At 42.1% G+C, this 51,145-nt stretch carries 49 protein-coding genes, 1 tRNA gene, 2 pseudogenes and 1 riboswitch; of the genes and pseudogenes, 48 read left to right on the forward strand and 4 right to left on the reverse strand.

Annotated elements, in window-relative coordinates; genetic code table 11:
* Positions 1 to 105: 105 nt before the first annotated feature.
* The 12 genes and pseudogenes from PGQ33_RS14975 (at position 106) to PGQ33_RS15030 (ending at position 6,537) form a co-directional block, all read left to right on the forward strand.
* Positions 106 to 519, forward strand: coding sequence for a hypothetical protein (locus PGQ33_RS14975; RefSeq protein ID WP_270205996.1), 414 nt, complete (start codon positions 106 to 108; stop codon positions 517 to 519).
* A 58-nt stretch (positions 520 to 577) separates the two neighbouring features.
* Positions 578 to 718: a CD1375 family protein gene (locus PGQ33_RS14980; RefSeq protein WP_172676495.1), complete on the forward strand. Its 141-nt coding sequence runs from the start codon at positions 578 to 580 to the stop codon at positions 716 to 718.
* A 13-nt stretch (positions 719 to 731) separates the two neighbouring features.
* On the forward strand, positions 732 to 1,616 hold the full coding sequence (locus PGQ33_RS14985; protein ID WP_270205997.1) for an Ig-like domain-containing protein: 885 nt from the start codon (positions 732 to 734) through the stop codon (positions 1,614 to 1,616).
* 11 nt (positions 1,617 to 1,627) lie between these two features.
* A complete protein-coding gene (locus PGQ33_RS14990; RefSeq protein ID WP_215687329.1) occupies positions 1,628 to 2,011 on the forward strand; it encodes a PF13754 domain-containing protein in 384 nt (127 codons plus the stop codon).
* Positions 1,998 to 2,264, forward strand: coding sequence for a hypothetical protein (locus PGQ33_RS14995; RefSeq protein WP_055262293.1), 267 nt, complete (start codon positions 1,998 to 2,000; stop codon positions 2,262 to 2,264). The genes PGQ33_RS14990 and PGQ33_RS14995 overlap by 14 nt, the downstream gene beginning before the upstream one ends.
* A complete protein-coding gene (locus PGQ33_RS15000) occupies positions 2,264 to 2,425 on the forward strand; it encodes a hypothetical protein (protein ID WP_172679836.1) in 162 nt (53 codons plus the stop codon). Before PGQ33_RS14995 ends, PGQ33_RS15000 begins: the two co-directional genes overlap by 1 nt.
* A gap of 16 nt (positions 2,426 to 2,441) precedes the next feature.
* Positions 2,442 to 2,915 (forward strand): phage holin family protein, encoded by a 474-nt coding sequence (locus PGQ33_RS15005; protein ID WP_055297021.1) that lies wholly within the window; start codon positions 2,442 to 2,444, stop codon positions 2,913 to 2,915.
* 33 nt (positions 2,916 to 2,948) lie between these two features.
* Entirely contained in the window at positions 2,949 to 4,139 is a 1,191-nt protein-coding gene (locus PGQ33_RS15010) for a GH25 family lysozyme (RefSeq protein ID WP_270205998.1), read from the forward strand.
* A 110-nt stretch (positions 4,140 to 4,249) separates the two neighbouring features.
* A complete protein-coding gene (locus tag PGQ33_RS15015) occupies positions 4,250 to 4,573 on the forward strand; it encodes a helix-turn-helix domain-containing protein (RefSeq protein WP_252209894.1) in 324 nt (107 codons plus the stop codon).
* A gap of 8 nt (positions 4,574 to 4,581) precedes the next feature.
* Positions 4,582 to 5,130, forward strand: coding sequence for an ImmA/IrrE family metallo-endopeptidase (locus PGQ33_RS15020; RefSeq protein ID WP_215651537.1), 549 nt, complete (start codon positions 4,582 to 4,584; stop codon positions 5,128 to 5,130).
* A 582-nt stretch (positions 5,131 to 5,712) separates the two neighbouring features.
* A pseudogene (locus PGQ33_RS15025) lies at positions 5,713 to 6,102 on the forward strand (peptidoglycan-binding protein); the annotation flags it as partial.
* A gap of 228 nt (positions 6,103 to 6,330) precedes the next feature.
* The gene (locus tag PGQ33_RS15030) at positions 6,331 to 6,537 is read left to right on the forward strand and encodes an alpha/beta-type small acid-soluble spore protein (protein WP_022220917.1); all 207 of its coding nucleotides are present in this window, start codon (positions 6,331 to 6,333) and stop codon (positions 6,535 to 6,537) included.
* Positions 6,538 to 6,627: 90 nt separating this feature from the next.
* On the opposite strand, the gene PGQ33_RS15035 is transcribed toward PGQ33_RS15030, so the two are convergent.
* Positions 6,628 to 6,700: transfer RNA gene (locus PGQ33_RS15035), tRNA-Thr, on the reverse strand.
* Positions 6,701 to 6,937: 237 nt separating this feature from the next.
* On the opposite strand from PGQ33_RS15035, the gene PGQ33_RS15040 reads away from it, so the two are divergent.
* The 6 genes from PGQ33_RS15040 (at position 6,938) to PGQ33_RS15065 (ending at position 14,674) form a co-directional block, all read left to right on the forward strand.
* A complete protein-coding gene (locus tag PGQ33_RS15040) occupies positions 6,938 to 8,008 on the forward strand; it encodes a carbamoyl phosphate synthase small subunit (RefSeq protein WP_055157847.1) in 1,071 nt (356 codons plus the stop codon).
* Complete coding sequence (carB, locus tag PGQ33_RS15045) at positions 8,008 to 11,208, forward strand: carbamoyl-phosphate synthase large subunit (protein WP_117834170.1); 3,201 nt, start codon at positions 8,008 to 8,010, stop codon at positions 11,206 to 11,208. The genes PGQ33_RS15040 and carB overlap by 1 nt, the downstream gene beginning before the upstream one ends.
* Before the next feature lie 156 nt (positions 11,209 to 11,364).
* Positions 11,365 to 11,856: a hypothetical protein gene (locus PGQ33_RS15050; protein ID WP_055247340.1), complete on the forward strand. Its 492-nt coding sequence runs from the start codon at positions 11,365 to 11,367 to the stop codon at positions 11,854 to 11,856.
* Positions 11,853 to 12,836, forward strand: a complete 984-nt coding sequence (locus PGQ33_RS15055) for a DNA/RNA non-specific endonuclease (protein WP_270205999.1) — start codon at positions 11,853 to 11,855, stop codon at positions 12,834 to 12,836. Before PGQ33_RS15050 ends, PGQ33_RS15055 begins: the two co-directional genes overlap by 4 nt.
* Positions 12,837 to 12,990: 154 nt before the next feature.
* Positions 12,991 to 14,277 (forward strand): O-acetylhomoserine aminocarboxypropyltransferase/cysteine synthase family protein, encoded by a 1,287-nt coding sequence (locus tag PGQ33_RS15060; protein WP_008375280.1) that lies wholly within the window; start codon positions 12,991 to 12,993, stop codon positions 14,275 to 14,277.
* A gap of 52 nt (positions 14,278 to 14,329) precedes the next feature.
* Complete coding sequence (locus tag PGQ33_RS15065) at positions 14,330 to 14,674, forward strand: cupin domain-containing protein (RefSeq protein ID WP_008375282.1); 345 nt, start codon at positions 14,330 to 14,332, stop codon at positions 14,672 to 14,674.
* A 267-nt stretch (positions 14,675 to 14,941) separates the two neighbouring features.
* Here PGQ33_RS15065 and PGQ33_RS15070 read toward each other — a convergent pair whose 3' ends face one another.
* Positions 14,942 to 16,036 (reverse strand): pyridoxal phosphate-dependent aminotransferase, encoded by a 1,095-nt coding sequence (locus PGQ33_RS15070; RefSeq protein WP_270206000.1) that lies wholly within the window; start codon positions 16,034 to 16,036, stop codon positions 14,942 to 14,944.
* A 132-nt stretch (positions 16,037 to 16,168) separates the two neighbouring features.
* Here PGQ33_RS15070 and PGQ33_RS15075 point away from each other — a divergent pair, with 132 nt between their 5' ends.
* From PGQ33_RS15075 to PGQ33_RS15160, 18 genes are all read left to right on the forward strand, one after another.
* Positions 16,169 to 19,462, forward strand: coding sequence for a DUF5717 family protein (locus PGQ33_RS15075; protein ID WP_242856238.1), 3,294 nt, complete (start codon positions 16,169 to 16,171; stop codon positions 19,460 to 19,462).
* A 15-nt stretch (positions 19,463 to 19,477) separates the two neighbouring features.
* A complete protein-coding gene (locus PGQ33_RS15080) occupies positions 19,478 to 20,767 on the forward strand; it encodes a DUF5716 family protein (protein WP_195368734.1) in 1,290 nt (429 codons plus the stop codon).
* On the forward strand, positions 20,742 to 21,503 hold the full coding sequence (locus PGQ33_RS15085) for a hypothetical protein (protein WP_008375292.1): 762 nt from the start codon (positions 20,742 to 20,744) through the stop codon (positions 21,501 to 21,503). The genes PGQ33_RS15080 and PGQ33_RS15085 overlap by 26 nt, the downstream gene beginning before the upstream one ends.
* Before the next feature lie 105 nt (positions 21,504 to 21,608).
* Entirely contained in the window at positions 21,609 to 23,045 is a 1,437-nt protein-coding gene (gene purF, locus PGQ33_RS15090) for an amidophosphoribosyltransferase (protein ID WP_118217894.1), read from the forward strand.
* Between the two features lie 13 nt (positions 23,046 to 23,058).
* Positions 23,059 to 24,492: an adenylosuccinate lyase gene (purB, locus tag PGQ33_RS15095; RefSeq protein ID WP_022220911.1), complete on the forward strand. Its 1,434-nt coding sequence runs from the start codon at positions 23,059 to 23,061 to the stop codon at positions 24,490 to 24,492.
* Between the two features lie 425 nt (positions 24,493 to 24,917).
* A complete protein-coding gene (locus PGQ33_RS15100) occupies positions 24,918 to 26,291 on the forward strand; it encodes an alanine/glycine:cation symporter family protein (RefSeq protein WP_173689763.1) in 1,374 nt (457 codons plus the stop codon).
* A gap of 168 nt (positions 26,292 to 26,459) precedes the next feature.
* Positions 26,460 to 26,584: riboswitch (glycine riboswitch) on the forward strand.
* A gap of 183 nt (positions 26,585 to 26,767) precedes the next feature.
* Entirely contained in the window at positions 26,768 to 27,154 is a 387-nt protein-coding gene (locus tag PGQ33_RS15105; RefSeq protein WP_022220909.1) for a GrdX family protein, read from the forward strand.
* Between the two features lie 80 nt (positions 27,155 to 27,234).
* Complete coding sequence (locus tag PGQ33_RS15110; protein WP_207660052.1) at positions 27,235 to 28,515, forward strand: glycine/sarcosine/betaine reductase component B subunit; 1,281 nt, start codon at positions 27,235 to 27,237, stop codon at positions 28,513 to 28,515.
* Positions 28,516 to 28,535: 20 nt separating this feature from the next.
* Positions 28,536 to 29,849 carry a glycine reductase complex selenoprotein B gene (gene grdB / locus PGQ33_RS15115; RefSeq protein ID WP_270206001.1) on the forward strand — a complete coding sequence of 438 codons (1,314 nt, stop codon included), beginning with the start codon at positions 28,536 to 28,538 and terminating at the stop codon, positions 29,847 to 29,849.
* A gap of 48 nt (positions 29,850 to 29,897) precedes the next feature.
* On the forward strand, positions 29,898 to 30,845 hold the full coding sequence (trxB, locus tag PGQ33_RS15120; RefSeq protein WP_008375312.1) for a thioredoxin-disulfide reductase: 948 nt from the start codon (positions 29,898 to 29,900) through the stop codon (positions 30,843 to 30,845).
* Positions 30,846 to 30,881: 36 nt separating this feature from the next.
* A complete protein-coding gene (gene trxA, locus PGQ33_RS15125) occupies positions 30,882 to 31,199 on the forward strand; it encodes a thioredoxin TrxA (RefSeq protein WP_008375313.1) in 318 nt (105 codons plus the stop codon).
* Between the two features lie 139 nt (positions 31,200 to 31,338).
* On the forward strand, positions 31,339 to 31,812 hold the full coding sequence (gene grdA, locus PGQ33_RS15130; RefSeq protein ID WP_117558227.1) for a glycine/sarcosine/betaine reductase complex selenoprotein A: 474 nt from the start codon (positions 31,339 to 31,341) through the stop codon (positions 31,810 to 31,812).
* A gap of 296 nt (positions 31,813 to 32,108) precedes the next feature.
* Positions 32,109 to 33,647 (forward strand): glycine/sarcosine/betaine reductase complex component C subunit beta, encoded by a 1,539-nt coding sequence (grdC, locus tag PGQ33_RS15135; protein ID WP_055247420.1) that lies wholly within the window; start codon positions 32,109 to 32,111, stop codon positions 33,645 to 33,647.
* 18 nt (positions 33,648 to 33,665) lie between these two features.
* Positions 33,666 to 34,820, forward strand: a complete 1,155-nt coding sequence (gene grdD / locus PGQ33_RS15140) for a glycine/sarcosine/betaine reductase complex component C subunit alpha (RefSeq protein WP_270206002.1) — start codon at positions 33,666 to 33,668, stop codon at positions 34,818 to 34,820.
* Positions 34,821 to 35,067: 247 nt separating this feature from the next.
* Entirely contained in the window at positions 35,068 to 35,829 is a 762-nt protein-coding gene (locus PGQ33_RS15145) for a threonine/serine exporter family protein (RefSeq protein WP_270206003.1), read from the forward strand.
* A gap of 18 nt (positions 35,830 to 35,847) precedes the next feature.
* Positions 35,848 to 36,372 (forward strand): threonine/serine exporter family protein, encoded by a 525-nt coding sequence (locus PGQ33_RS15150; protein ID WP_243034355.1) that lies wholly within the window; start codon positions 35,848 to 35,850, stop codon positions 36,370 to 36,372.
* A 139-nt stretch (positions 36,373 to 36,511) separates the two neighbouring features.
* On the forward strand, positions 36,512 to 37,969 hold the full coding sequence (gene gltX, locus PGQ33_RS15155; protein ID WP_055157834.1) for a glutamate--tRNA ligase: 1,458 nt from the start codon (positions 36,512 to 36,514) through the stop codon (positions 37,967 to 37,969).
* A gap of 99 nt (positions 37,970 to 38,068) precedes the next feature.
* On the forward strand, positions 38,069 to 39,931 hold the full coding sequence (locus PGQ33_RS15160; protein ID WP_270206004.1) for an ATP-dependent helicase: 1,863 nt from the start codon (positions 38,069 to 38,071) through the stop codon (positions 39,929 to 39,931).
* Here the strand turns inward: PGQ33_RS15160 and PGQ33_RS15165 are convergent, their stop codons facing one another.
* Positions 39,932 to 40,246 (reverse strand): DUF1292 domain-containing protein, encoded by a 315-nt coding sequence (locus PGQ33_RS15165; RefSeq protein ID WP_008375343.1) that lies wholly within the window; start codon positions 40,244 to 40,246, stop codon positions 39,932 to 39,934.
* A 129-nt stretch (positions 40,247 to 40,375) separates the two neighbouring features.
* Here PGQ33_RS15165 and PGQ33_RS15170 point away from each other — a divergent pair, with 129 nt between their 5' ends.
* From PGQ33_RS15170 to PGQ33_RS15225, 12 genes and pseudogenes are all read left to right on the forward strand, one after another.
* Positions 40,376 to 41,368 (forward strand): sugar ABC transporter substrate-binding protein, encoded by a 993-nt coding sequence (locus PGQ33_RS15170; protein ID WP_270206005.1) that lies wholly within the window; start codon positions 40,376 to 40,378, stop codon positions 41,366 to 41,368.
* A complete protein-coding gene (locus PGQ33_RS15175; protein ID WP_270206006.1) occupies positions 41,359 to 43,080 on the forward strand; it encodes an alpha-amylase family glycosyl hydrolase in 1,722 nt (573 codons plus the stop codon). The genes PGQ33_RS15170 and PGQ33_RS15175 overlap by 10 nt, the downstream gene beginning before the upstream one ends.
* Complete coding sequence (locus PGQ33_RS15180) at positions 43,077 to 43,616, forward strand: DUF5662 family protein (RefSeq protein WP_008375346.1); 540 nt, start codon at positions 43,077 to 43,079, stop codon at positions 43,614 to 43,616. The genes PGQ33_RS15175 and PGQ33_RS15180 overlap by 4 nt, the downstream gene beginning before the upstream one ends.
* Positions 43,617 to 43,633: 17 nt before the next feature.
* Positions 43,634 to 43,813, forward strand: coding sequence for a DUF4250 domain-containing protein (locus PGQ33_RS15185; protein WP_055157828.1), 180 nt, complete (start codon positions 43,634 to 43,636; stop codon positions 43,811 to 43,813).
* A gap of 15 nt (positions 43,814 to 43,828) precedes the next feature.
* Entirely contained in the window at positions 43,829 to 45,277 is a 1,449-nt protein-coding gene (miaB, locus tag PGQ33_RS15190) for a tRNA (N6-isopentenyl adenosine(37)-C2)-methylthiotransferase MiaB (protein ID WP_270206007.1), read from the forward strand.
* 75 nt (positions 45,278 to 45,352) lie between these two features.
* Complete coding sequence (locus PGQ33_RS15195) at positions 45,353 to 45,784, forward strand: putative ABC transporter permease (protein WP_008375501.1); 432 nt, start codon at positions 45,353 to 45,355, stop codon at positions 45,782 to 45,784.
* A 440-nt stretch (positions 45,785 to 46,224) separates the two neighbouring features.
* Positions 46,225 to 47,706 carry a peptide MFS transporter gene (locus PGQ33_RS15200; protein WP_270206008.1) on the forward strand — a complete coding sequence of 494 codons (1,482 nt, stop codon included), beginning with the start codon at positions 46,225 to 46,227 and terminating at the stop codon, positions 47,704 to 47,706.
* Between the two features lie 148 nt (positions 47,707 to 47,854).
* Complete coding sequence (locus PGQ33_RS15205) at positions 47,855 to 48,949, forward strand: hypothetical protein (RefSeq protein WP_270206009.1); 1,095 nt, start codon at positions 47,855 to 47,857, stop codon at positions 48,947 to 48,949.
* Between the two features lie 115 nt (positions 48,950 to 49,064).
* A complete protein-coding gene (locus PGQ33_RS15210) occupies positions 49,065 to 49,325 on the forward strand; it encodes a type II toxin-antitoxin system Phd/YefM family antitoxin (RefSeq protein ID WP_117558181.1) in 261 nt (86 codons plus the stop codon).
* A complete protein-coding gene (locus tag PGQ33_RS15215; protein WP_270206010.1) occupies positions 49,315 to 49,611 on the forward strand; it encodes a type II toxin-antitoxin system RelE/ParE family toxin in 297 nt (98 codons plus the stop codon). Before PGQ33_RS15210 ends, PGQ33_RS15215 begins: the two co-directional genes overlap by 11 nt.
* Positions 49,612 to 49,746: 135 nt before the next feature.
* Positions 49,747 to 50,193: pseudogene (locus tag PGQ33_RS15220) on the forward strand (helicase); the annotation flags it as partial.
* On the forward strand, positions 50,173 to 50,370 hold the full coding sequence (locus PGQ33_RS15225; protein WP_256171082.1) for a restriction endonuclease subunit S: 198 nt from the start codon (positions 50,173 to 50,175) through the stop codon (positions 50,368 to 50,370). The pseudogene PGQ33_RS15220 and the gene PGQ33_RS15225, both read left to right, overlap by 21 nt.
* Here PGQ33_RS15225 and PGQ33_RS15230 read toward each other — a convergent pair.
* A complete protein-coding gene (locus PGQ33_RS15230) occupies positions 50,349 to 50,888 on the reverse strand; it encodes a restriction endonuclease subunit S (protein WP_117558176.1) in 540 nt (179 codons plus the stop codon). The two genes, PGQ33_RS15225 and PGQ33_RS15230, sit on opposite strands and share 22 nt — an antisense overlap.
* Between the last annotated feature and the right edge of the window lie 257 nt (positions 50,889 to 51,145).

The following is a 51,145-nucleotide window of genomic DNA, read 5'->3' on the forward strand; positions in this document are numbered from 1 at the left end:
TGATTGCAATATTATTATTTGCTTTTGTTAAATCTGCTTTTACATTTCCTAAATTGCTATTTAATTCAGAATCCCTCTAAAAAGAAGAAAGGGGCAAACAGAAAAATGAAAATCACATTCAATGATGGTCAGGAACTGCAGATCCAGCAGGTCACTGAGCAGACGGATGGCGCACTTCTGATCAAGACCATTTCAGCGCACGAGGATCAGCTGAAGACTTTATTCTCTGATCAGACAACAACTAAGAGAATGTCTGTGAGCGAACGGGATGCAGATACCGTTGTGTATGAAAACTACACAAAGCTCGATGCAATCGTGAAGTACACGGCCGGCATTCTTGGTGTGTTAATGTACCGGGAAGGAGAAGATCCGGACAGCCGGATGGCAGTTCTGGAGGCACGACTTAAAGAAGCAGAAGAGAAAAATACGAACCTGCAGTCAAGAGTCGAAAAAGCGGAGGAGAAAAATGAAATGCTCGAAGGATGCATTTTGGAAATGTCTGAAACGGTATATCAGTAAAACGATAATTGTATTAACCATTTTATTCATATTATTACAAATTTCAGGAGGAAAAGAAATGATGGCAATGTTATGGGCACAGCAGATTATGTTAGGAAAGAAAACTTATTCACAGGTACCGAGACTTTTAAAGGACAAGGTAAAAGAGGTCCTGATTGATTCCGGAGCAGAAGATCTGGTAACAGAAGACAAGCAGTAGAGGTGAAGCGTAGATGGCAGTAAAAACAGCTCAATATATATTTAATGGTCAGGCATACAATCTGACCTATAATTCGACCTCCGGGAAATGGGAAGCTACGGTTACAGCTCCAAGTAAGTCGAGCTACAATCAGCCGGATCATGTTCTTGGCGGAACAGTAAAGGCTACAGATGAAGCCGACAATACTACCACGGTAGATCAGAGTCATGCTACTCTCGGCGCATCACTTAAACTCCGTGTAAAAGAAAAGACAGCACCGACTATAACGATCACGTCTCCGTCTGCAGGAGCTTATATCACAAATACAACTCCGACTATCGAATTCCAGGTAAAAGATACAGACTCCGGAGTAAATGCAGGAACAATCGCAGTCACAGTTGATGGAACAGTCGTATCGACGGTAACAAAGACTGTTATTGACGGTGGATATAAGTGCACATGCACATCACCGACGTTAAAAGATGGATCGCATACGATTTCGGTCAAGGCATCCGACAATGATGGTAATGCAGCTGCAGCTAAGACAGCAACATTTACAGTTGATACAGTGCCTCCGACACTGCAGATCACGGCTCCATCAAATGGCCTTATAACCAACAAGAAGACGGTAACGGTAAGTGGTAAAACAGATGACGTATCATCTAAGCCAGTTACAGTAACGGTAAATGGAGTAACTGTAACGGTCGGAACAGACGGAACATTTACTAAGGACGTGACTCTTGCTGAGGGTGCAAACACCATCACTATCGTAGCTAAAGACAAAGCCGGAAAGACTACTACAGTCACACGTAAGGTTACTGTCGATACGTCAGCTCCGGTGATTAAGTCAGTGACTCTTACTCCGAATCCAGTAGACTGCGGAAAGACATTCATTATTGCAGTCGAGATTACCGACTAGGCGGTGCGCCTATGGTAGTAAAGGTAAGCGGTAAGATAGATGGAAAAGAAGTAATATTCGAAAGAGCTGAAGGGGACCGGTGGAATGCCACGGTCCCTTATGATTTAGATGGAATGTATGTGGTGGAGCTGACGGCAGAAAATGATGCAGGCAATATCGCATACTGCACGAAGATGCTGTTGATCGTTGATCCGGCTACTCTATGCGTAAGACTTGTTCCACTTGATTATATGGTGGAAATTGTTCCGGAAGACTGTAAGGTTACAGTTATTCCGGAAGACTATGCTGTAGAGGCAGTTCCGGAGCAGTATCAAGTTATCGCAGAGCCAGATCCGCTCTTTGTGGAGGTAATTTATCCGATACATGGAAGGGGGTGTTGTTGTGAACAAAATTAGATTTATCCTGGGCGAAGACAAGCACGTTAAGCTATTGGTGCGAAGTCCTAACGATGAGCCGTTTACGATTCTGACAGCATCTTATGAGCTGGCACGTTACACAGACATCGTGGTGCAAGGAGAGTGTGATATCAATGAGCATTATCTTGACTGTAAGATTGCTCCGAAAGAAAAAGGAACACATATATTGGAAGTGACTTATACGGTTGCGGATTCGATCAGGAAAGCAAGGATAGAAGTTGAGGTGGTTTAATGCTTAAAATTACAGATGTGAAATTAAGCAAAAATACGGTTGCGACCGGGGAAAAATTTACGATTTCTGTACAGATCCAGGAAACGGTTGATTATCCGTATGACTATCCATACGATTATCCGATATCTTATACCGGAGCAGCAAAGCCGGTAAATTCATAAAGAAAGAATGAGGAATATGAAAGTGGAACAGGCAAACTATATCAAAGCAATTTTTACAGCAGTATTTGCTTTCCTGTCAGCGCTTCTTGGAGTGCTTGCAGTGCCGGTGATCCTGCTGGTGGTATGTAATCTGATTGATTATGCTACCGGACTTATGGCAAGCAAATACAGAGCACAGGATATCAATTCCTATAAAAGTATCAGAGGAATTTTCAAAAAGGTATCTATGTGGCTGCTGGTAGTTGTGGGAGCGATTATTGATGAAATGCTTCTATATGCATCAACTTCAATTGGTTGGAAGTCACCAGTCACATTTCTGGTGGCATGTGTCGTGGCAATGTGGCTGATCTGCAATGAGATTATCAGTATTTTAGAAAATATTCAGGACATGGGAGTGAATATTCCGGCATTTATGCAGCCGCTTGTGAAACACATCCGATCGCAGGTAGAAGATCAGGTGAAAGTGGATAATGATTCAGAGGGCGAATAATCGTCCTCTTTTTATTTGGAAGGAGAATGTATTATGGCAATGAATGGAATTGATATTGCAAGTTACCAGAGTGGAATCGACCTCAATGTGGTTCCATACGATTTTGTAATTATTAAGGCAACGGAGGGAACAGGCTACACAAATACAGACTTCGCCAGAGCTTATGCACAGGCGAGACATGCTGGAAAGTGCCTTGGTATTTACCATTATGCAAACGGTGGCAACGTTCAGGCAGAAGCGGATTACTTTCTGAACAAGGTTGGCGGTCGCTTGGGTGAAGCAATTCTCTGCCTTGACTGGGAGGGGAAGAATAACCCGGCGTTCGGTAGCTCTGACTTTGCATGGTGTAAATCGTGGCTTGACTATGTGTACCAGAAAACAGGTGTACGTCCGCTTTTGTACTGTTCGCAGTCAATCGCATACAAATTCGCAAACATTGGCAATTATGGACTCTGGATTGCGCAGTATGCAGATGATAGTCCGACCGGGTACCAGGATGCACTGTGGAACGAGGAAGCGTACACCTGTGCTATCCGACAGTACAGCTCACATGGCAGACTGAATGGGTGGAATGGTGACCTTGATCTGGATAAATTCTACGGAGATAAGGACGCATGGAACAAATACGCCGGAAAAGGAAACGCCATTAAGCCGACACAGCCATACGAGCCAGAAGGGAATACACCTTCTGGCACTACACTTGATCTGGCAGTTGGAGTCATGCAGGGAAAATACGGAGATGGAGAGAAGAGAAAGAAAGCACTTGGAACACGCTATGTAGAGGTACAGGCCTTTATCGACCGGATCTACTCGCTGTCTGCAGATGCACTGGTTAACGAAACAAAGACCGGTAAATATGGAAATGGAGATACAAGGAAGATTGTTCTCGGCAGCCGGTATACGGAAGTCCAGAACAAGATCAACGCTGCGTCTGCCAGAAAATCAAATGAGCAGATCGCACAGGAAGTTCTTGCCGGTAAATGGGGCAACGGAAACGACAGAAAGAATCGTCTTTCAGCTGCCGGATATGACTACAATACGATTCAGAATATCGTGAACGGTAAGTCAGGTGCTTCATCCGCACAGTATTACACTGTCCAGTCTGGAGATACGCTTTCCGGTATTGCAGCTAAATACGGCACATCCTACCAGAAGGTTGCGCAGCTTAATGGGCTATCCAACCCTAATTTGATTTATGTTGGACAAAAACTTCGTGTAAACTAAAAAATAATGTCTCGGGATAAACAAAAAGATAATTATAGTTGACAAAGTGATAATTATGCATTATTCTAATAATTGAGGATGAACAAAGCACAAAAAAATGGAGGTTAACTATGATGAGAAACATGGCATGTCAAATAACAGATTTGTTATCACAAAAAAAGATGACTCAAAAAGAATTGGCATTAAAGACCGGAATAACGGAATCATCTATCTCTCATTATGTAAAGGGCAACAGAGAACCAAGAGGAGCAAATCTTACAAAAATAGCAGAAGCGTTAGGAACGACGACAGATTATTTGTTACGGAATGAGAGCGACAGCATTGGATATAATAATGACCTGTATGAAGTGAAAATGCTGATTGCTCGTAACGCAAGTAAAATGACGAAAGATGAAAGACTTGATTTGATCCGGATGTTAATGAAAGAAGATTAGGAGGATTTATGCGATTATCAGACGAACAATATGAAGATATTAAGGAATCAGTGGTTTCATTATTTAAAGAATACGACATACGGTGCATCCCTATAAGTGCATTTGAAATAGCCGTTAAGATGGAAATAAGAGTTATTCCATATTCTGCTTTGGGTGAGGAAAAAGAAAAAGCTGCTTTACAGATAAGCAAAGATGGTTTTTCAATTGAGAGAAGCAGACAAGAGTGGACTATTTATTATAATGATCGTTGCAACTCATATGGGAGAATCAATCAAACAATTATGCATGAAATAGGACATTATTGGATAGGACATGTAAATGTAGGGGATGAGGAAGAAGCGGAAGCAAATTTTTTTGCAAAGTATGCATTAGCTCCACCGCCTCTGATTCATCAAATGCATGACACGATAAATGTCGATAGTATTAAGGAAATGTTTGATCTCAGCTTAGAAGCAGCAAGGAATGCTTACAAATATTATTGTAAATGGCTACGATATGGCAGGAAAGAGTATCAAGAATATGAAATGGATATAATAGAGTTGTTTGATGTCGCATAAGAAAATTCAAGCAGGAAAACTGCTTTTTACATAGAAAAACCAAGCGAAAAACGCTTGGCACTTCCCGAAAGATAACTATATTGTTTGCTTCGGTCAGTTATACTTTTCCCTAGACAAGATGAGTATAGCACGCTATGGTTCCTTTTGGCAAGTGAAAATGCGAAAGGAGAGGGTGTTTATGTATATTTATAGAGCATCAAGGAAATTACCTGACGGTACTAAAATATATGCGCGTGATTATGGAAAACGTTGTTTTCCTATCTGGATTGGACCTGGACCAGAGCCGGAGTCAACCAAGCATGTATATTATTAAGAAATAAGATAACTAACAGATGCAAGTTGACCGACATTCTGTTTATTTATGAAAAAGGAGAATGTTATTATGGCAAAGACAAAGAGCAGCATTAGAGGTAAACAGAATAAAAAGATTGTGGTTGTAAAACCATATACTAGAGGTGACGGTGTAAAAGTCGGAGGACATAGGAGATCGACACCAAATTAAAGTAATCAGGAGGCTACTAAGTGGTCTCCTGATTTTATGCCTTAAAATAAGAAGAAATAACTTTATAGGTTGTGGCAAAATGGTTGACCCAATGGGGTTCTAAAGCACTTGGTGATCAGGGGTATTCTCCGTCAGAAATCCTCCGCTATTATTACGGAGATGATATTTACATCAATACCGCTGAAGAAATTTCAGGCATTCCGTCTTCATGGCCAGGGTATACCCTTTCCCAGGGCTCTTCTGGTACAAAAGTCCGGCAAATGCAGGAACAGCTAAATGTCATTGCCGGTGCATACCCGGCAATTCCGAAAATCACAGTTGACGGTATTTATGGTCCGGCAACAGCATCGTCCGTCAGAAAATTCCAGTCGGTGTTCGGGCTTCCGGTAACCGGAACTGTTGATTACCGTACATGGTATAAAATTTCCGAAATTTATGTAGGTGTATCCAGAATTGCAGAATTGTCCTGACTTGGATTTTATATTATGATCTAAGTTTTCTCCCAAAGTCTGCTTTTATGCAAAGAATACCAAATGTGTCATGCTTCAGTTTAAAATGTTTCATACTCATCTGGTGCAGATTACTGCAAAATAAAAAATGCTAAAATTAACAAAACCTCCCAGTGTAATCTGAATTTATTCTCCATATACTAGAAGCGTAACACAAAACAAAATGTTACAAAAAAGGAGGAAATGAATATGGCAAGTCGTTCATCAAACAGAGCAGCCGTGCCAGAAGCAAAAGGTGCACTGGACAAATTTAAATACGAGGTTGCAAGCGAACTGGGAGTACCGTTATCAGACGGGTACAACGGAGACTTAACTTCAAGACAGAACGGATCTGTCGGAGGTTATATGGTCAAGAAAATGATCGAAGAACAGGAAAAACAGATGTCCGGTCGATAGGGACAGTCAGTGAAGGTATCACAGGCATTTCTGCCGGATACAAAAAGGGAATGTCTGATAAACAGGCACTCCCTTTTTCTCTGATCACTAAGCTGGAAATCGGACTTGAACCGACGACCCCTTCATTACGAGTGAAGTGCTCTACCGACTGAGCTATTCCAGCATTCGTACTGCTTTCGCAGTCACGAATTATATTATATCAAATTTTTGAATAAAAGCAACTCTTTTTTAAAAAAATTACACTTTAAAATAAACATAAAAAATAGGTATTGAAATCTGTAACCAGATATGGTAAACTTTTTACAATTTGAGAAAGTGTGGGCGCTCTGGAATTGAAAAGACTCCAAGAGTGCCCCTTTTTTGAGAATAAAAGAGTATTACGAAGGGATAAGGTGAACATATGAAAGCGTTTCTAATTTTAGAAGACGGAACTGTGTTTGAAGGCACAAGCATCGGCTCAACAAAAGATATGATTAGTGAGATTGTATTCAATACTTCAATGACTGGATACTTAGAGGTGCTGACAGACCCTTCTTACGCCGGACAGGCCGTTGTCATGACATATCCGCTGATCGGAAACTATGGTATTACACCGGATATGGAGTCCAAGAAGGCGTGGCCGGATGGTTATATTGTAAGAGAATTGTCCAGAATGCCAAGCAACTTCCGTTGTGAAGGTACAATTCAGGATTTCCTGAAAGAACAGGATATTCCGGGAATTGCAGGAATTGATACCAGAGCACTTACCAAAATCCTCCGCGAAAAGGGTACAATGAATGGTATGATCACAACGAATGAAAATTATAATCTGGACGAGGTACTTCCGAAACTTCATGCATACAAAGTAGGAGATGTAGTTTCCAAAGTAACTTGCAGTGAAAAATATGTATTAGAAGGCAATGGACCAAAAGTTGCATTGATGGACTTTGGTGCTAAGAACAACATTGCAAGATCTTTAAATGATCGTGGATGTGAAGTTACCGTTTACCCGGCAAATACACCTGCAGAAGAGATCATTTCCGCAAATCCGGACGGTATCATGCTGTCGAACGGACCTGGCGATCCGGCGGATTGCACTTCCATTATTAAAGAAATCAGAAAATTATACGACTCAGATATCCCGATCTTTGCAATCTGTCTGGGACATCAGCTGATGGCACTCGCCAACGGTGGTAAGACCTATAAGTTGAAATACGGACACAGGGGCGGAAACCATCCGGTAAAAGATCTGCAGACAGGAAGAGTTTATATTTCTTCCCAGAACCATGGGTATGCTGTAGATGCTGATAGTATTCCAGAAAGCGTTGCAGTACCTGCATTTGTGAACGTCAATGACAAGACAAACGAAGGAATGTCATACGTTGGAAAGAATATTTTTACAGTACAGTTCCATCCGGAAGCTTGCCCGGGGCCACAGGATTCTGGTTACTTGTTTGACAGATTTATGGATATGATGGGAGGAACAAAATAATGCCAAGAAATAAAGACATAAAGAAAGTATTAGTTATTGGTTCCGGTCCAATCGTAATCGGACAGGCAGCAGAATTTGACTATGCCGGAACACAGGCATGCCGTTCACTGAAAGAAGAAGGACTTGAAGTTGTACTTCTGAATTCGAATCCGGCAACGATCATGACAGACAAAGATATTGCAGACCGCGTTTATATCGAACCACTTACGGTAGAAGTTGTAGAACAGCTGATCCTTAAAGAAAAACCGGACAGCGTACTTCCTACCCTTGGAGGCCAGGCCGGACTGAACCTTGCAATGGAGCTGGAAGAAGCAGGATTCCTTAAGGAACATAATGTGAGACTGATCGGTACAACGGCGGAAACCATCAAGAAAGCAGAAGACCGTCTGGAATTTAAAGATACCATGGAAAAGATCGGTGAGCCGGTTGCAGCTTCACTGGTCGTTGAAAATATAGAAGATGGTGTCGCGTTTGCAGATAAGATCGGATATCCTGTTGTTCTTCGTCCGGCATATACCCTCGGCGGAAGCGGTGGTGGTATCGCACATGATCAGGAACAATTGGAAGAAATCCTTGAGAATGGACTCCGTTTGTCACGTGTAGGACAGGTTCTTGTAGAACGCTGCATTGCAGGATGGAAAGAAATCGAGTACGAAGTAATGCGAGACAGTGCTGGAAACTGTATTACTGTATGTAATATGGAAAATATCGATCCGGTCGGAGTTCATACCGGTGACAGTATCGTTGTTGCACCTTCCCAGACTCTTGGAGATAAAGAATATCAGATGCTGCGTACTTCGGCACTGAATATCATTACAGAACTGAATATTACTGGTGGATGTAACGTACAATATGCATTACATCCAGACTCTTTTGAATATTGTGTAATTGAGGTAAACCCGCGTGTAAGCCGTTCTTCTGCACTGGCTTCCAAAGCGACAGGATACCCGATCGCAAAAGTTGCTGCAAAGATTGCCCTTGGATATACACTGGACGAGATCAAGAATGCAGTTACAAAGAAAACTTATGCAAGCTTCGAGCCAATGCTTGACTACTGTGTTGTTAAGATGCCGAGACTTCCGTTCGATAAATTTATCAGTGCAAAGAGAACGTTGACGACACAGATGAAAGCTACCGGAGAAGTTATGAGTATTTGCGATAACTTTGAAGGAGCTCTTATGAAAGCAATCCGTTCTCTGGAGCAGCATGTAGACTGCCTGCTTTCTTATGATTTCTCAGCACTTTCCAAAGAAGAAATTCTGGAAAAACTGGAAATCGTAGATGACCGCAGAATCTGGATGATCGCAGAAGCACTCCGCAAAGGAATCTCTTATGACGAGATCCATGCGATCACAAAGATCGACAAATGGTTCATCGACAAGATCGCAATCCTTGTTGAGATGGAACAGGCTCTGAAGACACAGGAACTCACACCGGAACTTCTGAAAGAAGCAAAACGTATTGAATTCCCGGATAATGTTATTGCACGACTGACCGGAAAAGATGAGAGAGAAATCCACGATATGCGTCATGCAAACGGAATCGTTGCAGCATACAAGATGGTTGATACCTGTGCGGCTGAGTTCGCGGCAGAGACCCCATATTATTATTCTGTATTCGGAAGCCAGAACGAAGTAGAAGAGACTTCTGGCAAAAAGAAAGTTCTAGTACTTGGATCAGGACCGATCCGTATCGGACAGGGTATCGAGTTCGACTTCTGTTCTGTACATTGTACATGGGCATTTGCAAAAGAAGGATACGAGACTATTATCGTAAATAACAACCCGGAAACTGTAAGTACCGATTTCGATATCGCAGATAAGCTGTATTTCGAACCACTTACTCCGGAAGATGTAGAGAGCATTGTAGACCTGGAAAAACCGGACGGAGCAGTTGTTCAGTTTGGTGGACAGACTGCGATCAAATTAACAGAATCCCTGATGAAGATGGGAGTGCCGATTCTTGGAACTTCCGCAGAAGATGTAGATGCCGCAGAGGACAGAGAGCTCTTTGACGAGATCCTTGCACAGTGCAATATTCCACGTCCGAAGGGAGATACAGTATTTACCGCTGAAGAAGCAAAAGAGGTTGCCAACCGTCTCGGATATCCGGTACTGGTTCGTCCTTCTTATGTACTTGGCGGACAGGGAATGCAGATTGCAATCAACGATCATGATATTGATGAATTTATCGGAATCATCAACCGTATTGCACAGGATCACCCGATTCTGGTTGATAAATATCTGGTCGGTAAAGAAATTGAGGTCGATGCAGTATGTGACGGAACAGACATTCTGATCCCTGGTATTATGGAACATATTGAGCGTGCCGGAATCCATTCTGGTGACAGTATTTCTGTATATCCTGCGCAGAGCATTTCTGAAGTGACAAAGCGTAAAATTGAAGAATATACAAAGCGTCTTGCAAAAGCCCTTCACGTAATTGGTATGATCAACATCCAGTTCATCGTATGTGGCGAAGATGTTTATGTCATCGAAGTAAACCCACGTTCAAGTCGTACCGTTCCTTATATCAGTAAGGTAACAGGTATTCCGATCGTTCCGCTTGCTACAAGAGCGATCATCGGACATAAGATCAGAGAAATGGGTTACACACCGGGACTTCAGAAAGAAGCTGATTATATTGCAATCAAGATGCCGGTATTCTCATTTGAGAAGATCCGTGGTGCAGATATCAGCCTTGGACCGGAAATGAAGTCTACAGGTGAGTGCCTGGGAATTGCAACTACATTTAACGAGGCACTTTACAAAGCGTTCCTTGGAGCTGGAATCAACCTTCCAAAATATAAGAACATGATCATGACTGTTCGTGATGAGGATAAGGGAGAGGCTGTTGAGATCGGACGCAGATTTGATGCACTCGGCTATCGTATCTTTGCAACACGCGGTACAGCTGATGCATTAAAAGAAGGCGGCGTAAAAGCAATTCCGGTCAATAAGATTGAGCAGGAATCACCGAATCTGATGGATCTGATCCTTGGACACGAGATCGACCTTGTAATTGATACTCCTCCGCAGGGAGCAGATCATGCACGAGATGGATTTGTAATCCGTCGTAATGCAATCGAGACAGGTGTCAATGTACTGACAGCTATGGATACGGCAAGAGCACTTGTGACAAGTCTGGAAAATACAGATATCCGTCAGCTTACACTGATTGATATTGCGAAAGTTGAATAAGATGTTATGAATACGGACAGGCAGGGATTGGATTCTCTGCCTGTTTGTGTTATGGAAAATGCAGGGACGAGACGGACGCTACAGTGGCAAAAGAATGTGAATCTGTGTAGAGAATTTCGGATATTGGCCGGAATTGCGGGGAAGGAGTTTTGTAGTGTGAAAACTATTGTATGTGTGGATAACCGGATGGGGATATGCTTTAATGGCAGGAGAGTGAGCCGGGACCGGATGGTGTCAGAGGATATTCTTGAGATGACGAGAGGGAATGTGCTCTGGATGGCGCCGGAGACAGATAAGCTTTTTAAAGAAGTCTTTAAAGCAAAAGAAGAGGTATGCCGGGAAACTGGGACTGGGAAGAAAATACAGGACGCAGGGCGACTGGAGGATGAAAAAATGTGGAAGGTTGACCGGGATTTTCTGGAAAAGGCAGAAGAAGAGGATTTCTGTTTTGTTGAGAGGGAGAATCTGGCTGGATATGAGGGGAAGATTACAGAGATTGTTCTGTATAAATGGAACCGGGATTATCCGGCAGATGTATTTTTTGAGGTAGATTTAAGCAAGTGGAGACTGGAAGAGAGAAAAGATTTTTCCGGTTACTCCCATGAGAAGATTACAAAAGAAATTTACAACAGGCAGGGATTGTTATGAAGAAGAAAATTGGGAAAATGAGAGGTGTGCTGCTTCTGACGTTTGCATTGTTTCTGACAGCGTGTGGCACAGGTGGAGCAGATGCGCAAAGTGCATCATATGGAAACAGTCAGGCAGCAGTAGTTGAAAGGCAGTCAGGTAGCGGAGAAAATGAATCGACAGCGGGTGGCAGCCAGGATCCGGTGAGCGCTACATTGGATAATATTCCGGCATACAGCGGAACACCGTATGTAGTGATTGACGATAATGAACCGGATTTTACCGAAGATGAGCTGACAGATCAGTCTTATGAAAGCTACAGTGATCTGGATGAGCTGGGACGATGCGGCGTTGCCTCGTCCAATATTGGGACAGATCTGATGCCGAGCGGGAAAAGAGGAAAGATTGGACAGGTGAAACCGTCCGGGTGGCAGACAATAAAATTTGACAATGTGGATGGAAAATATCTTTACAACCGTTGTCATCTGATAGGCTATCAGCTGACGGCAGAAAATGCAAACGAAAAGAATCTGATTACAGGAACCCGCTATATGAATGTGGATGGGATGCTGCCATTTGAAAATATGGTTGCCGACTACATCAAAGAGACAGATAATCATGTAATGTATCGTGTCACACCGGTATTTGAAGGGGAGAATCTGGTTGCATCCGGAGTTTTAATGGAAGCAGAATCAGTGGAGGATCATGGAGAAGGTGTGAAATTTAATGTGTATGTCTATAATGTACAGCCGGGAATTACGATTGATTATTCAACGGGAAAGGCAGTGCTTTCCGATACGGATGCGTCAGCGGGTACGGGAAAAACCAGTGGAAATACAGAGAAAAAGATGTATGTGTTGAATGAAAATACAAAGAAGTTCCATACGCCGGAGTGCTCAGGAGTAAAAGATATCAAAGAAGGAAATAAAAAAACATTTACAGGTTCAAGAGAAGAACTGATTAAAGAGGGGTATATCCCGTGTGGGAGATGTAAACCGTAAGAGGAAAATAAAAGAAAAACTGCATATTCTGCAAAAAATATAAAACAAACGGGAGATTTTTAAACAAAATCTCCCGTTTTCTGCTATAATAGAAAACATACTTAATGAATATACATTAGAGGAAATGTGTAAAAGAAAAAGGAGGAACTTTCTCATGAATACTTATCATATGGGAACAAAATGCGTGCAGGGAGGATATACACCTGGAAATGGAGAGCCGAGACAGGTTCCGATCATTCAGTCTACGACATTCAAATACAATACAAGTGAAGATATGGGAAAATTATTTGATCTGGAGGCATCCGGATATTTCTACACCCGTCTGCAGAATCCGACTAACGACCACGTAGCGGCAAAGATCGCGGCGATGGAAGGCGGAACAGCTGCAATGTTGACTTCTTCCGGACAGGCAGCGAATTTCTTTGCTATGTTCAATATCTGTGAAGCAGGAGATCATATTGTGGCTTCCTCTTCGATTTATGGTGGAACCTTCAATCTGATCAGTGTGACAATGAAGAAAATGGGAATTGACGCAACATTTGTTTCTCCGGATGCAACAGAAGAAGAATTAAATGCGGCATTCCAGCCAAATACAAAGCTGATGTTTGGTGAGACGATTGCCAATCCGGCACTTACTGTTCTGGATATTGAGCTTTTTGCAAAGGTTGCGCATGCGCATAGTGTACCGCTGATCGTGGATAATACCTTCCCGACACCGGTCAACTGTCGTCCGATCGAATGGGGAGCAGATATTGTGACACATTCGACTACAAAATATATGGACGGACATGGAGCAGCAGTCGGTGGAGCAATCGTAGACAGTGGTAAATTTGACTGGATGGCTCATGCAGATAAATATCCCGGACTTTGCACACCGGATGAAAGCTATCATGGAATTACCTATGCTGAGAAATTCGGAAAAGAAGGCGCATTTATCACAAAATGTACTTCTCAGTTGATGCGTGATCTCGGATCGATCCAGGCACCACAGAATGCATTTATCCTGAATCTCGGACTGGAATCTCTTCATGTGCGTATGCCAAGACATGTGGAGAACGGACAGGCTGTCGCAGAATTTCTGGAGCAGCACCCAAAGGTTGCTTATGTCAATTATCCGGGACTTCCATCTAACAAATACTATGAAAGAGCAAAGAAATACATGCCAGACGGGGGCTGTGGAGTGGTATCTTTCGGATTGAAAGGTGGAAGAGAAGCTGCTTCCGTATTCATGCAGAATCTGAAGCTTGGAGCGATTGAAACCCATGTGGCAGATGCGAGAACCTGTTGCCTGAACCCGGCAACATCCACACATCGCCAGATGAATGATGAGCAGTTAAAAGAAGCAGGGGTTCCGGCAGAACTGATTCGCATCAGTCTGGGACTTGAAGATAAAGAGGATCTGATCGCAGATATTTCTGCGGCACTTGACGCAATTCAATAATCGTGTCACAATGACAGATAAAGAAATCTGATCAGACAGGAGGAAAAGAGTCATGACAAAGAAATCAGAAAGACAACCAATCAAAGCAGAAAATGTAGCGGGTGGCGCAGGCTATATCCTGAAGGAAGAACTGATCAAAGGTGAACAGCTCGGTGCGTACTGCAAGATGTTCAATGAAGTAACGTTAAAACCTGGATGTGAGATCGGATATCATGAGCATCATGGAGAGACTGAGACTTACTATCTGACAAAAGGGGCAGGCATTTACAATGATAATGGCAAAGAATATCCGGTAGAAGTTGGTGATGTGACTTTCTGCGCAGACGGAAATGGACATGGCATCAAGAATGCGGGGGAAGAAGATCTTGTGTTTGTGGCGCTTATTTTGAAAGAATAGTGTGAAGAGGGACGGATCCCGGCGCAAATGATATTGATCGTCACCTATGAAACTGTCACTGGCAGTTTCATACGGATGCATGGCAACTCCGAAGCTTGTACAAAAAAGGGGATGATGTTCGTGTGAACACGGACACCACCCCTATTTTTTTGCGCTCTTAGCCGCAACGATTCAATATCATTTGCGCCGGGATCCTGTGCTGCTCAAAATTTTTAGAAATAAGAGTTGGCGATTTAGTGAATGGTCTTCTTGTGGGGATAGGAAACATTATGCAAAGAAATCCTGTATTCCTTGAAGCAGTCTCTTATTATCTTCCGGAGCCATAATGCAGAACCGGAAGTATTCCCCGCCCAGTTCTTTGAAGCTGGAGCAGTCTCTCACCATCAGACCCTGCTTGATCAGAAATTCAAACACATCCGCAGAAGTAACTCCCTCTTTTTCAATCTTTACTAGTACAAAATTCGCATAAGCAGGATACACAGTCAGCACATTGATTTTGGAGATTTCAGTGCACATTTTGTTTCGCTCGAAGAGGATCAGATCCCGTGTTTTCCGGATATACTCCTGATCCTGGAGCATTTTCTCACCAGCGTAAGCGCCGAGGCTGTTCAGACTCCATGGGTTCTGCATCAGCAGAAGATCCTGAAGAAACTGGCTGTTACTGGTTGCACCGTAGCCGAGGCGGAGACCAGGTGCGGCATAAAATTTGGATACGCCACGGAGAATCATCAGATTATCAAAACTGCTGATCAGAGACATGGAAGAAATTTCATTAATATCCGGTGCAAATTCAACGTAAGTCTCATCGATCATCAAGAAAGAGCCAGCCTCCCGGCAGCAGTCCAGAATGGTCTGGATCTCAGGCATTTTGAGAGCGGACGAAGTCGGATTGTTCGGGTTACATAATATCACCAGATCATAGCCCTTCCTGATTTCTTCGCAGAAGGCATGGATATCAAGATGGAACTGATCTGACTCTTTTAACAGGTAAGTATGGATGGAACTTCCCACCAGATCCAGTTCACGTCCATACTCGGAATAAGTTGGTCCAAGAACCAGCGTTTTTTGTGGTTTCCGTGTCTGGATCAGGAGAGAGATCAGCTCTGTAGAACCATTTCCGACGATTACATGTTCCGGTAAAATCTGGCAGTAATCGGCAATCACTTTCTTCAAAGTAGTGTAATTTCGGTCCGGATAACTACTGAGAAGATCCAGATGTGCAGCAAGATCTTTTTTCAGGTTTTTGGATAATCCAAGTGGGTTGACATTGGCTCCAAAGCAGACGATCTCGTCCACCGGTACATGATAAAATGCGGCGACAGCAACGGTGTCACTTCCATGAAACTGCGGTTTTGCTTCCATAAATAGTATTCTCCTTTGTGTATAACAAAAATCTGTGAATTAAAAAAAACGGGTATTCCGCATTGCCTGATATGCAGAATAATGTTATAATTTATTATAATGTCTTTTTGAAAAAATGCAATGCAGAAGTAGGTGGCAAGCTTGAAGAATAAAATAAAAAAATTTTCCAAAGGAGATTTTCGAACCGTTCATCCGGAGATTGTACTGCCGGTAACGAATCTTGAGATGACGATCGGGGAAGGAGAGTCCTGCCAGGGAAGTTTCATTTTGAAGAACAGGAAAGAAGGAGATATCAGAGGACTTGTATATTCTTCTTCTTTTCGTATACATTTAGAAGAACAGGGATTTGAGGGCAACCCGGTGGAGCTCCGTTTTACTTATGATGGAAGCGGACTTGCTCCCGGGCATGTTGAACAGGGAAAGTTTACGATTGTATGTAATGGTGGAGAATTTGAGGTAAACTTTACTGCGATCATTGAAAAACCATCAGTCGAGACTTCCTGTGGAAGAGTACAGAATATCCGTGATTTTAAAAGGCTGGCGATGGAGAACTTTATCGAGGCACACCGTCTTTTCAGATCACGCGATTTTTATGACGTGATAAAGTATGAAGAGCCAAGGATAAAGGCACTTTATGATAATATTAGGAAATGGTCTCTCGGTGAGCAGGCGATGGAAGAATTTCTGGTCGGAATCAAACAGAAAGAATGTATTTTCCTGACAATGGGACGGAATCAGAGAACTTTCCGCAATTTAAAAGAAGCAACCCGTGAGATTATTCATTTTACAAAGAATACTTGGGGATTTATGCCGGTGAAGGTGCATGTGAGCGGTGATTTTATCCAGATTGGAAGGGATAACTTTACAACGGACGATTTTGTGGGAAATCTGTTTGATTTCAGTTATATCATTCATCCGGAAAAGGCTCATGCGGGAAATAATTATGGACAGATTGTTTTTGAAAGTCCGTATGAATCGCTGACCTATGAGGTAATGTTGGCCAATCACAAGGATCATGCAGAGAACAGACGTGTGGCAGATAAGACGATTGCATCAATCATAAAGGATTTTCTTGCGTGTAATGCGGAAGGAAAGGATCTGACAGCCTGGGCGGACGCAACAAGAGAAAAACTGAAGGGACTGGATATATATTCAGAAGACGGAGATGTTTATCCACTGTTTGATGCACATCTTAACCTGCTCTGTAAGGAGCCGGACAAGGCCAGTGGTATTCTGGATGATTACAATTACAGCCGTTTCTCAGTGAATAAGGATTCGGTCATTTCATCGTATTATCTGTATCTGACTGCGCTTTTGAGAAAATCAGGCAGCCAGGTTAACAAAGCAATTGAAGAACTGAATAAGGCATATATGAAAGAACCAACTTCATGGGAGCTTGTGTGTATGCTGATTGACATTGATCCGGAATATAAAAACTACAGCAAAAAATTACAGGTTCTGGAACGCCACTGCAGCAACGGTGCGAACCAGGTAATTCTGTACTGGCAGGCATACCGGTGTTTTCTGGAGAAGCCAACCTGTCTGAAAAAGCTCTCGGCATTTGAAGTACAGATTCTCAATTTTGCGCAGAAGCACGGAGTTCTGACAAAGGAAATTGCGCTTTATATGGCGAACCTTGCATCCCAACAGCGGACTTATGATAAGAATCTGGATGTTGTGATGCAGAAGGTTTATCGGATTTTCCCGGATCCACAGATTCTGACAGCAATTTGTACCCATCTGATCCGTGGCAATCGGACAACACCGGAATGCTTCAAGTGGTATGCCTTGGCAGTAAAAGAAGATCTGAAGATTGCGCAGCTTTTTGAATATTATATGATGACTGTGGATGACAAATATCTGGACAGACAGTTTCCAAAATCCGTATTACTTTACTTCCGGCATGGAAATACACTGGAATATAAAAAAGCAGCGGTGTTGTATGCAAATCTGATTAACTGTGAGGAAGAAAGCAGTGAGCTTTACAGTGCTTACAGAGAGCAGATGGAGCGGTTTGCCTGGATGCAGCTTGAGAATCGAAGGATCAATGATATTCTGCATATTATTTACAAACGCTGCTGTACTGAGCGGGATATGACACCGGAAAGAATCCGGGCAGTTTATGATATCTGCCATGCTTATGAGATTAAGACAACGGTAAAGAACATGGCGTTTGTCATGGTGATCGAGCCTGACGGAACGATCAGTCAGAAAGTACAGTACAGTGCGGATGGAGTGATTGTATATTTATACAATAAAGACGCACGGATTGTCTGGGAATCAAAAGACGGCCGCCATTACATTGATTCCATTCCATATGAGACTATGAGGATGTTCTATGAGAACCGGTATATGGAAATCTGCAAAAAATATCAGGAAGAGCATGAGGAAGAGGAACGGAAGAAAGAGAAAAAAGAACTGACCTGGGATATGCTTAGAGAGCACGGGCTGGAGATGGCAGATGAAAAAGAAGTGTTTAAAATGTGCAGTATGCGCCTGCGTGAAGAAGGTACGGAGGAGGATGATTTTCTTCTGGCATTATGCTTTGAACTGTTTCTGAAAGATCAGTATGATAAGCAGACGCTGTCTTATCTTGCTGAGTATTATTGTGGATCGACCCGTAATATGAAGAAACTCTGGCATGTGGCAAGAGATTATGATATTACAACCTACAAACTTTCAGAAAGAATCATTACGCAGATGCTTTTCTCGGAAACTATGTTTGGTGAGGAAGAAATTTTTGCGGATTATTATGAAGGAAGAACGTATTTCCGTTTAAAGAGAGCATATCTTGCTTATGTTTCAAGAGAATATGTGGTGAACGGACGCCAGGTAAAAGGATGTATTTTTGTAATCATCGCAAATGAATACCGCAAAGAGGAAGATCTTCCGGATATCTGTAAGATCGCCCTGCTAAAATATTATTCCAGCAGGGAAGTGCATCAGGAACTGGAACCGATGCTACGGGAATTCCTGCGCGAAATGTGTGAAAAACAGCTGTATTTTTCTTTCTATTTGAAGTATCCGGAGAACTGGCTCAGAGAAGTGCAGCTTTATGATAAGACGATGATCGAATATCACGCAAAACCTGGAAGCAAAGTGGCAATTTCCTACCAGATACGGAAAGGCGAAAGTGATAATATGAATTATCAGGAAGAAATACTGCTTCCGGCATATGAAGACACTTATATCAAGAGCTTTATTTTGTTTGGTGATGAATCTCTGCGTTATTATTTTACAGAGACGAATAAGGATAAGGTGACGGTTACGGAAAAAAGTGACTATAAGCCGCGTGAGGTGAGACCAATCGGAAAATTTGGAAGACTGAATGATATGACATCACTGAAGAATGAAGCACTGGCAATCGCGATGAAGGAATTTGCAACAGAAAAACAGCTTGCTGAGGATATTTTTGTTGCTTACTAAAGGAGGAAATACTTCATGACACATGGAAGTATTATAGGATATGACATCAATGCAAAGATGTGTCAGATCAGTTATTATAATGAAAAAACACAGGAACCGGAGACGGTGGATACCGGAATTGAAAAAGAGAACAATCAGATTCCTCTGGTGATGAACTATTATAAAGAGACCTGGACTTACGGAAGACAGGCAAGAAGGATGTCTACGGTAAGGGACAGTATCTGCGTGGAAGGGATCTGGGAGTGTGCGCTTGGCAATAGGAAAATTGAGGTAGACGGACAGGAATATGAAGGCGTCCAGCTGCTGGCGGATTTTGTAAAGTACACGTTGAACGGATTTGAAGAAATTGAAAGCATCACGTTTACAGTCCCGGAGAAAAACGAAGACATCCGCGTCCTGCTGAAGGGAATCGGACAGAAACTCGGAGTGGCAAAGGAAAATATTTATGTTCAGGACTACAAGGAAAGCTTCTGTCATTATATGTTTAACCAGCCGAAAGAATTATGGCAGTATGAAGCGGCACTTTTTTACTGTGACGAGGATGTGATCCGGGCATATATGTTGCGGGAACTGAAGAACAGTTCGCAGAAAAGCAGAGAAAGCTTTGTGACGGTGGACAAGGTGGCAGATGCACGTATGGAAGAACTGGAAGCAGTTTATCCGGTGCTGCATGTTGAGAAGGCAAAAGCGGCAGATGAGCATTTTAAACGTTTTATCCAGAGTGTATTCAACAAGAAGATGATCTCTTCTGTCTTTTTGACAGGAGATGGATTTGAAAATAACTGGTATCCGAATTCTCTGCGCGTTCTCTGTAACGGACGCCGTGCGTTTATGGGAAATAATCTGTACAGTAAAGGAGCGTGTTATACAGCGCAGCGCAGAAAAGAGGAACAGTCAGATGCGCCAGTCTACCTGGATGAGACAAAACTGACCGAGCAGATTTCCGTGCGGATGCGCGTGAATGGAGAAGAAGGCTGGTACCCACTGGTATCCTGGGGCAATCACTGGTACGAATCAGACAGACAGCTCGAGGTGCTTCTTGGTGATACAGAGGATATTGAGATCCATGTAGATTCTCTGGTGACCGGCAGGCATCTTGTGGAGTCGGTTTCTTTGAAAGGTTTGCCGGACCGGAAAAACTATGCGCTTCGTCTGAAAATTAGTACATTCTTCTCGGATGAAAAGACCTGTCATATTATTTTTGAAGATATGGGATTTGGCGAATTTTTTGCGCCATCAGGATTCCGGTTGGAGAAGATCATTGAATTAGGAGGCAGCAATGGGCAGTTTAATTCTTTGTCATAAGAAAAAGGCAAAACATCCCTATGAAATTTCGAGGATCCATACAAGGATCAGTACACTGGAAGAGCTGTGTTATTATCTGTGCAACAATCTGTATCTGATCGATTATACGATCATGAATGAGCAGCTCTGCAGATGGATCGCAGATGAACTGGAAATGCAGGATCTTGCAGTAAAGCTGGTGGAACTGATCCGGAATCATGGTTCCGTGGAGAAATTTGTGGTTCTTGTGCTACATGAATCCAGAATCTACACACCGGGTGAAATGGCACACATCCAGAATGTTCTGGAGAAACTCAAGAACCAGAAAGAAGTAGAACGTCAGAAATACAAAGCAGATAAGCTGATGGAAAGTGGAGAACTGGAATCGGCAATCCTGGTTTACATGTCGATCGTCAACGGAGAAAAGGATGATTCAGTAGATAAGCGTTTTTATGGTCGCGTGTCTGCGTGCCTTGCCGGAGCATATGGGAGAGCATTTCTGTATGAAGAGTCGGCGAGAATGTATGAGAAGGCGTATAAGATCTGTGAAGATAATAAAATGCTCGAAGGTTACCTGTATGCAAGTTCCAGATACATGCCGCAGGATGAATATCAGAAGATGGTCATGGGCAATGAAATCCTTTTGGAAATTGACAACAAACTTACAGAAAAGATAGAAAAAGTGAGAGAAAATATCAACATCGAACCGTCAAAGGAATTGTTTGAAGAATGGAAAAAAGAGTACAGAAGAGCATAGTGTACGGGAGAAAGTTCAAGGCTGTGTATTGATTTTCGGAAAATCATGTATTATACTCTCTATGTAAAAATTAAGCGGATACAACAAATAGGAGAAGACAAAACGATGAGCGAACTTGAAAGAGTAGAGACTGGTTTAGGTGAAGAATGTGGTGTATTCGGTGCCTATGATATGGATGGTGGCGATGTTGCGCCGTCAGTGTACTATGGTTTGTTTGCCCTTCAGCACAGAGGGCAGGAAAGCTGCGGAATTGCAGTGACAGATACCTATGGCAAGCGGAAAGTTCATTTCAGAAAGGGGCTAGGACTTGTCAATGAAGTATTCGATGAGGAAGAACTTGGCAAATTAAAGGGAAACCTTGGTGTCGGACATGTGCGGTATTCGACAGCAGGGGGAACTCGTGCGGAAAATGCACAACCACTGGTTCTGAATTATGTGAAAGGTACATTGGTGATTGCCCATAATGGTAATCTGACGAATGCGATCGAGCTTCGTCATGAACTGGAATATACCGGAGCAATCTTCCAGACAACGATTGATTCGGAAGTGATTGCCTATCATATTGCAAGAGAGCGTCTGAAGGTTTCAAAGGCAGAGGATGCGGTCAAGAATGCAATGAAGAAAATTGAAGGCGCATATGCACTGGTTGTATCAAGCCCGCGTAAGATGATTGGAGCGAGAGATCCATTTGGTCTCAAACCACTCTGTATCGGCAAGCGAGATAATACCTGGTTCCTGGCATCGGAAAGCTGTGCCCTTGCAGCAGTTGGTGCAGACTTTATCCGTGACGTGGAACCGGGAGAGATTGTCAGCTTTACAAAGCATGGAGTATCTTCGGACAAAAGTATGCAGATTCCACTTGAAAAGCAGGCACGTTGTATTTTTGAGTACATTTATTTTGCACGTATGGACAGCGTGATCGACAACATCAATGTATATCATGCAAGGATTGTTGCAGGAAAGGCTCTTGCACAGTCTTATCCGGTAGAGGCCGATCTGGTTGTCGGTGTGCCGGATTCCGGACTGGTTGCGGCAAAAGGATATTCGGAATATTCCGGAATCCCTTACGGTATGGCATTCCACAAGAACAGTTATGTAGGAAGAACCTTTATCAAGCCGAAACAGAGTCAGAGAGAGTCCAGTGTGAAGATCAAACTGAATGTTATTGAAGAGGTTGTACGGGGCAAGCGTATTGTTATGGTAGATGATTCCATCGTCCGTGGAACGACCTGTGCAAATATCATCAAGATGCTCAAAAAAGCAGGAGCAAAAGAAGTTCATGTAAGAATCAGTTCGCCACCGTTTTTACATCCTTGTTATTTTGGTACAGATGTACCGTCGAATGATCAGCTCATTGCTCATTCACATACAACGGAGCAGATCCGTGAAATGATCGGAGCAGATTCTCTTGGATATATGGAAATAGATAAGCTGAAAGACATGGTTGGAGATCTTGGATACTGCGATGCATGTTTTACAGGAAATTACCCGATGCGCGTTCCGGGAAAAGATATTTCCCACGCGTTTGAGTCAGAAGAATAGGGAGGATAAGACTATGGGATACGACAAGTATGTAAGTCCGCTTTCAGAGCGGTATGCCAGCAAGGAGATGCAGTATATTTTTTCTCCGGACATGAAATTTAAGACATGGAGAAAACTCTGGATCGCACTTGCAGAGACAGAAAAAGAGCTGGGGCTCAATATTACAGATGAACAGATCGCAGAACTGAAAGAGCATGCAGAGGATATCAATTACGATGTCGCAAAAGCACGTGAAAAAGTAGTGCGCCATGATGTGATGTCTCATGTATATGCATATGGACAGCAGTGCCCAAAAGCAAAAGGAATCATTCATCTGGGAGCAACTTCCTGTTATGTAGGTGATAATACCGATATCATTATCATGGCAGAGGCTCTGAAACTTGTTAAGAAAAAGCTGGTTAATGTTCTGGATGAACTTTCAAAGTTCGCAGATCGGTATAAAGATCTTCCGACACTTGCATTTACTCATTTCCAGCCAGCACAGCCGACAACGGTTGGAAAGAGAGCAACTCTGTGGATGCAGGAATTTTCTATGGATCTTGCAGATCTTGATTATGTGCTTGGAAGCCTGAAACTTCTTGGATCAAAAGGAACAACCGGTACACAGGCAAGCTTCCTGGAACTGTTTGAGGGAGATCAGGAGACCATTGATAAGATCGATCCAATGATTGCTAAGAAGATGGGATTTGAAGCATGCTATCCGGTATCCGGACAGACCTATTCCCGTAAAGTGGATACAAGAGTTGTGAATGTTCTTGCCGGAATTGCAGCAAGTGCACACAAATTCTCCAATGACATCCGTCTTCTCCAGCATCTGAAAGAAGTGGAAGAGCCGTTTGAAAAGACACAGATCGGATCTTCTGCAATGGCATATAAGAGAAATCCAATGAGAAGCGAACGAATCGCATCTCTGTCCCGTTACGTGATGATTGATGCACTGAACCCGGCGATTACTTCTGCTACACAGTGGTTTGAACGTACTCTGGATGACTCTGCGAACAAGCGTCTGAGTGTACCGGAAGGTTTTCTTGCGATTGACGGTATTCTGGATCTGTGCCTGAATGTCGTTGACGGACTGGTTGTATATCCGAAAGTAATTGAAAAACGTCTGATGTCTGAACTTCCGTTCATGGCAACAGAGAATATTATGATGGATGCAGTAAAAGCTGGTGGAGACCGTCAGGAACTGCATGAAAGAATCCGTGAACTTTCGATGGAAGCAGGAAAGAATGTTAAAGAAAAAGGTCTGGACAACAACCTTCTTGAACTGATCGCGTCAGATGATGCATTTAATCTGAGTCTGGAAGATCTTCAGAAAACAATGGATCCATCCAAATATGTAGGACGTTCCAAAGAACAGGTCGAAGCATTCCTTAAGAATGTGATCCGGCCGATCCTGGATGAAAATAAAGAGCTGCTTGGTGTAAAAGCAGAGATCAATGTATAGAATAACTGAATAAACAGAATGGAAGAGCAGGAAGCAGATTTCCGGGTAAGACGGAAGATTGTTTCCTGCTTTTTATTTATGTTTCATGGTCTGAAAATAACTTCTTTGAAATATCAATATAGTAAAGAATTAATGCGTTCATCTGAAAGAATCTATAAATCCCAAGGAAATGCATAGATATTAAATCGTCATTAATTAGACAATTTGACGAAAAATATGAAAACTGAGTTTTTGACAAACACAGAAAAGCGCGAAAAAACGCACTTATTTAGAGTGAATTTATTATGTTATCGCAATAACATGGTGATAATACACAAAAAATAAATAAGTTAACTGAAAATATTGCATAAAAACTATAAATAGGTTATTATAGATTCAACAGATAAAAACTATAAGGGATGTCTATTAAAAAGGAGGGTTACCGTATGAGTATGAACGATTTAGTATTAAAGGTAAATGATGTCCTAACAGGATCGGTGCTGATTATAGCACTTGTAGGTATTGGCTTGCTGTTCACATTTAAGCTTGGATTTATCCAGATCCGTGGTTTTAAAGATGGATGGAACAGAACTTTTGGCGGACTTTTTAGTAAGAAAGGGGATGCCGGAAAAGACGGAATGTCTTCTTTCCAGGCACTTGCAACAGCGATCGCCGCTCAGGTTGGTACCGGTAATATCGCCGGAGCTGCAACTGCAATTGCAGTCGGTGGTCCGGGAGCAATCTTCTGGATGTGGATCAGCGCATTCCTCGGAATGTCAACGATCTTCGCAGAAGCGGTTATGGCTCAGAAGTTCAAGCAGGTCAGTGATGACGGAACCGTAACTGGTGGTCCGGTATATTACATACGAGGAGCATTTAAAGGAACGTTCGGAAAAGTTCTGGCAGCTATCTTTGCAGTGCTGATCATCTTTGCACTTGGATTCATGGGCAATGCAGTTCAGTCTAACTCAATCGCAGCATCATGGAACACTGCATTCGGAATTCCGAAGATTGCAATGGGTATTTTTGTAGCAGTTGTTTCTTTGTTTGTATTCACAGGTGGTATGAAGCGAATCGCAAAAGTTACTGAACTGATCGTGCCGATTATGGCAGCATTTTATATAGTAGGTTCTTTGATCGTAATTTTTGCAAACGTTACAGCAATCCCGGCAGCATTCCATGACATTATTGTCGGTGCATTTAAACCGGCAGCAGTAGCAGGTGGTGCAATGGGCGCAACCTTGAAGCTTGCAGTACAGAAAGGTGTGGCAAGAGGTCTCTTCTCCAATGAAGCTGGTATGGGTTCTACACCACACGCACATGCAGTAGCAAAAGTAAAACATCCGGTTGAACAGGGCTTTGTAGCTATGATCGGTGTGTTCATTGATACATTCGTAATTCTTAACCTGACAGCACTTGTTATTATCACAACCGGTTCAAGAACGACTGGTCTTACGGGTGCACAGCTGAGCCAGTATGCATTCTCTACATTATATGGTAAGTTCGGTGAGATCTTTATCGCGATCTGTATGTTATTCTTCGCATTCTCAACGATCATCGGATGGTATTTCTTCGGTGAAGCAAACATCCGTTACCTGTTTGGAGCAAAAGCTGTTAAAATTTACTCAATCATTGTATGTATCTGCGTAGCACTTGGATCACTTCAGGAAGTAGAACTTGTATGGAATATGGCAGACTGCTTTAACAGTATGATGGTTATCCCGAATGCGATTGCACTGGTAGCACTCAGTGGCCTTGTTAAGAAGACGCATGACGATTACTATAATAATTTCCTGCCAAATCAGAAAAAAGGAAAATAGATAATTTGTATAATAGCCGAAAAACAGTTATAGAAAAAAACAATAAGAAATATACAAAAAAATCTATAAAAAGACTAGCATTTTGTATAAATGTGTGTTATAGTAATCATGTCAGCAAGAAAGATGCTGCAAAATGAATAAAAAGATGCAGTCAATTAGATAGTAGGTTGATATTTCCTGCGAGAGAATCATTTATAAAGATATTTGATAAATGATCGCCGAAGATGCAAACCGTAGAGCAGTAAAGCTCGTTGAATGGTGAAACTTTCAGGCAAAAGGATCGGGAAAGGTACTACACTCTGAATCCGGAATTACCGAATTTACAAGGAGACAGAAAGGACGTTTAAAACAGAGAAGTTGTTTTGGCGTCCTTTTTTGATACCAGATATATGTTAAAAAATTATCTGGAGTATTTCAGACACAGGGAGTCAAAAAAGACCGCATAAACGGACAGGGGACGAAAGGAAGAAGCGGCTATGAATACTGGATTTATGATTATCACAAATAATCCACTGGTAAAAGAAAAACTTGGGGAAGATTATCATGTGGAATACGAAGAACTTTCTTATGAGGACACACTTAAAAAAGTTCAGAAGATGATCTTCCAGGGATACCGACTTTTGACACATCCGCTGTCCGGAAGCGTAAAACCGAATGAGACTCCATATAAGTCGGTTATGCTCTCAGAAACGCCGGAAGGTCTGGATGCACAGGCGATGCAGATCATTGCAAGTGCCATTCAGGCGTGCGGTAAATTTCAGTTTAAGTCTGATCTTTATAAACCTCAGGTTTATGCAGACTTTCAGCTTGTAGATTACACATTGATCTCAAGTGCTCTGCCGTCAGCGGAAAGCTGGCGCTAAAAAAAGGCTGTAGAAGTACATGCGGTTTAGTGTACTTTTGAGCATACAACAAACACATTCAAAAAAGGAGGGAATTTACAGTGAAATTAGAAATGGGTCACATTTTTATTAACGACATTCAGTTCGCGTCTGAGTCTAAAATCGAAGACGGCGTTCTCTATGTTGATGAAGAAGCTGTAAAGGCAATCGTTCTTGAGGACGAAAAAATCAAAGGCGTTAAGTTTGATATTGCAAAACCAGGTGAAAGCGTTCGTATCACTCCGGTTAAAGACGTTATTGAACCACGTGTTAAAGTTGAAGGAAGAGGGGGAATCTTCCCGGGCGTTATCGCAAAAGTTGACACTGTAGGAAGTGGTAAAACATATGCATTAAAGGGAATGGCTGTTGTAACAGCTGGTAAGATCGTTGGTTTCCAGGAAGGTATCATTGATATGTCAGGCCCGGGTGCAGAATACACTCCATTTTCAAAGCTGAACAACTTAGTTGTTGTCTGCGAACCGGTTGAAGGAATCAAACAGCATGAATATGAAAAAGCTGTTCGTCTTGCTGGATTCAGAGTAGCAGTTTACCTTGGAGAACTTGCTCGTGAACTTACACCAGATGAAACAAAAGTATATGAAACATACGGAATCATGGAAGGAAAAGAAAAATTCCCGAATCTTCCGAGAGTTGCATATGTACAGATGCTTCAGAGCCAGGGACTTCTTCATGACACATATGTATACGGCGTTGATGCAAAGAGAACACTCTCTACAATCATGAACCCGACAGAAGTTATGGACGGAGCTATCGTATCTGGTAACTGCGTATCCGCTTGTGATAAGAACCCGACATACGTTCATGAGAACAACCCGGTTATCCATGACCTGTTCGAAGAACACGGAAAAACGCTGAACTTTGTTTGCCAGATCCTTACAAACGAAAACGTATACCTTGCAGACAAGATGCGTTCTTCAGACTGGACAGCTAAGATGTGCCGTCTGTTAGACCTTGATGCAGTTATCGTATCACAGGAAGGATTCGGTAACCCGGATACTGACCTTATCATGAACTGCAAGAAGATCGAAGCTGAAGGCGTTAAGACTGTAATCATTACAGATGAATATGCCGGACGTGATGGAAAATCTCAGTCACTTGCAGATGCTGATCCGGCTGCAGATGCAGTTGTAACTGGTGGAAATGCTAACCAGGTAATCGTACTTCCTAAGATGGATAAAGTAATCGGAACAGAAGAATTCGTTACAATCATCGCTGGTGGTAATGAACATTCTCATCGTGAAGATGGAACAATCGAAGTTGAAATTCAGGCCATTACCGGTGCTACAAATGAAACCGGATTTGGATATCTGAGTGCACGTTAGGAATGGAGGACGAAAAGATAATGAGTAAAATTAAAGTTGTACATTATATCAATCAGTTCTTCGCTCAGATCGGTGGAGAAGAAAAAGCTGATTATCCTGCTGAACTTCGTGTAGGCGAAGTTGTCGGACCAGGTATGGCTCTGATGCAGCAGTTTAAAGATGAAGCAGAGATCGTAGCTACAATCGTATGTGGTGACTCTTACTTCAATGAAAACCTTGACAAAGCAAAAGCTGATATTCTTGAGATGGTTAAGAGCCAGAATCCTGATATCTTCATCGCAGGACCTGCTTTCAACGCCGGACGTTACGGTGTTGCATGTGGAACAATCTGTGATGCAGTACAGGAAGAACTCGGAATCCCGGCAGTAACTGGTATGTACATTGAAAACCCAGGTGCTGATATGTTCAAGAACAAAGTTTATACAGTATCTACAAAGAACAGCGCAGCTGGTATGAGAGATGCAGTTAAGAAACTTGCTCCGCTTGCTCTTAAGATCGCTAAGGGCGAAAAGATCGGTGCTTCTTGCCAGGAAGGTTATATGCCGAACGGAGTTCGTGTAAACTTCTTCGAAAAAGAACGTGGATCTAAGAGAGCTGTTAAGATGCTCCTTAAGAAACTGGCAGACAAGCCGTTTGAGACAGAGTATCCAATGCCGTCATTCGACCGTGTTGATCCACAGCCAGCTATCAAAGATCTTAGCAAGGCTACAATCGCACTTTGTACTTCAGGTGGAATTGTTCCGAAAGGAAATCCGGACCACATCGAAAGTTCAAATGCCTCACATTACGGAGAATATGACATCACAGGTGTTATGGATCTTACAGAAGATACATACGAAACAGCTCATGGCGGATATGACCCGGTATATGCAAACGAAGATGCAGACCGTGTACTTCCTGTAGACGTTATGCGTGAATTCGAAAAAGAAGGCGTTATCGGAAAACTTCATAACAAATTCTATACAACAGTTGGTAACGGTACAGCCGTAGCTTCTGCAAAAGCTTTTGCTGAGGAATATGCTCAGAAACTTATAGCAGACGGTGTTGACGCAGTTATCATGACCTCTACTTGAGGTACCTGTACACGTTGCGGTGCAACAATGGTAAAAGCAATTGAAGCAGCTGGACTCCCGGTAGTTCATATGTGTACAGTAACTCCGATTTCCATGACAGTTGGTGCGAACAGAATCGTTCCTACGATTGCTATTCCTCATCCACTTGGAAATCCGGCTCTTGAAAAAGATGAAGAGTATGCTCTTCGTAAGGGTCTTGTTGAAAAAGCTCTGAAAGCTCTTACAACAGAAGTAGACGGACAGACAATCTTTGACAACTAAATCATAGTTAGAAGGTCATGTAATTTTATTAAAAAAGGAGAGAACGTTATGAGCAAAGTTTATGACGTGATCGTCCTGGGTGCGGGACCTGCAGGCTTAGCTGCAGGTCTGTACGCAGGAAGAAGCCGTCTTTCAACACTGGTTATTGAGAAAGGTAAAGATGGCGGACAGATCGCAATCACAGATGACATCGAAAATTATCCTGGACAGATCGTAGAAGGGGAAAGCGGTCCTTCACTTATCGCAAGAATGACACAGCAGTGTGAAAAATTCGGCGTTGAGAGAGCATCAGATGTAATTAACGAAGTACACCTGGACGGCGATATCAAAGTACTGAAGAGTGCGAAGGCTGAATATCAGTCAAAGACGGTTATCATCGCAACCGGAGCTTTTGCAAGACCGATCGGATGCAAAGGCGAAAAAGAATTCATGGGTAAGGGCGTTTCTTACTGCGCTACCTGTGATGCAAACTTCTTTGAAGATTTTGAAGTATACGTAGTAGGTGGAGGAGACTCTGCTGTAGAAGAAGCTATGTACCTTACAAAATTTGCAAGAAAAGTTACCATTATTCACAGACGTGATGAGCTTCGTGCAGCAAAATCCATCCAGGAAAAAGCTTTCAAGAACGAAAAACTTCACTTTATGTGGGATACGGTTGTAGAAGAAGTTGGCGGTGACGGAATCCTTTCTGAGATGACTGTTAAGAATGTTAAAACAGGTGAACTCACTAAGATCGTAGCTGATGAAGATGACGGAATGTTTGGTGTATTCGGATTTATCGGAACACTTCCAAACTCAAAGATCTATGAAGGAACAGGTCTTGAGATGGATGAAAGAGGATATATTCCGACAGATGCAGATATGCACACTAATATCCCAGGCGTATTCGCAGCAGGCGATATCCGCGTTAAGAGCTTAAGACAGGTTGTTACAGCTGCAGCTGATGGAGCAATCGCAGCTACACAGGCAGAAAAGTATATTAACGAGTTAAAATAATAAACACTTTTTAATAGAGTGAGGAGGACATTTGACATGTTAGAAGTAGATAAGAAAACATTTGAAGACGAAGTCTTAAAAGCAGAAGGTTATGTATTCGTAGATTTCTTTGGTGATGGATGCGTTCCATGCCAGGCTCTGATGCCGTTCGTACATGAAATGGCAGACAAATACGGAGATAAGATCAAATTCACATCTCTGAATACAACAAAAGCTCGTCGTCTTGCTATCGGACAGAAGATCCTTGGTCTTCCGGTTATGGCTATTTACAAAGATGGCGAAAAAGTAGAAGAAGTAGTAAAAGATGATGCTACACAGGAAAGCATCGAAGCAATGATTAAGAAATATATCTAATCATTAAACCAATTTAATTCGGTGAGCCGCGCACAGGCGGCAAAGAGCTGTCTGTGTGCTCACAATATATAATCGCGTAAAGCGTGTAAAACTATTAACAAAACAAAATTTTAAAAGAAAGGAAGGAGGAAAAGACATCATGGCAATTTTAAAAGATAAAAAAGTTGTTATTATCGGTGACCGTGACGGTGTACCGGGACCAGCAATCGCAGAATGCGTAAAGACAGCTGGCGGAGATGTAGTTTTTTCTTCAACAGAATGTTTCGTCTGAACTAGCGCAGGCGCAATGGATCTGGAGAATCAGAAAAGGGTAAAAGAATTTGCTGAGGAGTACGGCCCGGAAAACGTAGTCGTAATCGTAGGCGCAGCTGAAGGAGAAGCAGCAGGACTTGCTGCAGAAACCGTTACAGCAGGAGACCCGACATTCGCAGGTCCGTTGACAGGGGTCCAGCTTGGACTCACGACATATCACGTATGTGAACCAGAGTTAAAAGAAGAATTTGACCCGGCTGTTTACGATGAACAGGTAGGCATGATGGAAATGGTCCTTGATGTTGATGATATCGTAGACGAAATGTCAGCAATCCGCGACGAATATTGCAAATACCTCTAAGATAAAGAGGGGGTATACCTTCAAAGCGGAATATCTGAGATAGAGGTACAGGCGGCAGGATTCTTCCTGTCGCCTGTTTTATTGCCAGGCATATCGGGAACATGCTGGTATTGCATTAGTGAATTGCCTAGCATCTCGGAAGCGTGCCAGTGATGCGCTTCTGATAAAAGCTTGTTTAGCGCATTCTGCCCAAAATCTTTTAAATCAGGACAGGTAGATTATACGCGCATATCACGGAGAAATGAATGATGGTGACATTCGTAAAAAGAGAATGTCAGGAAAGGTGGAAACCAGCGATGAACAGTGTAATTAAAGGAGCAGGATATGTACTCGTACATACCCCGGAAATGGTAGTTTACAACGGAACAACACAGACAACAGAAAGAGTTGTTAATCCGGAATCAGAATATTTAAAAGAACTTAGAGATCATCTTCGGTCATATGATACATGTGTAAATTATTGGCCGAATCAGGTATATATCGGAAATGCAACACCGGACGACCTTGCCCAGGTTGAATTTCCTTACTACGATAAAGTAAAAGAAGGTGCAGAGCGTTACGGAAAATACGGTGAAATCATGCCGGAAGACGAATTCCTTCTTTTAGCTCAGGCATGCGACATGTTCGAAGTTGTTATGCTTGAAAAAGGATTTGTAGCAGCTACAAAAGAAAAATTTGCAGCAGATCCGATCATCACAGATGATATCGTAGAAAAAGTAATCGAGGGATTTGAAATCTCAGAAATCGAACACTTTGTAAATGAAGAGCATGCTGAAGGTCTGTATCATGAAAACAAACTGGTAGGCTGTGTAAAGAGAGCGCATGACATTGATGCAAACCTTTCAGCTCATGTTATGCATGAAAACATTATGAGTAAGGCATCCAGCGTGCTCGCCCTCCTCTATGGTGTAAGAAACGCAGGAATCGAAAAGACAGACGTTGAGTATGTCATCGACTGTGCAGAAGAAGCTTGTGGTGATATGAACCAGCGTGGTGGTGGTAACTTTGCGAAAGCAGCAGCTGAAGTTGCAGGACTTTTGAACGCAACAGGTTCTGACTCCCGTGGATTCTGTGCCGGACCATCTCACGCACTGATCGAAGCAGCAGCTCTCGTAAAATCAGGCGCATACAAATGTGTAGCTGTAACAGCTGGTGGTTGTACAGCAAAACTTGGTATGAACGGTAAAGACCATGTAAAGAAAGGTCTTCCGATCCTGGAAGACTGCCTTGGCGGATTCTGTGTAATCATCGCAGAAAACGATGGTGTAAACCCGGAAATCAACCTGGATATCCTTGGACGCCATACAGTAGGAACAGGAAGTGCTCCGCAGAACGTAATCGGAAGCCTTGTAGCTGATCCACTGGAAAGAGCAGGACTTAAGATCACAGATATCGATAAATTCTCTCCGGAAATGCAGAACCCGGATATCACAAAACCGGCAGGAGCCGGAGATGTACCGCTTGCTAACTACAAGATGATCGCAGCTCTCGCAGTTAAGAGAGGCGAACTTGACAGAAAAGAACTTGCAAGCTTCGCAGGAGAACACGGACTGACAGGATGGGCTCCGACTCAGGGACATATTCCTTCAGGTGTACCGTACATCGGATTTGCAAGAGAAGATATCCTTGCTGGAAAGATCAATAAAGTCATGATCATCGGAAAAGGAAGTCTGTTCCTTGGACGTATGACCAACCTCTTCGATGGTGTATCTTTCGTAATCCAGGCAAATACCGGTGCAGAAGATAACAGTGGTGTATCAGAAGAAGAAGTAAAAGGACTGATTGCAAAAGCAATGAAAGATTTTGCAGCATCACTCATGGCAACAGAAGAATAAGAAAGGTGGACAAACAAAATGGCAAATAGTATTGAAAGAATGATTGCCGACACCTTTATGGAGATGGCGCAGGGACTGGAGACAGGAAGCTTCGGAAAGCGCCCGAAAGTTGCACTGACCGGAATGGGAAGCGAACATGGAGAAGAAAACTCTATGGCAGCGGCAATTGAAGCGGCAAAAGACGGAATTGATGTACATTATATCGGAACATTAGAAGCAGAAGGCGTTACAACTGTTAAAGTGGCTAACGATGAAGAAGGTCATGATAAGATGGAAGAAATGCTGAAGAATGGAGAAGTAGATGCAGCAGTAACCATGCACTTCCCATTCCCGATCGGTGTATCTACAGTAGGACGCTGTGTAACACCGGCAACTGCAAAAGAAATGTTCATCGCTAATACAACAGGAACATCCAGCACAGACCGTATTGAAGGAATGATCAAAAATGCGATCTACGGAATCATCGCTGCAAAAGCTTGTGGCAAGAAGAATCCGACCGTTGGTATCCTGAATGTAGACGGTGCACGTCAGACAGAGAAAGCTCTGAAGAAACTGCAGGAGAACGGGTATCCGATCGAATTTGCAGAATCAGGAAGAGCAGATGGCGGATGCGTTATGAGAGGAAATGACGTCCTTCAGGCATCCCCGGACATCATGGTAACAGATTCCCTTACCGGAAATATCATGGTGAAGATGCTTTCTTCTTTCACAACAGGTGGAAGCTTTGAAGCAACAGGATTCGGATACGGACCTGGAATCGGAGAAGGATATGAACAGCTTGTTATGATCGTATCCAGAGCATCCGGAGCACCGGTTATCGCAAATGCGATCCGTTACGCAGCACAGCTGGTAAGAGGAAAAGTATTTGAAGTAGCGAAAGAAGAATTTGCAGCTGTTAAGAAAGCTGGATTAAAAGAAATCCTTGATGAGCACAAAGCTTCTCAGAAACCGGCAGCGGCTGAAGAAGAAGTTAAAGAGCCACCGAAGGAAATCGTAACAGCACAGATCCCTGGAATTGAAGTTATGGATCTGGAAGACGCAGTTAAAGTACTGTGGAAACTCGGCATTTACGCAGAAAGCGGAATGGGATGCACAGGACCAATCATCCGTGTATCAGACGCAAACCTCGCAAAAGCTGAGGAAGAACTGAAAAAGAGCGGATATATTAACTAATAAAATCTGCCTTTTTATAAACACTCTCACTCTAATTCAGGAAGATGGGCTTTCCGGTCATAAGACCGGAAAGCCTTTTTCCTTGCGAAAAACTGTTTTTGCAGAAAGATTATACATTATTTGTCACAGATACTGTGAACAGTAATGATTGTACTGTTTTGTGTACGAAAAAATTTTTGGTTGATTTTTAGAATAGGAAATAGTATCATGACAATTATAAATCCGAAAAAGTGAGAGGGAGAAAGTCATGGATACGCAATTATTACTGAAAACGGCGATGCTTGCCGGTGAAATAATGCTGCGAAGCGGAGCGGAAACGTATCGTGTGGAAGATACCATGCATCATATACTGAAGACGGCGGATCACATCGAGATGGCAGAAGTTCTGGTGATCATGACCGGAATTTCCGCGACGATCAAACTGGAGAACGAAAAGGCAGTTACTGTTACAAAGAGAGTCGAAGAACGGGATACCAATCTAAAGCTCGTCGTAGATGTTAATGAGATTTCCAGGCAGTATTGTGGAGATGATCTGACACTAGAGCAGGCATATGAGAAGCTTTCGATGTTAAAACAGTTCGAGTTCAGCCGCAAGACAACCAACCTGGCAATGATGGGGGTTGGTGTGGGATTTACAATTTTTTTTGGTGGATCCATTGCAGATACCGGGGCAGCCATCGTTGTAGGACTTTTTCTTGTTGCCTTTGTATCAGCGGGACAGGATCTGAAATTTCACCCATTTATTCAGGATATTTTCGCAGGATTTGGTGTTGCATTTGCCTGCTGCCTTCTAAAAGAAGGTCTGGGTGATCAGATGAATATGGATACTGTTATGATAGGAAGTTTCATGCCTCTTGTACCGGGAATGGCAATCACCAATGCTGTCAGGGATACCTTGCGGGGGGATTATCTTTCCGGTGGTGCAAGAGTGATGGAAGCTTTCTTAAAAGCACTTGGGATTGCAATTGGAATTGGTATTGGGCTGGCGCTTTGCGCAAAGATTTTTTAGCAGGAAGGAGAGCAAAAAATGAACAGTACTGTTTTTGAAATGATCATCCGGGTATTTGGAGCGTTTTTGTCTATTTACAGTTTTGCGGTTCTCCTTCAGGTTCCGCGCCGCTTTGTTCTTCAGGCTGGTATTGTAGGAGCAATTGGTGGATTTGTTTATCTGCTTGCAATACATTTTGGCAGAGGAGATTTGATGGCATCTTTATATTCAGCAGTTGCAGCTGCAGTTGTTTCGCATATTTTTGCGAGAGTTTATAAGACACCGGTTACGTTGTTTCTGATTGCTGGGGTTCTTCCGACTGTTCCCGGAAACGGGATGTACCAGACGGTTCATTATCTGATCGACGGGAACGAGGCGATGTCCGAATTTTATCTGATCCAGACATTAGAGATCGCAGGCGTGATCTCTCTTGCAATTTTTGTCGTGGATACCTTTTTCCAGGCTTTTCAGAAGAGTGAGTGGAAGCAGAATTCCATGAAGTATGTCCGAAAGATCGTTCCTGGAGCTGAGGAACCGCAAAATACAGAAAAACGGGGAAAATAGTGGCTTCGGAATGCTTGAAGTAAAAAAGGGAATGTGTTAGTATAATAAAGATGAACATATATTTGAATGTCATAGAGAACTGTGAATAGTTTATTTTCACAGTGAAAATAAAACAGAAGTTAAAGAGAGGAACACTAAAATGAAAAAAGTCAGAACAAGATTTGCACCGAGTCCGACAGGTAGAATGCATGTCGGTAATTTGCGTACTGCATTATATGCATACCTGATCGCAAAACATGAAGGCGGAGATTTTATGCTCCGTATTGAAGATACAGATCAGGAAAGATATGTAGAAGGTGCATTGGATATTATTTACAGAACACTGGAGAAGACAGGCCTTGTTCATGATGAAGGACCAGATAAAGATGGCGGTGTCGGACCATACGTTCAGAGTGAAAGACAGGCTTCAGGAATTTACATGAAGTATGCTAAGCAGTTAATTGAACAGGGAGATGCATACTACTGTTTCTGTGATAAAGAACGTCTGGAATCTTTGAAAACTTCTGTATCAGAGGATGGAACACAGATTGTGAATTATGACAAGCATTGTCTGCATCTGAGTAAAGAAGAGATAGAAGCAAACCTTGCAGCCGGAAAGCCATATGTTGTCCGCATCAATATGCCGACAGAGGGAACCACAACTTTCCATGATGAAATTTATGGAGATATTACCGTTCCGAATGCGGAACTGGATGATATGATCCTGATCAAATCAGATGGATATCCGACCTATAATTTTGCGAACGTTATTGATGATCATTTGATGAATATTACACACGTTGTCCGAGGAAATGAATATCTTTCTTCAGCACCGAAGTACAACCGTCTTTACGAAGCATTTGGATGGGAAGTACCGGTCTATGTACATTGCCCGCTGATTACAGATGAGAACCACAAAAAGCTCAGCAAGAGATGTGGACATTCTTCTTACGAAGATCTTCTGGATCAGGGATTTGTAAGTGAAGCAATTGTAAATTATGTGGCACTTCTTGGATGGTGTCCGCAGGATAACAGAGAGATCTTCTCACTGCCGGAACTTGTTGAAGCATTTGACTATCATCATATGAGCAAATCACCGGCTGTATTTGATATCAATAAGCTGAAGTGGATGAACGGAGAATATCTGAAGGCTATGGATTTTGATAAATTCTATGAACTTGCAGAGCCGTATATCAAGAAAGTGATCACAAAGGATTATGATCTGAAAAAGATTGCGTCTCTGATCAAGAGCCGTATCGAAATCCTTCCGGATATCAAAGACCAGATTGATTTCTTTGAAGCTGTTCCGGAATATGATACTGCAATGTATTGCCATAAGAAGATGAAGACTAACGAAGAGACTTCTCTGGAAGTATTAAAAGAAATTCTTCCAAGACTGGAAGCATGGGATGATTACAGTAATGACGCATTATTCGGGCTGCTGAAGGGATTTGCAGAAGAAAAAGGTTATAAGAACGGATATGTGATGTGGCCGGTAAGAACTGCAGTTTCAGGAAAGCAGAATACTCCGGGTGGAGCGACTGAGATCATGGAAGTTCTTGGTAAGGCAGAATCTGTAGAAAGAATCAAGAATGCAATAGAATTATTAAGCAGGTAATATACAGATATAAAAGTATGCATGGGGGACGGATTTCTTTTTTCGCGTAATGCGGAAGAGGAATCCGTTCTGTTGTATTACATATGAGAAGGGGAGTTCATGAAACTAAACAGAGGACAGGATGAAGCGATAAAGCACGGGAATGGACCGTGTATGGTGCTGGCACCTCCGGGTTCGGGAAAGACGCTTATTGTCACAGAACGTACCCGTTATCTGATCGAGGAGAGCGGAGTACGCCCGGATCAGATTCTTGTAATTACTTTTACAAGATATGCAGCACGTGAAATGAAAGAACGTTTTGAAAGGCTGACTGCCGGAAAAAATTATCCGGTAACGTTTGGGACCTTTCACAGTATTTTTTATGGGATTCTAAAATGTGCCTATGGGATTGGTGCGAATAATCTGATGTCTGAAAAAGAGTCCTCTGTACTTTTACAGGAGGTCATAGACCAGACCGATATCGAATCAACACCTGAGGTAGAAGATGAAGAGGAACTGGTGAGAGAACTTCTGCGGGAAGTCGGCATGGTAAAGAACGGACTTTGTCATCTGAAAGATTTTCACAGTAAGTATCTTACACAAGATGAGTTTGCAGAAGTGTTCCGCAGCTATGAGCATCAGAAAAAAGAACTGAAAAAATTTGATTTTGATGATATGCTGGTACAGTGTTATGCACTTTTCCGGAAAAAGCCGGAGATTCTGCAGGGATGGCAGAAGCGTTTCCAGTATATCCTGATCGATGAATTCCAGGATATCAACCGTGTACAGTATGAAGTGATCCGGATGCTTGCAGCACCGAGGTACAATTTGTTTGTAGTCGGGGATGATGATCAGTCCATTTATGGATTTCGTGGAGCAAAGCCGGAGCTGATGCTTTATATGAAGCAGGAATTCCCGTCACTTCGGACCATTTCGCTGACGATGAATTATCGTTCTACCGAATTTATTACCGGAGCAGCGGCAAGAGTGATTTTGCATAATGATACCCGTTTTTACAAGCGTGTACAGTCATTTCGGGGAAGAGGACAGAATGTTCATGTGCAGGAAGTCCTGGATGAACAGGAAGAGGCGCAGTATGTAACGGAAGAGATCCAGAAAAAACTGGACCAGGGAATAAGGCCGGGAGAAATTGCTGTACTTTTCCGGGCAGCAGTCCAGGCGCGAATGATTTCGGAAATATTAAGCGAACACCGTATCCCGTTTGAAATGCGGGATTATGTGACCAATTTTTACAGGCATTTTATTGTAAAAGATATGATGGCATATCTGCAGTTGGCAGCAGGAAAGCGGGATAGGTCGCTTTTCCTGACAATCTGTAACCGACCACTCAGGTATCTGGCACGGAACAGTATGGAGAACCGGCAGGTAAATTTTGAGGATCTGCGTAAATTTTATTGCGATAAGGACTGGATGCTGGATATTATTGACCAGTTTGATGTGGATGTCCGTATGATGAAGAATATGGCACCTTATGCGGCAATCCAGTATATCCGAAAAAAGATCGGATATGATGATTTCCTGAAAGAATATGCCGAAAAACATCAGATTTCGTGGAAGCAGCTGATGGATGTGATGGCAGAGCTTGAGGAGAGGAGTAAAAACTTCAAATCCTATGATGAATGGGAAATCCATATTGCAAAATATACGCAGGAGCTGGAAGAACAGCAGGCAAAGGCAAGGAAGATCAAAGGAGAGCGGGAGAATAAGGTACAGCTGATGACGATCCATTCAGCGAAAGGACTGGAATTTGAGGATGTATTTGTGATCCATGCCAATGAGGGTGAGATTCCGCATCAGAAGGCAGAAAAGAAAGACGAGATTGAAGAAGAGAGAAGACTTTTTTATGTAGCACTAACCCGTGCGAAGAATAATCTCTGTATTTCCTATATTACACAAAAAAACGGGAACAGTATCAAACCGTCCCGTTTTGTGGAAGAGCTTTTAGGTCAGAGAATAAAATAATTATTCTTCAATATCAAAGCCTTCAAATTCCTGTGTATCAAGCCATTCATCAAACTTATCCGCAGCGCGGTCATACTCATCATCATCTTCGATATTCTGAAGATCATGATCGGAGCCGCCTGTGGTATCACGGATAAAGCGATAGATCCATACGTCTCCGTCCTCATTTCCACCGTCTTCATCAAGCGGAAGAAGTGCAATGTATTCGGTAGAATCCATATTAAAAGTTGTGATAATGGCGCATTCGATTTCCACATCGTCATCAAGTGTCAGTGTGACAACATCGGATTCAAGCAGATTATGTTCCTTTTCCATTGTTCAGTTCTCCTTTCAATCTGATACTATCACTCTAACAGAGTATGGGGATATTTGCAAGGGGAAAAGTATTGACATTAGCGGTAAAAAAGATACAATAAAAGAAAGGTTTCAGGGAGGTTTATCTATATGAAGAAAAAGATTTTTTCTATCTTTCTTGTGATGGTTCTCTGTATTGGCATGACTGCAGGCTGTAAGAAGAATGTTGGGACAAGCCAGGACAATGCAATAACAGAAGAGGACGATGACAGCAAGGAAGAGGCAAAAAGCTATCGTTTTGGATTTAGTTGTATTACCATGGAAAATCCATACTATATTACACTTGAGCAGGCACTGAGAGAAGCAGTCGAAGCACAGGGAAGTACGCTGGTGACAAAAGATCCGGCACTGAATGTAGACACCCAGATCGAGCAGATCCATCAGATGATCAAAGACGGACTGGATGCCATTTTTCTGTGTCCGGTATCAAGAGATGCGATCACACCTGCTCTGGAAGAGCTTAAGGAAGCCGATGTTAAGATCATCAATATTGATACGGAAGTTAAGGATACGGATTATATTGATGCCTTTATTGGTTCGGATAATAAAGCTGCCGGACAGCTTTGTGGAGAAGATCTGATACAGCAGAGTCCGGATGGTGGAAAGATTGTAATTCTTGAAGGTCTTACACAGAATTCTATTGTAGAGAGAATTACAGGCTTTGAGGAAGCAATTGCCGGAAAGGGATTTGAGATTGTAGGAAGAGCAGATGTCAGTGGAGATTTGAACGAGGCAAGAGAAGCAGCTAACAAGATTTTTGCAGAGAATAAGGATGTTACGGCAGTAATGTGCGGGAACGACCAGATTGCGCTTGGGGCACTGGTTGCAGCAAGAACAGCCGGTCTTACTGATGTAAAGATTTACGGGGTAGATGGTTCTCCAGATCTGAAAAAAGAACTTCAGAAGCCGGATTCCCTGATTCGCGGAACAAGTGCGCAATCACCGATCAAACTCGGAAAAGAATCGGTCAAAATCGGTTTTGCTATTTTAAACGGGGATGATTATGAAAAGACAACGTATCTGGATGTATTTTTTATTGATGCCTCGAATGTAGATATGTATGGAGTTGACGGATGGCAGTAACAGGGGGAACAGTGGATATGAAGACAGCAGTGGGATTTCCGTTTCCACAGGGATGTACTGTGGAAGGACAGACAGCGAATTTTTCGGTAGCAGTTCCGGAAGGACAGACATGTGAACTGATCATTTATAAAAAAGGTGCCAGGGCTTCAGCATTTTCACAGGAGATGCCATACTCTGATGTGGCAGGAAATCTGCACTTTCTCTCCGTGGTGCTGGAACAACCGGAAGATTATGAATATTGTTATAAAATCGGTGGAAAGATAGTTCCGGATCCATATGGAAAAGCATTTTCAGGCAGAGAACTCTGGTCTGTGTCAAAGGGAAAGGAAAAGAGAAAACTGCGTACCCGGATTGTAACAGATACATTTGACTGGGGAAAGTCGCAATTTCCACATCTGAAAAAGGAAGATGTGATCGCCTACAGTCTTCATGTCCGTGGATTTACAAAACACAGTTCGTCCGGAGTCGCACACAAAGGAACGTTTGACGGAGTTACGGAGAAACTGCCCTATCTTCAAAAATTGGGGATTAACCAGATCCATCTGATGCCGGTTTATGAATTTGATGAGAATCAGAGGCATGTGAATTACTGGGGATATGGAAAAGCATATTTCTTTGCACCAAAAGCATCATATGCGGCAGGAGATCCGGTGAATGAGATGAAGTCACTTGTTCGTCAGATGCATCTTGCAGGGATTGAAGTTATTCTTGAGATGCCTTTCACAGAGGGAACTACGTTTTCTCTGATTTTAGATTGTCTGCGTTACTGGGTGATGCAGTATCATGTGGATGGATTTATTGTGAATCCATATATCTGCAATCCGGATGAACTTGCAAAGGATCCTGTGCTTGCGAAAAGTAAGATCCTCAAAAAAGAAGACGGATTCCAGAATGTGATGCGCCGTTTCTTAAAGGGAGATGAGGGCATGATCCGGGATGTGATCTGCCAGCTGAAGAATCAGGATACACAGCTGTATAATTATATTGCAAGCCACAACGGATTTACGCTCTGTGATGTAGTTTCCTATGATGGAAAGCACAACGAAGCAAATGGTGAGAATAATCTGGATGGTCCGGATTACAATTACAGCTGGAACTGTGGGGCAGAAGGGAACAGCCGGAAAAAGGCGGTTAACGAGTTGCGGAAGAATCAGATATTTAATGCGTTCTTTTTACTTTTATTTGCACAGGGAATGCCGTGTATCCTTTCCGGGGATGAATTTATGAATACCCAGAAAGGGAATAATAATGCATACTGTCAGGATAATCTGATATCATGGCTTGACTGGAACCAGCTTTCCAGACAGGAAGAATTATATACATTTGTATGTCGACTGATTGCACTTCGCAAAGCCTGTATGAAGCAGATAGCGAAAAAATCAGAAGACACGATGGGCAGAAGCGGAATCCCTCAGATTTCCTATCATGGGGAGGATGCGTGGCAGATGCCGGCAGGGCGTGCAAGCAGACAGCTTGGTGTATTCTATCATGAAGAAAGTACAGAGAAGGACTTTTATATTGCATATAATATGCACTGGCTTTCGCATTCATTTGCACTTCCTTCCCTTCCAAAAGGAATGGAATGGGTGTGCATAGCAGGGACAAAAGAAGGAGTCCTGGATGAAAAAGAAGCAGTTCCGGTAAAAGATAAGAAGGTTCAGCTGGAGGAGCGAACGATCAAAGTTTTTGTTGGAAGGCAGGCTAAAGAATGAAAATCTGGAAACATTTTTGCACCATAACACATCACAAATATCTGGTTATGAAGAACTGCTTTAAGGTAGGACTTTACAGACAGGGACTTTTGCATGATATGTCGAAGTATTCTCCGGCGGAGTTCTGGGTTGGGTGCAGGTATTTCCAGGGAAACCGGAGTCCGAATAACGCAGAAAGAGAAGAAAAGGGCTATTCTTCGGCATGGCTGCACCATAAAGGGCGCAATAAACATCATTATGAATACTGGATTGACTACGGACTGGAAGGAGAACCAATGCTTACCGGGATGAAGATGCCCAAAAAGTATGTGGTCGAGATGTTAATGGACCGGATCGCAGCATCCAAGATTTATATGAAAGATAAATATACGGATACGTCACCGCTTGAATATTATCTTCACGGTATTGCAGGGGACTGGATGCATAAGGATACCAGGGCACTTCTGGAAGAACTTCTCTATATGCTCGCGGCAGACGGGGAAGAGAAAACTTTTGATTATATCCGGAATACCGTGTTGAAAACGAGAGATTATTAGAAAAAGAGGATAAAAACATGGCAGATTTACCAAAGGATCCAATGATCCTTCTGAGTGTGGTCAATACAAAATTACGGGATTTTTATGCAGATCTGGATACTCTTTGCCAGGAGATGCAGATTGAGAAAAAAGAACTGACAGAGAAACTGGCATCCATTGATTATGAATATGATGCAGAGCTGAACCAGTTTGTATAGAGAGGTTAATAACATATGAATAATATTGATTTTGATGCAATAGATCTTACCAAAGAAGCTCCGGTCACTGAGCCGGAGAGACAGTACTATTACATTGCCAAAGCGCGGAAGTATGTAAGCGAAAAAGCACAGGAGATCGGAAGAGATCTGACTTTTTGCGTGACGACTTTCGGTTGTCAGATGAACGCTCGTGACTCCGAAAAGCTGGTCGGTGTTCTGGAACTGATCGGATACAAGGAAGAGCCGGATGAAGAGAAAGCAGACTTCGTTATCTACAACACCTGTACTGTCCGTGAAAATGCGAATCTGCGTGTTTACGGACGTCTGGGACAGCTTGGTGCAAAGAAGAAAAAGAATCCGCATATGTTCATCGGACTCTGCGGATGTATGATGCAGGAACCGACTGTTGTAGAGAAGATCAAGAAGAGCTATCGGTTTGTTGACCTGATCTTTGGAACTCACAATATTTATAAATTTGCAGAACTGATCGTGACAAGATTTGAATCTGAGCGAATGGTGATCGATATCTGGAAGGATACCGATAAGATTGTGGAGGATCTTCCGAGCGAACGCAAATTTTCCTTCAAATCCGGTGTTAACATCATGTTCGGATGTAACAATTTCTGCAGCTACTGTATCGTACCGTATGTGCGTGGACGTGAGAGAAGCCGTAATCCCAAAGATATCATTCGCGAGATTGAAGGACTTGTGGCAGATGGTGTGGTAGAAGTTATGCTCCTTGGTCAGAATGTAAACTCTTATGGAAAGAATCTGGAAGAGCCGATGACATTTGCACAGCTTCTTCAGGAGATTGAGGAGATTGAAGGACTGGAGAGAATCCGCTTTATGACTTCCCATCCAAAGGATTTGTCAGATGAACTGATTGATGTAATGGCACATTCCAAGAAAATCTGCAAGCATCTGCATCTTCCGGTTCAGTCAGGAAGCAGCAGGATCCTGCAGAAGATGAACCGCCATTACACCAAGGAGCATTATCTTGAGGTGGTAAGAAAGATCCGCGAAGCAGTGCCGGATATTTCCCTTACAACGGATATTATCGTCGGATTCCCTGGGGAGACAGAGGAAGATTTCCAGGATACTCTGGATATTGTAAGACAGGTGCGTTATGACAGTGCCTTTACTTTTATCTATTCCAAGAGAACAGGAACCCCTGCGGCAGCAATGGAAGATCAAGTTCCTGACGACGTGGTAAAAGACCGTTTTGATCGCCTTTTAAAAGAGGTGCAGCAGATTTCAGCGGAAGTATGCTCTGTACATCAGGGAACCACACAGGATGTGCTGGTAGAAAGTGTCAACGATCATGATCCGTCATTGGTGACAGGACGAATGAGCAACAACCTCCTGGTACATTTCCCGGGAGATGAAAGCATGATCGGTAAGATCGTGACAGTTTACTTAAAAGAGGCAAAAGGCTTCTATTATATGGGAGAACTCTGTAAATAAATCCAATGATTTGTGATAAAATCCAAAAGAAACGCTCATGCTATGTAAGAGATTTGCATAGTGAGGGCGTTTTTTATGGTGAAAAGAGTGAGTAAAAGGGTAAGTGAGATAGTCTTTCTGATAGCAGCAGGGGGAAGCACCTATTATCTGATCGAGATCTGGTTTCGTGGATTTTCTCATTGGACCATGTTTGTGCTTGGGGGAGTTGCATTGACATTTTGCAGTTTTCAGGGCGAGGTAATGCACTGGTCTGAGCCGATGTGGATTCAGATTATCCGGGCAGTGCTTTTCCTGACATCCCTGGAATTTATGACGGGGATTATCTGTAATAAATGGCTGAAGATCGGGATCTGGGATTACCGGGATCAGCCGTTCCAGCTGTGTGGCCAGATCTGCCTGCCATTTATGGTGATGTTTTCAGGACTTTTATGCCTTGCGATCGTGCTTGGAGGAGTGGTGCTCTGGGGCGTATATGGGGAGGAAAAGCCGGAGTTTCATGTATTGTAAAAGATGATCTTCGAGGTGTTATTATGTCTTTTGTATTATATGGTTATCAGTAGATTTTACTTTTCGGGTTGTTTATCATAATTTTGGAACACCTCAAGATATAAAAATCCAAAAGATCATAGAAGTGTTTAATTGTTAATAAAATTCCGAAAATGGAATTTTCTATATGTGAAAAATGACGAAAAAAAGATGAAAAGAGTCATGGGAAACCAAACTCTTTTCATCTTTTTTGTGTATGGTTACAAAAATGAGTATAAATGCATTTTGTTAAATGTAAAATGTTGACAATTTTGGGAAAATTCAGTAAGATACAAGAAAGGTTCAAGATAAAAACAAGTGAATATAATCATGGAAAAAGGAGGGCAGCAGGAAAAATCGGGGAAAATATAAACTGTTTTTTATTGAATGAGAAGTATATGTTATTTGGAGGAAAAATAAAAATGAATCAATATGATGAAGCCTTAAAAAAGGAGACCGCGTTTTTAGGTCAGCCTAGGGGGGTGGGGACTCTCAGTTTTGTACAGCTTTGTTCATCTTTTTCAAGCTACGCAATGAATGCCGTAATGATCTATTACCTGTATGCAAATGCACCTGCAGGTCTTGGATTCGATAAAGCGGATGCAGCACAGTTGATTTCTTTATACGCAACTGTAGTCGGGATGACAACCATCATCGGAAGCTATGTCTGCGATCGTATCCTTGGATGTCGTAGGTCACTGCTTGTAGCCAGAGTTACCGGATTTATCGGTTATACTTTACTTGCATTTCCACTTGGGGTAGTAGGATATGCAGCAGCTATGGGATGTATGGTATTCAGTTCACTCTTCGCAGGAAGATGTATCGAAACTCTGATCGGTAAATTCTACGATGAGAACGATGGAAGACGTGACAGTGCCTTCACAATATCTTACGTAATTTCCAACATCGGTGCAGCAGCTCCGGCTCTTGCAGGTGTAATCGCAGCGAAATGTGGATACCACGCAGCATTCGCATTATCAGCAGTTCTCTCGTTCTTAGGTACTGTTGCTTATATTGCTACTTACAAAAAATTCTTCGGAAATATCGGTCTGGAACCGGATGATCCGCTTCCGGAAGATAAGAAACGTTCTTTCGTTGTAAAAATGCTTATTGTTGTTGCTATTGTAGGAACAGCTTTAGCAGTTTCATTTGCAACAGGAAAGCTGAAAATATCTTCCTTTGCAAACGTAGTAAGTACTATTTCTATCTTTATCCCACTTGCTTATCTTGTATTCATCTACTCAAGCAAGAAGACAGAAAAGCATGAGAAAAAGAAAGTACTTTGCCTGCTTCCGCCATTTATTTGTAACGCCGTTACACTTTTGATCTGGACACAGACAATTTCAATCCTTGCTATCTTCTATGAAGAAAAAGTAAACCGTGTGATCTTCGGAGTAGAAATTCCGGCAGCTTCCTTCCAGACAATCCCGGCAATTTTTGCCGTTTGCTTCGGTAGTATTCTTACTATGCTTTGGACAAAACTTGGCAAGAAACAGCCGTTCGGAACAACAAAGATGGGATTCGGAACGATTTTATGGGGACTTGGCGCAATGATCATTGCACTCCTTTATGTCATCTACCCAGGCGATGCAAAAGTAAATGCATGGTGGATCGTGTTGTTCTATGCAGTACTGATGGTTGCTGAAGGATTTACATGCCCGATCGGTTACTCCATTACAGCAGTAGCAGCGCCAAAAGCCTTTGTAACACAGATGATGACTGTATGGTCAATGTCTCAGTCAGTAGGAGCTGCTCTTAACATGATTCTCGTTAACTTCTATAAAGAAGGAAGCGAAGTGCCGTTCTTCATCGGAATCGGTGCGGTTGTAGCTATCCTTGGTGCAGTCGTACTCGCTTTCAGCAAGAAGCTTGCAGAAGGAATGGGAATGGAAAGAGAAGCGTAGGAAATTTCTCGAGAATAAATCAAATAAATGTCTTCTTAAAGAAGAAGTAATAAAAAGTATCAAAAAAAGATCCTTGTCAGGCAGAGATGTCAGGCAAGGACTTTTTAATTCTATAACATTTTGCAATATTTTGTAATAAAGGAGGAAAGTGAGGTGGACAGATTTAAAAAAATGCTGCGATTATTACAATATAAACTATAAATCCCTATGTACTTATATGCAGAAAAATAAAATATCAAAAGAGAAGGCGCTCAGCCATTATTATCAGTATTATAAATATAATCGTTTTACATATAACCATGTGACTTATGACAGTTTCGCCGCATGCTGCATGGCATATGAAATTAAACCGATCTGCGTCCGGCGATATGCAAAAAGAAAGCATTTTCTGCTGCGGCATGCGCTTTCCAGCTATTTGAATTATCATAATAAAAGAAAAATATATTTCTGCGGACAGGAATATATTACATTTACATCATGTTGCAGAGCATTTGGATGCAATGCATCTTATGTGTCGGCATACGCAAAACGGCACGGAATATCCAGAGAAGAAGCTTTGAAATTTTATATCAATCGTATTGAAAAGCAGGAAGGACAAAAAATAGATTCCAGAACATTTGTATTCCGGGATAGTATTTATCATAATTTGAGTGACTGCTGCCGCAATCTTGGTATAAATGTCAACAGCGTTTATGGTTACATGTGGAGAACAAAAAAGAGTAGGGTAGAGGCGGTTGAATATTATTATACAAAAAATGCAGAGGAACAGTTTGAATGGGAGTCCGTTTTATATCCATCTTTATCGGTATGTTGTACGAAATTTAATGTGTCATTAAAAGCGATGCGCAATAGAGCATGGCGAAAGAATTGTTCGGCACAAGAAGCATTCCGGCATTGTTTGAAAAGGAAGAAGAATCTGGAAATGGACACGTTTTACTATAAAGGTGATAGGTATAAGGACTTAAAAGAATGCTGCAAGCAATATGGAATCAATGTTCAATCTGTGCATTCTTATAGGTTCCGGAATAAAGACAGCGATTACGATGAGGCGATTGATTATATTAGAAAGATTACGAAACAGCGGCAATTTATTTGGGAGGATGGAAGTGTATATGAATCAATCAATTCCTTTTGTAGAATGAAAAGTATCTCTGTAAGCAGTGTGAGAGATAAAGCGAGAAAGAAAGGGATGTCTTTACAGGAAGCGGCAAAATATTATATTGAGAGAAATAGTTATGACTGATGAGTATGCAGTATAAGCGGATGGTAGAATTTGTGAGAAATGTGTTGCTGTTTATTGTAATTGTGATAAAATTAGGATAAAATAAAGATAGCAAAAAGTGAAAGGAGAGGTGGAAATGATACAAATTCGCCCAGTTTCTGATCTCAGAAATAAATTTCCTGAAATTGAGACTCTTGTTAATAGTGGAAATCCTGTGTATTTAACTAAAAATGGATATGGAGCTATGGTTGTTTTAAGTTTAGAAGAGTATGCAAGCCTCACTGATAATATCGAAATGAAGCTTGATGAAGCTGACAGGCAGGCTGCGAGAACCGATGAAAGACTTTCTCACGAAAGCGTGTTCAAAAATGCAAGGAGTGCAATACATGGAAAATAAATCTTATCAGCTTCGTTACTTGCCAATATTTGAAACTGATTTGCTAAGTACGGTAAATTACATTACAAATGTCTTGAAAAATGAAGATGCAGCACATCGGTTGGTTGATGATATTGAAAGTGCCATATTGAAAAGGCTGGAAAATCCTCTTGCGTTTGAACCTTATCGTTCTGCAAAAATGAGAGAGTATCCATATTATCGGATTTATGTGAGGAATTATGTGGTATATTATGTGGTTATCGGGAATGTTATGGAAGTAAGGCGACTGATATATAAAAGCACTTGATAAGGAACTGTAAGTTACGATGTTAAAAAGTAGAAGTTACTGATGATGGAACGCCGTATGAGGGGAAACTCTCATGTCCGGTGTGAAGTGGGGGAAAGTCTGGCGATAACATCAAAGGATTACCTATCACTATAGGACCGTTTGATTGCCCTGCATCATTTGGATATTGGTTGGAAACCATCTGACTTGGAACAGAGGGAAGGACGTATTATCCGTCAGGGAAACCATAATAAAAAGGTTCATATCTTCCGGTATGTAACAGAATCCACTTTCGACAGTTATATGTGGCAGTTGATCGAGAACAAGCAGAAATTCATTTCCCAGATTATGACGAGCAAAGCACCGGTCAGAAGTTGTGAAGATGTGGACGAAGCGGCGCTGTCCTATGCAGAGGTCAAAGCACTTGCAACCGGAAATCCGGCAGTAAAAGAGAAGATGGCATTAGATGTGGATGTGGCAAAATTAAAGCTTTTAAAAGCTAATCACATGAATAACCAGTACCGCCTGGAAGATGACATTGCAAGGAATTTTCCGCAACAGATTGCAAAACTGACGGAGATTATTGCCAGCTACAAGGCAGATAAAGGAAGTACTGTTGATCGTATTTCGGTAGAGGAGTTTCCAAATTACACTATTCCCGTGATTTCATTGAAGAATCAGAAAAAAATGGTTGCAGTATTAGAAAAAATCGACGCTAAGATAAGGACTAATAATAAGATAAATGATTATTTATCATATCAATCTTCGATGGCAGCTTGACCATTCATGAGCATTGGAAGTAACCAGTCTCTTATTGAGGCTAATTCATCACTTTCTTTCTGATATTGTTCTTGAAGCATGAGCAAACAATTAAACTTGTTTAAAATAGCTTTATTATCAGGAATAAAAACTGGAATATTTTCAATATCTCCTTTGGTAATGAATTTTACAATCGAACCTGAAGCTGCAGATTTAAATGACTTTATTTGATACATGCTTGCTAAATACAGAAGAGCATAATACTCTAGGTCTGGTATTAACACATATGTTCTTTGATAAGCATTAAATTTTCCTGTATAATGCTTAACATTAAACTCTCCATTGCCGGCTATCAAAATAGATGAAGCATTGAACGCATATTCATCACATTTCAATGTATTACTTGAGCAAGTAAAGAAATTATATTTCCCATTTGGTGATGAAAAATTTGCATCTTCCTTCCCAGTAACAATATTGGTCAAAGCAGATGCAATTGTATTATGACCAGTAATATTCCCAGTTTGAGCATCATTCATCATATTTTCATACAACAAGCAAAGTAGCTGTTCTAAATAATCATTTAAAGTGGAATGGAGAAGATAGATACGATCGAGAAATTTCTATTGTAAAAGAGTCATGACCAAAGAGAAATATCTAAATTATATAGATAGCCTTGTTATCCAGTAATTCAAGGAGAACGAATCAACTATCAAAATAAATAATGTTTTGAATACGGGGATGAAGTAGAAAGGAAAGTACCATGACAAAGGATGAAGTAAAAAAACTCTGGATGGAC

Origin of the sequence: Coprococcus sp. AM100_B19A, from assembly GCF_027662015.1 — a bacterium.
Lineage (GTDB): Bacteria > Bacillota > Clostridia > Lachnospirales > Lachnospiraceae > Allocoprococcus > Allocoprococcus comes.

What these genes read in the sequence shown, in the direction of transcription:
- PGQ33_RS14975 (WP_270205996.1), top strand. Translation starts at nt 106, where the DNA reads ATGAAAATCACATTCAATGATGGTCAGGAACTGCAGATCCAGCAGGTC.
- PGQ33_RS14980 (WP_172676495.1), top strand. Translation starts at nt 578, where the DNA reads ATGATGGCAATGTTATGGGCACAGCAGATTATGTTAGGAAAGAAAACT.
- PGQ33_RS14985 (WP_270205997.1), top strand. Translation starts at nt 732, where the DNA reads ATGGCAGTAAAAACAGCTCAATATATATTTAATGGTCAGGCATACAAT.
- PGQ33_RS14990 (WP_215687329.1), top strand. Translation starts at nt 1,628, where the DNA reads ATGGTAGTAAAGGTAAGCGGTAAGATAGATGGAAAAGAAGTAATATTC.
- PGQ33_RS15000 (WP_172679836.1), top strand. Translation starts at nt 2,264, where the DNA reads ATGCTTAAAATTACAGATGTGAAATTAAGCAAAAATACGGTTGCGACC.
- PGQ33_RS15005 (WP_055297021.1), top strand. Translation starts at nt 2,442, where the DNA reads ATGAAAGTGGAACAGGCAAACTATATCAAAGCAATTTTTACAGCAGTA.
- PGQ33_RS15010 (WP_270205998.1), top strand. Translation starts at nt 2,949, where the DNA reads ATGGCAATGAATGGAATTGATATTGCAAGTTACCAGAGTGGAATCGAC.
- PGQ33_RS15015 (WP_252209894.1), top strand. Translation starts at nt 4,250, where the DNA reads ATGATGAGAAACATGGCATGTCAAATAACAGATTTGTTATCACAAAAA.
- PGQ33_RS15020 (WP_215651537.1), top strand. Translation starts at nt 4,582, where the DNA reads ATGCGATTATCAGACGAACAATATGAAGATATTAAGGAATCAGTGGTT.
- PGQ33_RS15030 (WP_022220917.1), top strand. Translation starts at nt 6,331, where the DNA reads ATGGCAAGTCGTTCATCAAACAGAGCAGCCGTGCCAGAAGCAAAAGGT.
- PGQ33_RS15040 (WP_055157847.1), top strand. Translation starts at nt 6,938, where the DNA reads ATGAAAGCGTTTCTAATTTTAGAAGACGGAACTGTGTTTGAAGGCACA.
- carB (WP_117834170.1), top strand. Translation starts at nt 8,008, where the DNA reads ATGCCAAGAAATAAAGACATAAAGAAAGTATTAGTTATTGGTTCCGGT.
- PGQ33_RS15055 (WP_270205999.1), top strand. Translation starts at nt 11,853, where the DNA reads ATGAAGAAGAAAATTGGGAAAATGAGAGGTGTGCTGCTTCTGACGTTT.
- PGQ33_RS15060 (WP_008375280.1), top strand. Translation starts at nt 12,991, where the DNA reads ATGAATACTTATCATATGGGAACAAAATGCGTGCAGGGAGGATATACA.
- PGQ33_RS15065 (WP_008375282.1), top strand. Translation starts at nt 14,330, where the DNA reads ATGACAAAGAAATCAGAAAGACAACCAATCAAAGCAGAAAATGTAGCG.
- PGQ33_RS15070 (WP_270206000.1), bottom strand. Translation starts at nt 16,036, where the DNA reads ATGGAAGCAAAACCGCAGTTTCATGGAAGTGACACCGTTGCTGTCGCC.
- PGQ33_RS15080 (WP_195368734.1), top strand. Translation starts at nt 19,478, where the DNA reads ATGACACATGGAAGTATTATAGGATATGACATCAATGCAAAGATGTGT.
- PGQ33_RS15085 (WP_008375292.1), top strand. Translation starts at nt 20,742, where the DNA reads ATGGGCAGTTTAATTCTTTGTCATAAGAAAAAGGCAAAACATCCCTAT.
- purF (WP_118217894.1), top strand. Translation starts at nt 21,609, where the DNA reads ATGAGCGAACTTGAAAGAGTAGAGACTGGTTTAGGTGAAGAATGTGGT.
- purB (WP_022220911.1), top strand. Translation starts at nt 23,059, where the DNA reads ATGGGATACGACAAGTATGTAAGTCCGCTTTCAGAGCGGTATGCCAGC.
- PGQ33_RS15100 (WP_173689763.1), top strand. Translation starts at nt 24,918, where the DNA reads ATGAGTATGAACGATTTAGTATTAAAGGTAAATGATGTCCTAACAGGA.
- PGQ33_RS15105 (WP_022220909.1), top strand. Translation starts at nt 26,768, where the DNA reads ATGAATACTGGATTTATGATTATCACAAATAATCCACTGGTAAAAGAA.
- trxB (WP_008375312.1), top strand. Translation starts at nt 29,898, where the DNA reads ATGAGCAAAGTTTATGACGTGATCGTCCTGGGTGCGGGACCTGCAGGC.
- trxA (WP_008375313.1), top strand. Translation starts at nt 30,882, where the DNA reads ATGTTAGAAGTAGATAAGAAAACATTTGAAGACGAAGTCTTAAAAGCA.
- grdC (WP_055247420.1), top strand. Translation starts at nt 32,109, where the DNA reads ATGAACAGTGTAATTAAAGGAGCAGGATATGTACTCGTACATACCCCG.
- grdD (WP_270206002.1), top strand. Translation starts at nt 33,666, where the DNA reads ATGGCAAATAGTATTGAAAGAATGATTGCCGACACCTTTATGGAGATG.
- PGQ33_RS15145 (WP_270206003.1), top strand. Translation starts at nt 35,068, where the DNA reads ATGGATACGCAATTATTACTGAAAACGGCGATGCTTGCCGGTGAAATA.
- PGQ33_RS15150 (WP_243034355.1), top strand. Translation starts at nt 35,848, where the DNA reads ATGAACAGTACTGTTTTTGAAATGATCATCCGGGTATTTGGAGCGTTT.
- gltX (WP_055157834.1), top strand. Translation starts at nt 36,512, where the DNA reads ATGAAAAAAGTCAGAACAAGATTTGCACCGAGTCCGACAGGTAGAATG.
- PGQ33_RS15160 (WP_270206004.1), top strand. Translation starts at nt 38,069, where the DNA reads ATGAAACTAAACAGAGGACAGGATGAAGCGATAAAGCACGGGAATGGA.
- PGQ33_RS15165 (WP_008375343.1), bottom strand. Translation starts at nt 40,246, where the DNA reads ATGGAAAAGGAACATAATCTGCTTGAATCCGATGTTGTCACACTGACA.
- PGQ33_RS15170 (WP_270206005.1), top strand. Translation starts at nt 40,376, where the DNA reads ATGAAGAAAAAGATTTTTTCTATCTTTCTTGTGATGGTTCTCTGTATT.
- PGQ33_RS15175 (WP_270206006.1), top strand. Translation starts at nt 41,359, where the DNA reads ATGGCAGTAACAGGGGGAACAGTGGATATGAAGACAGCAGTGGGATTT.
- PGQ33_RS15180 (WP_008375346.1), top strand. Translation starts at nt 43,077, where the DNA reads ATGAAAATCTGGAAACATTTTTGCACCATAACACATCACAAATATCTG.
- PGQ33_RS15185 (WP_055157828.1), top strand. Translation starts at nt 43,634, where the DNA reads ATGGCAGATTTACCAAAGGATCCAATGATCCTTCTGAGTGTGGTCAAT.
- miaB (WP_270206007.1), top strand. Translation starts at nt 43,829, where the DNA reads ATGAATAATATTGATTTTGATGCAATAGATCTTACCAAAGAAGCTCCG.
- PGQ33_RS15195 (WP_008375501.1), top strand. Translation starts at nt 45,353, where the DNA reads ATGGTGAAAAGAGTGAGTAAAAGGGTAAGTGAGATAGTCTTTCTGATA.
- PGQ33_RS15200 (WP_270206008.1), top strand. Translation starts at nt 46,225, where the DNA reads ATGAATCAATATGATGAAGCCTTAAAAAAGGAGACCGCGTTTTTAGGT.
- PGQ33_RS15210 (WP_117558181.1), top strand. Translation starts at nt 49,065, where the DNA reads ATGATACAAATTCGCCCAGTTTCTGATCTCAGAAATAAATTTCCTGAA.
- PGQ33_RS15215 (WP_270206010.1), top strand. Translation starts at nt 49,315, where the DNA reads ATGGAAAATAAATCTTATCAGCTTCGTTACTTGCCAATATTTGAAACT.
- PGQ33_RS15230 (WP_117558176.1), bottom strand. Translation starts at nt 50,888, where the DNA reads ATGATGAATGATGCTCAAACTGGGAATATTACTGGTCATAATACAATT.